49 protein-coding genes and 1 pseudogene (2 of these 50 running past the window's edge) are annotated in these 57671 nt (G+C 70.4%); 29 read left to right on the top strand and 21 right to left on the bottom strand.

The genetic code is table 11. From position 1 onward, the window contains the following. A protein-coding gene (locus NLI01S_RS07485; protein WP_067601301.1) for an MFS transporter crosses the window boundary here: on the bottom strand, positions 1-559 show its 5' end (the start). It extends 671 nt beyond the left edge of the window; only the first 559 of its 1230 coding nucleotides appear in the window; the start codon lies at positions 557-559; the stop codon falls past the left edge of the window. A 69-nt stretch (positions 560-628) separates the two neighbouring features. On the opposite strand from NLI01S_RS07485, the gene NLI01S_RS07480 reads away from it, so the two are divergent. The 5 genes and pseudogenes from NLI01S_RS07480 to NLI01S_RS26270 form a co-directional block, all read left to right on the top strand. After that, positions 629-1561 carry a LysR family transcriptional regulator gene (locus tag NLI01S_RS07480; protein WP_067601299.1) on the top strand — a complete coding sequence of 311 codons (933 nt, stop codon included), beginning with the start codon at positions 629-631 and terminating at the stop codon, positions 1559-1561. A gap of 98 nt (positions 1562-1659) precedes the next feature. After that, a complete protein-coding gene (locus NLI01S_RS07475; protein WP_157090978.1) occupies positions 1660-1986 on the top strand; it encodes an ArsR/SmtB family transcription factor in 327 nt (108 codons plus the stop codon). Position 1987: 1 nt separating this feature from the next. After that, a complete protein-coding gene (locus NLI01S_RS07470; protein WP_067601293.1) occupies positions 1988-3712 on the top strand; it encodes a SulP family inorganic anion transporter in 1725 nt (574 codons plus the stop codon). Positions 3713-3781: 69 nt separating this feature from the next. Further along, positions 3782-4576 (top strand): SDR family oxidoreductase, encoded by a 795-nt coding sequence (locus tag NLI01S_RS07465; RefSeq protein ID WP_067601290.1) that lies wholly within the window; start codon positions 3782-3784, stop codon positions 4574-4576. A gap of 119 nt (positions 4577-4695) precedes the next feature. After that, positions 4696-4826 (top strand): annotated as a pseudogene (locus NLI01S_RS26270) (LysR family transcriptional regulator); the annotation flags it as partial. On the opposite strand, the gene NLI01S_RS07460 reads toward NLI01S_RS26270, so the two are convergent. Next, the gene (locus tag NLI01S_RS07460; protein WP_067601352.1) at positions 4816-5712 is read right to left on the bottom strand and encodes a DUF817 domain-containing protein; all 897 of its coding nucleotides are present in this window, start codon (positions 5710-5712) and stop codon (positions 4816-4818) included. The pseudogene NLI01S_RS26270 and the gene NLI01S_RS07460 sit on opposite strands and share 11 nt — an antisense overlap. Positions 5713-5835: 123 nt before the next feature. Here NLI01S_RS07460 and NLI01S_RS07455 point away from each other — a divergent pair, with 123 nt between their 5' ends. From NLI01S_RS07455 to NLI01S_RS07445, 3 genes are all read left to right on the top strand, one after another. Then, positions 5836-6621, top strand: a complete 786-nt coding sequence (locus NLI01S_RS07455; protein ID WP_223809153.1) for a hypothetical protein — start codon at positions 5836-5838, stop codon at positions 6619-6621. Positions 6622-6843: 222 nt separating this feature from the next. After that, positions 6844-7950, top strand: a complete 1107-nt coding sequence (locus NLI01S_RS07450) for a ferric reductase-like transmembrane domain-containing protein (protein WP_067601287.1) — start codon at positions 6844-6846, stop codon at positions 7948-7950. A gap of 81 nt (positions 7951-8031) precedes the next feature. After that, entirely contained in the window at positions 8032-8445 is a 414-nt protein-coding gene (locus NLI01S_RS07445; RefSeq protein ID WP_223809152.1) for a DUF6221 family protein, read from the top strand. Positions 8446-8484: 39 nt separating this feature from the next. Here the strand turns inward: NLI01S_RS07445 and NLI01S_RS07440 are convergent, their stop codons facing one another. Next, a complete protein-coding gene (locus NLI01S_RS07440; RefSeq protein ID WP_067601281.1) occupies positions 8485-9342 on the bottom strand; it encodes an NmrA family NAD(P)-binding protein in 858 nt (285 codons plus the stop codon). Positions 9343-9502: 160 nt separating this feature from the next. On the opposite strand from NLI01S_RS07440, the gene NLI01S_RS07435 reads away from it, so the two are divergent. Further along, a complete protein-coding gene (locus tag NLI01S_RS07435) occupies positions 9503-10081 on the top strand; it encodes a TetR/AcrR family transcriptional regulator (protein WP_067601277.1) in 579 nt (192 codons plus the stop codon). A 45-nt stretch (positions 10082-10126) separates the two neighbouring features. Here NLI01S_RS07435 and NLI01S_RS25630 read toward each other — a convergent pair whose 3' ends face one another. Both NLI01S_RS25630 and NLI01S_RS25970 read right to left on the bottom strand, forming a co-directional pair. After that, on the bottom strand, positions 10127-10270 hold the full coding sequence (locus NLI01S_RS25630) for a hypothetical protein (protein WP_223809151.1): 144 nt from the start codon (positions 10268-10270) through the stop codon (positions 10127-10129). A gap of 26 nt (positions 10271-10296) precedes the next feature. After that, positions 10297-10617, bottom strand: coding sequence for a hypothetical protein (locus NLI01S_RS25970; protein WP_067601274.1), 321 nt, complete (start codon positions 10615-10617; stop codon positions 10297-10299). A 411-nt stretch (positions 10618-11028) separates the two neighbouring features. Between NLI01S_RS25970 and NLI01S_RS07425 the strand changes: the two genes are divergently transcribed. After that, positions 11029-11733, top strand: coding sequence for a GntR family transcriptional regulator (locus NLI01S_RS07425; RefSeq protein ID WP_223809150.1), 705 nt, complete (start codon positions 11029-11031; stop codon positions 11731-11733). An 89-nt stretch (positions 11734-11822) separates the two neighbouring features. Here the strand turns inward: NLI01S_RS07425 and NLI01S_RS07420 are convergent, their stop codons facing one another. The 3 genes from NLI01S_RS07420 to NLI01S_RS07410 form a co-directional block, all read right to left on the bottom strand. Next, positions 11823-12488, bottom strand: a complete 666-nt coding sequence (locus NLI01S_RS07420; RefSeq protein ID WP_067601268.1) for a lytic polysaccharide monooxygenase auxiliary activity family 9 protein — start codon at positions 12486-12488, stop codon at positions 11823-11825. A gap of 57 nt (positions 12489-12545) precedes the next feature. Further along, complete coding sequence (locus NLI01S_RS07415; RefSeq protein WP_067601265.1) at positions 12546-13523, bottom strand: glycoside hydrolase family 5 protein; 978 nt, start codon at positions 13521-13523, stop codon at positions 12546-12548. A 289-nt stretch (positions 13524-13812) separates the two neighbouring features. Next, a complete protein-coding gene (locus NLI01S_RS07410) occupies positions 13813-15621 on the bottom strand; it encodes a serine/threonine protein kinase (RefSeq protein ID WP_067601261.1) in 1809 nt (602 codons plus the stop codon). A gap of 281 nt (positions 15622-15902) precedes the next feature. On the opposite strand from NLI01S_RS07410, the gene NLI01S_RS07405 reads away from it, so the two are divergent. The 4 genes from NLI01S_RS07405 to NLI01S_RS07390 all read left to right on the top strand — a co-directional run bounded on the left by NLI01S_RS07405 (position 15903) and on the right by NLI01S_RS07390 (position 19934). After that, positions 15903-17153 carry a cytochrome P450 gene (locus NLI01S_RS07405; protein ID WP_067601258.1) on the top strand — a complete coding sequence of 417 codons (1251 nt, stop codon included), beginning with the start codon at positions 15903-15905 and terminating at the stop codon, positions 17151-17153. A 27-nt stretch (positions 17154-17180) separates the two neighbouring features. Continuing rightward, on the top strand, positions 17181-17525 hold the full coding sequence (locus NLI01S_RS26665; protein ID WP_067601255.1) for an endo-1,4-beta-xylanase: 345 nt from the start codon (positions 17181-17183) through the stop codon (positions 17523-17525). 398 nt (positions 17526-17923) lie between these two features. Continuing rightward, entirely contained in the window at positions 17924-18844 is a 921-nt protein-coding gene (locus NLI01S_RS07395) for an aminoglycoside phosphotransferase family protein (protein ID WP_067601252.1), read from the top strand. Positions 18845-18962: 118 nt separating this feature from the next. Further along, positions 18963-19934: an alpha/beta hydrolase gene (locus tag NLI01S_RS07390; RefSeq protein WP_067601249.1), complete on the top strand. Its 972-nt coding sequence runs from the start codon at positions 18963-18965 to the stop codon at positions 19932-19934. A 16-nt stretch (positions 19935-19950) separates the two neighbouring features. Here the strand turns inward: NLI01S_RS07390 and NLI01S_RS07385 are convergent, their stop codons facing one another. Next, positions 19951-20916, bottom strand: a complete 966-nt coding sequence (locus NLI01S_RS07385; protein ID WP_067601246.1) for an AraC family transcriptional regulator — start codon at positions 20914-20916, stop codon at positions 19951-19953. Between the two features lie 81 nt (positions 20917-20997). On the opposite strand from NLI01S_RS07385, the gene NLI01S_RS07380 reads away from it, so the two are divergent. Continuing rightward, the gene (locus NLI01S_RS07380) at positions 20998-21918 is read left to right on the top strand and encodes an SDR family oxidoreductase (RefSeq protein ID WP_067601243.1); all 921 of its coding nucleotides are present in this window, start codon (positions 20998-21000) and stop codon (positions 21916-21918) included. On the opposite strand, the gene NLI01S_RS07375 is transcribed toward NLI01S_RS07380, so the two are convergent. Continuing rightward, on the bottom strand, positions 21902-22606 hold the full coding sequence (locus NLI01S_RS07375; protein WP_067601240.1) for a pentapeptide repeat-containing protein: 705 nt from the start codon (positions 22604-22606) through the stop codon (positions 21902-21904). The two genes, NLI01S_RS07380 and NLI01S_RS07375, sit on opposite strands and share 17 nt — an antisense overlap. Positions 22607-22643: 37 nt before the next feature. After that, positions 22644-24224 carry a PucR family transcriptional regulator gene (locus tag NLI01S_RS07370; protein WP_067601237.1) on the bottom strand — a complete coding sequence of 527 codons (1581 nt, stop codon included), beginning with the start codon at positions 24222-24224 and terminating at the stop codon, positions 22644-22646. A gap of 312 nt (positions 24225-24536) precedes the next feature. On the opposite strand from NLI01S_RS07370, the gene NLI01S_RS07365 reads away from it, so the two are divergent. The 5 genes from NLI01S_RS07365 to NLI01S_RS07345 all read left to right on the top strand — a co-directional run bounded on the left by NLI01S_RS07365 (position 24537) and on the right by NLI01S_RS07345 (position 31370). Next, a complete protein-coding gene (locus tag NLI01S_RS07365; RefSeq protein WP_067601234.1) occupies positions 24537-25406 on the top strand; it encodes an FAD binding domain-containing protein in 870 nt (289 codons plus the stop codon). Further along, the gene (locus NLI01S_RS07360) at positions 25397-25912 is read left to right on the top strand and encodes a (2Fe-2S)-binding protein (protein WP_067601231.1); all 516 of its coding nucleotides are present in this window, start codon (positions 25397-25399) and stop codon (positions 25910-25912) included. The genes NLI01S_RS07365 and NLI01S_RS07360 overlap by 10 nt, the downstream gene beginning before the upstream one ends. Further along, positions 25909-27267, top strand: a complete 1359-nt coding sequence (locus NLI01S_RS07355) for an 8-oxoguanine deaminase (protein WP_067601228.1) — start codon at positions 25909-25911, stop codon at positions 27265-27267. The genes NLI01S_RS07360 and NLI01S_RS07355 overlap by 4 nt, the downstream gene beginning before the upstream one ends. Then, positions 27267-29699, top strand: a complete 2433-nt coding sequence (locus tag NLI01S_RS07350) for a xanthine dehydrogenase family protein molybdopterin-binding subunit (protein WP_067601225.1) — start codon at positions 27267-27269, stop codon at positions 29697-29699. Before NLI01S_RS07355 ends, NLI01S_RS07350 begins: the two co-directional genes overlap by 1 nt. A 228-nt stretch (positions 29700-29927) precedes the next feature. Continuing rightward, the gene (locus NLI01S_RS07345) at positions 29928-31370 is read left to right on the top strand and encodes an NCS2 family permease (RefSeq protein ID WP_067601222.1); all 1443 of its coding nucleotides are present in this window, start codon (positions 29928-29930) and stop codon (positions 31368-31370) included. 69 nt (positions 31371-31439) lie between these two features. On the opposite strand, the gene NLI01S_RS07340 is transcribed toward NLI01S_RS07345, so the two are convergent. After that, positions 31440-32645 carry a serine hydrolase domain-containing protein gene (locus tag NLI01S_RS07340; RefSeq protein WP_067601219.1) on the bottom strand — a complete coding sequence of 402 codons (1206 nt, stop codon included), beginning with the start codon at positions 32643-32645 and terminating at the stop codon, positions 31440-31442. 197 nt (positions 32646-32842) lie between these two features. Here NLI01S_RS07340 and NLI01S_RS07335 point away from each other — a divergent pair, with 197 nt between their 5' ends. Beyond that, positions 32843-35455 (top strand): molybdopterin-dependent oxidoreductase, encoded by a 2613-nt coding sequence (locus NLI01S_RS07335; protein ID WP_067601214.1) that lies wholly within the window; start codon positions 32843-32845, stop codon positions 35453-35455. Next, positions 35452-36438, top strand: a complete 987-nt coding sequence (locus tag NLI01S_RS07330; RefSeq protein ID WP_067601211.1) for an FAD binding domain-containing protein — start codon at positions 35452-35454, stop codon at positions 36436-36438. The genes NLI01S_RS07335 and NLI01S_RS07330 overlap by 4 nt, the downstream gene beginning before the upstream one ends. Before the next feature lie 100 nt (positions 36439-36538). Here the strand turns inward: NLI01S_RS07330 and NLI01S_RS07325 are convergent, their stop codons facing one another. Together NLI01S_RS07325 and NLI01S_RS07320 are read right to left on the bottom strand one after the other, a co-directional pair. Further along, entirely contained in the window at positions 36539-37519 is a 981-nt protein-coding gene (locus tag NLI01S_RS07325; protein WP_223809149.1) for a D-alanine--D-alanine ligase family protein, read from the bottom strand. 26 nt (positions 37520-37545) lie between these two features. Continuing rightward, entirely contained in the window at positions 37546-38868 is a 1323-nt protein-coding gene (locus NLI01S_RS07320; protein ID WP_067601205.1) for an aminotransferase-like domain-containing protein, read from the bottom strand. A 400-nt stretch (positions 38869-39268) separates the two neighbouring features. Between NLI01S_RS07320 and NLI01S_RS07315 the strand changes: the two genes are divergently transcribed. Continuing rightward, on the top strand, positions 39269-39967 hold the full coding sequence (locus NLI01S_RS07315; protein ID WP_157090976.1) for a hypothetical protein: 699 nt from the start codon (positions 39269-39271) through the stop codon (positions 39965-39967). 343 nt (positions 39968-40310) lie between these two features. Here the strand turns inward: NLI01S_RS07315 and NLI01S_RS07310 are convergent, their stop codons facing one another. Together NLI01S_RS07310 and NLI01S_RS07305 are read right to left on the bottom strand one after the other, a co-directional pair. Next, the gene (locus NLI01S_RS07310) at positions 40311-41618 is read right to left on the bottom strand and encodes a GAF domain-containing protein (protein WP_067601347.1); all 1308 of its coding nucleotides are present in this window, start codon (positions 41616-41618) and stop codon (positions 40311-40313) included. Positions 41619-42127: 509 nt separating this feature from the next. Beyond that, positions 42128-43681, bottom strand: coding sequence for a PucR family transcriptional regulator (locus NLI01S_RS07305; protein ID WP_067601203.1), 1554 nt, complete (start codon positions 43679-43681; stop codon positions 42128-42130). A gap of 257 nt (positions 43682-43938) precedes the next feature. Between NLI01S_RS07305 and NLI01S_RS07300 the strand changes: the two genes are divergently transcribed. The 5 genes from NLI01S_RS07300 (at position 43939) to NLI01S_RS07280 (ending at position 51376) form a co-directional block, all read left to right on the top strand. Next, positions 43939-45453 carry a sodium:solute symporter gene (locus NLI01S_RS07300; RefSeq protein ID WP_067601201.1) on the top strand — a complete coding sequence of 505 codons (1515 nt, stop codon included), beginning with the start codon at positions 43939-43941 and terminating at the stop codon, positions 45451-45453. A 37-nt stretch (positions 45454-45490) separates the two neighbouring features. Beyond that, positions 45491-46450, top strand: a complete 960-nt coding sequence (speB, locus tag NLI01S_RS07295; RefSeq protein WP_067601199.1) for an agmatinase — start codon at positions 45491-45493, stop codon at positions 46448-46450. Positions 46451-46455: 5 nt separating this feature from the next. After that, entirely contained in the window at positions 46456-48072 is a 1617-nt protein-coding gene (locus NLI01S_RS07290) for a thiamine pyrophosphate-binding protein (RefSeq protein ID WP_067601197.1), read from the top strand. Positions 48073-48429: 357 nt separating this feature from the next. Further along, positions 48430-49911: a purine-cytosine permease family protein gene (locus NLI01S_RS07285; protein WP_067601194.1), complete on the top strand. Its 1482-nt coding sequence runs from the start codon at positions 48430-48432 to the stop codon at positions 49909-49911. 31 nt (positions 49912-49942) lie between these two features. Beyond that, positions 49943-51376: an aminobutyraldehyde dehydrogenase gene (locus NLI01S_RS07280; RefSeq protein ID WP_067601191.1), complete on the top strand. Its 1434-nt coding sequence runs from the start codon at positions 49943-49945 to the stop codon at positions 51374-51376. Between the two features lie 46 nt (positions 51377-51422). On the opposite strand, the gene NLI01S_RS07275 is transcribed toward NLI01S_RS07280, so the two are convergent. Together NLI01S_RS07275 and ddaH are read right to left on the bottom strand one after the other, a co-directional pair. Next, positions 51423-52043, bottom strand: a complete 621-nt coding sequence (locus NLI01S_RS07275) for a TetR/AcrR family transcriptional regulator (protein ID WP_067601188.1) — start codon at positions 52041-52043, stop codon at positions 51423-51425. 211 nt (positions 52044-52254) lie between these two features. Continuing rightward, entirely contained in the window at positions 52255-53091 is an 837-nt protein-coding gene (gene ddaH / locus NLI01S_RS07270) for a dimethylargininase (protein WP_067601185.1), read from the bottom strand. Positions 53092-53340: 249 nt separating this feature from the next. Here ddaH and NLI01S_RS07265 point away from each other — a divergent pair, with 249 nt between their 5' ends. Continuing rightward, positions 53341-54435 carry an alcohol dehydrogenase catalytic domain-containing protein gene (locus NLI01S_RS07265; protein ID WP_067601182.1) on the top strand — a complete coding sequence of 365 codons (1095 nt, stop codon included), beginning with the start codon at positions 53341-53343 and terminating at the stop codon, positions 54433-54435. A gap of 104 nt (positions 54436-54539) precedes the next feature. Here NLI01S_RS07265 and NLI01S_RS07260 read toward each other — a convergent pair whose 3' ends face one another. The 3 genes in view from NLI01S_RS07260 to NLI01S_RS07250 are tightly spaced (at most 37 nt apart) and all read right to left on the bottom strand, a layout consistent with a single transcriptional unit that may run on beyond the window. Beyond that, the gene (locus NLI01S_RS07260; protein WP_067601179.1) at positions 54540-56249 is read right to left on the bottom strand and encodes a dihydroxyacetone kinase family protein; all 1710 of its coding nucleotides are present in this window, start codon (positions 56247-56249) and stop codon (positions 54540-54542) included. A gap of 37 nt (positions 56250-56286) precedes the next feature. After that, positions 56287-57162 (bottom strand): dihydrodipicolinate synthase family protein, encoded by an 876-nt coding sequence (locus NLI01S_RS07255; protein ID WP_067601176.1) that lies wholly within the window; start codon positions 57160-57162, stop codon positions 56287-56289. Then, on the bottom strand, positions 57141-57671 hold the end of the coding sequence (locus NLI01S_RS07250) for a tripartite tricarboxylate transporter permease (RefSeq protein ID WP_223809147.1). Its footprint extends 1056 nt past the window's final position; the window shows 531 of its 1587 coding nt (coding positions 1057-1587); its start codon lies beyond the right edge, outside the window; the stop codon is at positions 57141-57143. Before NLI01S_RS07250 ends, NLI01S_RS07255 begins: the two co-directional genes overlap by 22 nt.

Genomic DNA, 57671 nt, shown 5'->3' with positions numbered 1-57671 from the left:
CCAGGATGGTGTTGGCGGCGATCCCCCACTGCCAGCCGCCGTGTTCGGCGGCAAAACCCGCCAGGAGACGTCCGCCCATGCCGCCGAGGGGGTTGCCGGCGATGTACAGGCCGGTGGCCTTGGGTGCGTCGCGGGGGTGGATCTCCTCGGCGAGGTAGGCCACGGCGGCTGCCGACACCCCGCCCAGGGCGGCGCCCTGGAGGGTGCGCAGGAGCAGCAGTGTCCAGAGTTCGGTGGCCAAGGGCGCGGCGGTGCCCAGCACGATGGCCAGCAGGAGGGAGAGACCGATGACGCGCGCGCGGCCGAGGCGGTCGGCGACACCGCTCCAGACGAGGGTGAAGCCGGCGAGGCCGCCGGTGGCCAGGGAGACGGTGAGCGCGGCTTGTCCCGCGGAGGTGCCGAACCCCGAGGCGATGGCGGGCAGGATCGGTTGGACCGACCACAGTTGGGCGAAGGTGGCGACGGCTGCGGCGATCAGGGCGATGACCGTGCGCCGGTAGGCCGGGGTACCGGCCCTGGGTCTGGGGTCGGTCGAAGGCGGTGCGCTGGTCACGGTCATGGTTCAACGCTAGGAAGCCCGCTTTCATACGTCCAATACATGATTTCACGTTCATGCATACTGATCTGCATGGATAGCGTTGAGGTGGACGACCTGACCCAGGTGTTGGCGCCCCGATTGCGAATGTTGTCGGCCATCGCCAGGACCGAGCACATCACCCACGCGGCCGCGGCCCTGAACATGCCACAACCCACGCTGAGCAGGGCTTTGGCCCGGCTTCAGGAGGAATTGGGCATCGCGTTGATCGAACGCACCGGGCGGGGGATCCGACTGACCCGGGCGGGGCGGACGCTGCTCCCGCACGTGGAGCGGTCGCTGGAGGATCTGCGCCAGGGTGTGGCCGAGCTCACCGGCGCCGAGGAGGGCCGGGTGGCGTTGACGTTCCTGCCCACTCTGGGCGTGGAGGTGGTGCCGGTGCTGTTGCGTGGCTTTCGCGCCGAGCACCCGGGGGTGCGTTTCACCCTGACCCAGGAACCGTGGGCGCAGTCGCTGCGGCGGTTGTCGTCGGGCGGCGCGGACTTGGCGTTGACCTCTCCCCTTCCCTCGGGACAGGGGTTGGTCTCCCAGGTGTTGCAGACCCAGTACCTGCGTTTGGTGGTGCCCGAGGGACACCCGCTCGCGGGGCGGAACGAGGTGTCGTTGGCGGCGGCGCGCGATGACTTCATCCTGCTCAAGTCGGGTCGGGGGGTGCGGCATCTGACCGATCGGCTCAGTGATCGGGCCGGGTTCACGCCCACGGTGGCGTTCGAGGCCGACGACATCAGTACGGCCCGGGGTTTGGTCGCGGCGGGGCTGGGGGTGTCGGTGCTGCCGGCCCGTCCCGGGGGTCCGCTGGGCGGCACGGTGGAGCTGGTCATCATCGATGGCGAGGCCGAGCGGCCGGTGGGCATCGTGTGGCCTCGTGAGGGTTCGGGCGGTGGTTACGAGCCCCCCGCGGTGGCGTTGTTCCGCGAGTACGTGTGCCGGGTGGGTCCGGAGCTCATCCCCGACCTGACCGGGTGATCGTCCGGTCATCGAGTTCACACCCTGACGATGTGAAGATTTCTTCAATTCATCATATGGTGGACGTGATCATCACGTCCCCGAACCCGAGGCCCACCGTGCACCGTCCCCTTTACCAGGCCAAGGCCGAGTTCTTCCGCATGCTCGGCCACCCCGTCCGCATCCGTGTCCTGGAGTTGCTCCAGGACGGGCCCAAGGCCGTCCGCGACCTGTTGGCCGACGTGGACGTGGAACCCTCCAACCTCTCCCAACAGCTCTCGGTCCTGCGCCGTTCGGGCATCGTCACCTCCAGCCGCGAGGGCTCCACGGTGGTCTACGAACTGGCCGGCGCCGACGTCGCCGACCTCCTGGGCGCCGCCCGCCGTATCCTCACCGAACTCAGCACCGGCCGTGAGGAATTGTTGGCAGAGCTGCGTGAGGGCTGACATGACACAGGCGGCTCCCTCCCCGGGCATCGGGCGAAGGTTGTGGACCAACACGCGCGCACTGTTGCCTCGGCGCTCCGACTTCACCATCATGCGTCGCTCCCCCGGTCGGGACCTGCTCGCCGGGGTGACGGTCGCGATCATCGCGCTACCCCTGGCCCTGGGCTTCGGTATCTCCTCCGGGCTCGGCGCTCAGGCCGGGCTGGTGACCGCGATCGTGGCCGGGTTCCTGGCCGCGGTCTTCGGCGGCTCCAACCTCCAGGTCTCGGGGCCCACCGGGGCGATGACCGTGGTGCTGGTGCCCATCGTGGCAGTGCACGGGCCCACGGGCGTGCTCATGGTCGGAATGATGGCGGGGCTGATCCTTTTGGTCCTGGCCTGGGCGCGGGGTGGGCGGTACATGCGCTACGTCCCCGCCCCGGTGATCGAGGGGTTCACGCTGGGCATCGCCGTCGTCATCGCCCTCCAGCAGGCACCGTTCGTGCTGGGTCTGCCCCAACCGGAGGGACACAACGTATTGGCCGGCGCGTTCTCCCTGGTCAAGGACTTCAGCGCCGACCCGGACTGGACTCCCCTGCTCATCGCCCTGGGCGTGGCCGCGGTGATGCTGTTGGGGGCCAGGTGGCGCCCCACATGGCCGTTCTCCCTGCTTGCGGTGGCCGCCGCGACCCTGCTGGTGTACCTGACCCCGTTGTCCACGCCCACGATCGGTATCCTGCCCGCCGGCCTTCCCTCGCCCTCCCTGTCGTTTATGGATCCCTCCGCCGTGGGCCCGTTGATGAGCGCGGCCCTGGCGGTGGCGGCGCTGGCGGCCCTGGAGTCGTTGCTGTCGGCCACGGTGGCCGACGGGATGCGCGTCGACGAACGGCACGACCCCGACCGTGAACTCTTCGGGCAGGGCGTGGCCAACCTGGTCGCGCCGATCTTCGGTGGTGTGCCGGCCACCGCCGCGATCGCGCGAACGGCCGTGAACGTGCGTGCGGGTGCCAACAGTCGTCTGGCCGCGGCCTCGCACGCCCTGGTGTTGGCCGTGGTGGTGTTGCTCGCCGCCCCGCTGGTGGGGTTGGTGCCGTTGGCGGCGCTGGGCGGTGTCCTGTTGGCGACTGCCGTGCGGATGGTCGAGGTGGGGTCGGTGCGCGCGATGATGCGTTCCACTCGGGGCGACGCCGTGGTGTTGGTGCTGACCGCGGTGGCCACCCTGGCCCTGGACCTGGTCACGGCGGTGCTGTTGGGGATGGCGGTCACCGCGTTCCTGGCCCTGCGCGCGGTGTCGCGCGATGCCCGACTGAACCGGGTGGAGTTGTCCCAGGGGCCGCCCGGTGACCACGGTGCGCGGGAACGTGCCCTGTTGGACGAGCACATCATCGCCTACCGGCTGGACGGGCCCTTGTTCTTCGCCGCCGCGCACCGATTCCTGTTGGAATTGACCGAGGTGGCCGACGTGTCCGTGGTGATCCTGCGGATGTCGCGGGTCAGCACGGTGGACGCCACCGGGGCCTTGGTGCTGGGCGACGCGATCGAGCATCTGGAGCGGCGCGGCATCACCGTGTTGTTGTCGGGGGTGCGGCCCGACCACACGCGGGCGTTGACCGCACTGGGCGCGGGCGCCCGGTTGTTCGAGCGAGGCTCGGTATTCGACAGCACCCCCGAGGCGATCGACCATGCCCACGCCCTGCTGCGCGAACGCGAGGCCTCGGAGACGGCCGACCGGGCGGCTCCGCTCTGACCCCCTACGCTCCGGGCGGACGGGAAAACCCGTTGTGCGGGGTGTGTTCGGTGGCGAGTATGGGGCGCCATGGACCACGAACAGAACCCCTTCCGCCCGCCCACCTCCCGAACACGCCCCGTCGCGTTGGTCACCGGGGTCGGCCGCAGTGTCGGAATCGGGGCCGCGATCGCCCGCCGGTTGGCCGAGTCCGGGTGGGACGTGGCCCGCACCCAGTGGACGCCCTACGACCGGCGCATGAGCTGGGGCGTGGAGGCCGGGGCCCAGGAGACCATCGAAGCCGACCTGGCCGCGCGCGGCGCCGACACCGTGGCGGTGGAGGCCGATCTGACCGACACCGACGCCCCGGCCAGGGTCTTCGACGAGGTCGAGCGGCGATTGGGAGCCGTCCAGGCACTGGTGCTGAGCCACTGCGAGTCGGTGGACTCCGGACTGCTCGACACCACCGTGGACAGCTTCAATCGACACTTCGCGGTGAACGTGCGCGCCACGTGGCTGTTGGTGCGCGAGTTCGCCCTGCGTTTTGGCGCGGAGTACGGCAGCGGGCGCATCATCGCTCTGACCAGTGACCACGTGGTGCACAACCTGCCCTATGGTGCCGGGAAGGGGGCAATGGACCGCATCGTGCTGGCCGCCGCGCGCGAACTGTCCCATCTGGGGGTGACCGCCAACGTCATCAACCCGGGCCCGGTGGACACCGGGTGGATGCCGGATCAGGTGCGTGCGCACTGCACCGAGCACACACCCCTGGGGCGCCTGGGCACCCCGCGCGACACCGCGCACTTGGTGGACTTCCTCTGTTCCGCCGAGGGCGGCTGGATCAACGGCCAACTCCTCAACAGCGACGGCGGTATCTCCGCATGAGGCGGTGATCGAAGGAGGCCGGGGCCAGTCGTGACCATCCGCCCAGACGGATCGTGGGCGCCGGGTTCACCGGACCGCCAACGCGGGTGTGGCGGCGGCTTCCTGGAAGTGACGGCGAGCCGGAGCATCCGGTGGACATCGTGTGGCCGCGTGCGGGTTCGGGCGGTGGTTACGAGCCCCCGCGGTGGCGTTGTTCCGCGAGTACGTGTGCCGGGTGGGGCCTGAGGTCCTTCCGGGCCTCACCGGGTGAGTTCGTGGTCCTGCGGTGGGGTGTGCAGGGGGCGGGGGCGGTAGACGAAGCTCACCAGCACCACGGAGATGATCATCAGCAGCAGCCAGGCGACCAGTTTGGCAGGGGAGACCATCTGCCAGCCGTCGGCCTGGTGGGGGTAGATCCAGGATCCGGCGGCGGTGGCGATGTTCTCGGCGACCCAAATGAAGAAGGCCACGCCGCCGAACGCGGCCAGGATGGGCATGCGACGCCAGGGTCGGGATCGGTGATTGCGAAAGTGCATGGTACAGCGGGCGTACAGGAGTACGATGAGGACCAGCAGTACCCAGCGGGCGTCGAACAGGTAGTGGTGGCCGAAGAAGTTGAGGTAGATCGCCAGGCCGAGAAGGGCGGTGGCCCAACGTGGCGGGTAGTGGTCGAAGCGCAGGTCGAACAGGCGGAACACGCGCACCATGTACGAGCCCACGGCGGCGTACATGAACCCGGTGTACAACGGTACCCCGCCGATCCACAGCAGCCCGTCGCCGCCGTACTCCCAGGAGCCCACGGACGTCTTGAAGATCTCCATGACCGTGCCGACCAGATGGAACAGCACGATCACCCAGAGTTCTCGTCCGCTCTCCAGGCGCAGGAGCAGCATGAGCGCCTGGATGGCGACCGCTCCGATGACCAGGGCATCGCTGCGCGAGAGCGCGACGCCTTCGGGATACCACAGGTGGGTGGCGACCAGCAGGGCGAGCATGGCGGCGCCGAAGACGCACGCCCAGGCCTGTTTGACGGTGAAGACGACGAACTCCAGCGCTCCCCCGCCCACGCGCCCTTGGAGGGCTTCCAAACGCCCGTTCGCCCAGGTGTCCAGGCGCCGTTCGAGGGAGGTGAAGGAGTGGTGGTGTTCGTTGGCCATGCGCTCGATCGTACGGTCGGCCGTGTGGTGTCGGAGTGCCGGGAGGAGCGCTTTCGGACGTCGGGCGCCCACCGGGGGTGCCATGGGTTGAGTCGAGTCCTCACGCCCGTCTACGGTGTCGAAATGTCGAGTCCTCTTCCACCCGGAACCGGCGCACTCCCTCCGCCACCGCAAAGACGCCCACTTTTCCTCGGCATCGCCGCCGTGGCCGGGTTCGGGTTGCTCATCATCGCCGGGTTCACCTGGCTCACGTCTTCGTCGGAGCGAATCGAACCCGGCCCCGCCGCGCCGGGACCCGGTGACCACGGCCCGCTGCCGGTGTGCGCCAACTCCGAGGGCACGGTGCTGCACGCCGACGTGAACGGCGACGGGCACCTGGACGAGGTGCGCGACCCGGATCGGGAGGGCGTGATCACCGTCGAGGGCGGCGGGGACTCGTGGGAGGCCGATCTCGACGACGCCTTGGCCAGGCTGGGTTACGCGGGTTCGGAGGATCCGGAGCGGGAGGCGCGGGGCACCCTCGGGGACTTCGATGGTGACGGCTACGTGGACCTGGCGTTGTTCTTCGCGGCGCCGCACCTGGGCGACGACCCGGTGGAGGACATGCCGGTGCACGAAGTGCATTTCGGGCCGCTGGCCCAGGATCTGACCAGTGAGAGGGTCGGCCCCCTTCGCATCGATTTCAAGGGGTTCGTGTACGGGGTACGGGCCGCTGACCCGGATGGTGATGGCAGAGCCGAGTTGCAGGTGTTCCAGACCGAGGGCGACGGCGCGGTCGACCATCATGTCGGTCACTACCGGGATGACGGTGTCACCGTGGACGGGGAGTCCGTCGATTCCCACGACCGTTCGAGTTGGCAGGGCACCGAGCGGGGATGGGGCGACTTCGAGGTCTGCTCCGACGAGTAGTGGACACACGCCAAGGCCTGGCAAGCGCTTTCTTTGCGGTAAGCGCTTGCATGGAATTTTCCCAGTTCACAGAGGCCATCCCGCCCTCCCAATAATGATTGAGCGTTCAACAGGCCTGGGCCCGGCGCCGACTTTCCGCTAGCGTGCCATTTCGGTCCGTGTTCCCTCCCCGGCCTCCCCTCGGCCTCGGAACCGGTCGCCCACCCCTCACCTGGAGCCACCATGTCCTCCCCCGCCAGACCCCGGCCCCGGCTCGACCGCCGAACACTGCGCGCAGACCTGCGCAACCTGCTCTTCGACTCCACCGCCGCCCTGGTGGTGACCGCGGTGATCTTCGTGGTCCTGTATCAGCGCATCGACGACGGCACCTCGGCGACCCTGGAGGTCATGCCGCACCTGGCCGACGCTCGGATGTACTGGCTGTACTGGGCGTGCCAGGCCTTCGGCTGGTCGGCGATGCTGTGGGCGTGGATCACCGTCATGCTCGGACTGCTGCGCTCGACCCGACCGGTGTCCTGGTCGCCGGTCTCCCACGCCCGTCTGGAGCACTGGCACCGGGTCACCAGCATCACCACCATCGGGCTGATGTTCGCCCACGCCCTGGCGTTCTTCCTGGAGCTGCTCCGCCAGAACGAGGACGGACTGTCACCGGCACGGCTGGTGTGGTCGGCCTTCGTCGACGTCTTCGTCCCCGGCGGATACGCCACCGGCACCGGCCAGGTCGCCATCCTCCTCGGCCTGATCGCCCTCTACCTGGCGATTCCCTTGGGGCTGTCGTTCTACGTTCGGGCGTGGACGGGTTCGCGCCTGTGGCGGGTACTGCACCGGTTCGTCATCCTGGTCTACGTCCTGAGCGCGTGGCACACCCTGTTGTACGGCACCAACGTGTGGTTCGACGGCTGGTTCCGCACCATCGTGTGGGGGTTGCAGCTCCCGGTGGCCCTGCTGTTCCTGGCACGGCTGCTGACACCGCTACGACACGAGGAGAGACTCACCCGCGCCGAACTCGGCGGTGGCGCCGGTCCCCTGCTGCGGCTGGGCGGTCGGCTGCTGGCGGCGGCCGGTGTGGTCATCGTCCTGTTGGTCACGGTCACCGGCCGGGACGGTGGAAGGACGCCAGGGCAGGAGTCCGGCGACATGCTCATCACCCAGCCCATGGTCTGGGGCGGGCTCGTGGTCGTGCTGACGGTGATGGGCGCGGTGGCCCTGGCCGTGAGGTCGAGCGGGGAGCGTGTTGGGCGAACCGCTCGCCCCGGACCCGAGCCCGGGGCGACGGAACCAACCCTCGACCCCACATCCGATCGAAGTGACTCCGAAAACCCGCTGTAGGGTTTTCCAGGGATGGTCCGGGCCGGTGTCCCCTCGACGGTCGGAAACGTCGGGGAACACCGAGACGAGCAAGGGGATTCGTTGGACGCTTTGGTCTCGTTCCTACGGGCGCGGATGGACGAACACTGGCGGGGCGCGCTCGCCGCCGGAGCCTCCTCCGCCGCGCGGACGTGGTCGGCCCGGTCGGGCCGTGTGGAGTCCGCCGACGGCGAGACCGTGGCGCCGACCTCCGGCGAAGGCGGGCCAGGAGAGCGAGCGCGCTCGGAGCACATCGTCCGGAACGACCCCGCGCATGCCCTGAGGAGGTTGGAGTCCACCAGGCGCCTCATCGAACGGTACGAACTGCTCCACGCCGACCTGGTCGAGCATCCGGAAGGGGAGGCTCTGCTCCGCGAGTACGAGGAAGTCGTTCTTCCCCTGCTCGCCCTTCCGTTCTCCGACCACCCCGACCATCGGCCGCAATGGTCTCCTCGGGAGGAGTCTTCGCGGCGATGAATCCCGTGGCACTCGCCCTCGATCGGTCGCCCGAGCCCTTCAGAGGGCGATGTGCTCGGCGAGTCGGCCGGCGACGCCTCGGGGTTCACGACCGAGGAGTTCGGCCAACAGGGGATCCTGTTCGGCGAAGTAACCCTCGCGGGTCGCGCGGAACATGGTGAGCGTGAAGCGGGCCGCCTGCTCCGGAACACCTTTCGCTACCTGACCGGCGACCCACTGTTCGTCGTCCACGACGACGCGTTCGATGGTGCGGCCACTGAGCCGGGAGACGTGAGCGGCGAAGTCGTCGAGGGTGACGGCCTCACCGGAGATCAGGGTGATGGCTCCGTCGAAGGAGCGGTCACCGGAGAGAACGACCGCCGCAGCCTCGGACAGGTCGGCGGGGGCGGTCCATGGGACGGGCCCGTCGGCCGGGGCGGCGATCGTCCCGGTGCGTCGCCAGGGTCCGAGCATGGGTTCGAAGTCGTGCGCGAAGAAGCCGTAGCGCAAGGAGGTCCATGCGACCCCCGAATCGGCGAGGATCTCCTCGGTGGCGGCGTGGACGGCCGCCGGGGGGTAGGGGCCCTCGGTCGCGGCGCCCTGTTGGCTCGTGTACAGGATCCTGTGGGCGCCGGCCGCGACCGCCGCCTCGATCGCGTTGCGGTGCAGGCCCACCATGTCGGCCGTCGGGTCGTTGCCGGAGACCAGGAGCACCTGGTCGGCGCCGGCGAAGGAGTGGCGCAGTGCGGCCGGGTCATCGTAAGCGGCCTGTCGTACGCGCACGCCGCGGTCCGCGAAGTGCCGCGCCCTGGCGACGTCGCGCACGCTGACGCCGATCCGATCGGCCGGCAGGCGCTTGAGGAGGTGCTCGACGGTGGCCCCGTTGAGGGAGCCGGTGGCACCGGTGACGACGATCATGTTCGCGGACCTTCCCTGCGTGCCCGCACTGGTGGGCGTCCCTGCGGCACGCCGTCGCACAAGTTGACCAGTGGGGTCAATTTCGCTTCCGTCGTCGACGGTAGATAACCTGACCCCACGAGTCAAGTTATGGTGGCGGTAGCGAGGGACGGTGAGGAGCATGACGGGTGGGACACCCCCCAAGCCTCGGCTGCGCGCCGACGCCCGGCGCAACGCGGAGCAGATCCGCCGTGCCGCGATCGACGCCTTCCAGGGGCAAGGGCTGACCGTGCCATTGGAAGAGGTGGCCAGGGCGGCGGGGGTGAGCAAGGCCACGATCTTCAATCGGTTCGGTGGCCGGGTCGGACTCATCGAAGCCGTCATCGAAGAGGTCGTCGCGAACGAGCTCCACGCCGTCATCGACCACGCGCGCTCCCTGGAAGGAGCTGGAGAACGGGTCGCGTACTACCTCACCGCGATCCGCGACCTCCAGTACCGCCAACCCACCGCCAACGACGTCCTGTTGCAGGAGTACCCCCACTCACAGCAGCTCATGGACATTTGTCGGGCAGCGGGAGAGATCAACGACGAACTCGTCGCGGCCGGTCACGCCTGTGGAACCCTGCGGCCCGGGTTCACCACGGATGATCTCCACGCGCTCATCGTCGACAACGCGCTCGCTCTCAAGCACGGCGTCCGCCCGTCCCGGGACGCGTACGACCGCCGCACCGGCCTCCTCCTCGACGGGATCCGCGGGTAGTGGGTCGTTTCCGTTCCCGGACGGGCGCGGAAACGACCCACTCGCCTAGAAGGGGTGGCGGGCGGGGTCGGTCTGCATGGTCACCCACCGGGTCTCGGTGAAGGCCTCCAGGTTGGCGCGGGTGCCGCCGAAGCGCGAGCCCGTACCCGAGTCGTCCACCCCGTCGAAGGGCGCGATGACCCCGACCACGCCCACGGGCACCTGTCGGGAGAAGCTCAGGCGCGGTTTGGCGGCTCGCAGGATCTCGCCGTGCGGCTGGAGGCCAGGGCGGCGCCGCCCTCGTGGCTCTGCCAGTACGAGTTCTCCTCGGCGTTGGCGTTGAGGACGCCTCCGGCCCGGCGCAGGATGGCGGCGCGTTCGGCGGGCGGTTCGACGAAGTCGACCTCGGCGGGGTCGCCGCCGTCGGCGACCACGGTCGGGCCTTCGAGGTAGGAGGCACCGGTGACGTCACCGGCGTCGAGGACGAACACGCCACCGAAGTCGGCGCCCTGTTCTCCCGCGCTGATGGCGACCGCGAGTGCCGGGGATGGGCGCATGGGATCTCCCACTGGGCACGAGACACACGGATGCGCGCTTTGCGAACATATGTTCTCAGGATGAACGCAAGTGATCCCGATCACCGGGCCAAGGCGTGCGCGAGGCACATTTCAGATACGTGAACAGCGAAAAGGTCGGATGACCGAGCCTGGGCAGCGCCTTCGAGGGCCACGCGAGAGAGGAAAGGGCACCGCGAACGAGCACGGGCGTAAAGAAGGGCCGGGCACCCTGAGAGAATCGGAGAGCCCGTGGTCCGGGTCAGGACGGGACCCGGACCACGGAGTCGAAACCCCGTACGGGGCCCCATATTCGACCCTGTGTTGTCACAATGTCAACATTTGTACATCGAAGCGGTACCGAGACCCGAAGGATTCTTGTCCGCGCCGGTGTACGCCGTACACTTTTGCGACGTGGCACGAGACGACGGCGATAACGGCGGAATGCGACGAGCCCGCAGGCGGGGCCTGGCCCACGAAGCGGCCGACCGCGTCCGAGAGTCCATCCTGGACGGGCGGGTCTCCCCCGGTTCTCCCCTACGCGAGGTCGAACTGGCCGCCTCCCTGGACGTGAGCCGCGGGTCGGTGCGCGAGGGACTGGCCATGCTCGAACGCGAGGGGCTCGTGCGCAGCGAGTGGCACCGCGGCGCCCGCGTGATCGATCTGGGCCCGGAGGACGTCGACGAGGTCTACACCGTGCGGGCCGCCCTGGACCGGTTGGCCACCCTCACCGCCGCCTCCCACATGACCCCCGCCCACCTGGCCGAACTCGAATCACTGGTCCAGGCCATGGGACGGGCCTTGGAGGGCGACGTCGACGGACTGACCCTGATCGCCCTGGACCTGGCCTTCCACGACCGTGTCTACGCCATCGCCGACAACAGCCGTCTCACCGAGGCCTGGCACGGCGTGCGCTCCCAGGTGCGCCTGATCCAGCTCACCCGCATCGAATACGACCAGGCCCACTACCGCGACCTGCTGGTCGGCGAACACCATGAACTGGTGCGCCTGATGAGTCGCGGGCCCAGCGAGGAACTGGCCCGAGCCGCCGAGGAGCACGTGGACTCGGCCCGCCGAGCCCTGATCCACCTGCTCGGCCAAGGCCCCCGGGGACGCTGAGGCGCCCGCACCCGGCATGGGTCGGGGCCCGGTCTCCTCCTGCGAGACCGGGCCCCGACCCTCCGGAGAGGTTCTCGTGCCGACGGGGTCTATTGGAAGACGACGTCGGAGCAGTTGTAGAAGGCCTCGGGGCTGTCGGAGCGTTCCCAGACCACGTAGATGACGTGCTGACCCGAACGTTCGGGCAGGTCGACGTCCCAGCGGTACTCGGCGCCCTCGACTCCGCCCTCGCTCAGCGGCGGGTCGGTGACCTCGCTGATCAGCTCCAGGTCGGACCAGTTCAGCGGGGAGTCGGGCGACCAACCGGTGCTCGTGACGTAGGTGTAGAAGGTGCCGGGGTGGTGGGCCCAGGCGTTGTGGTGGAACTCGACCGTCTGTCCCGAGGGCAGCGACGTGGTGGGCCAGTCCGAGCGCACCGCGTTGAAGGCGGCGAAGTCGGCGGTGGGACCGCACAGTTCGCCGTCGGCCACGACCTCCTGGTGGCGGCCGTCGGCGTCGCTGATCAGGTTGCCGAACCAGTTCCAGAACGGGTAGCTGCCGCCCTCCTCCAGGGCGTCGACACAGGCGGGGTTGGTGGGCTCGACGTTGCCGCCCTGTCCACCCTCGATTCCGTCGGCGTAGCAGGCGTAGGTGCGGCTGGCCGGGTAGGTGAAGGCGCCGTGCGCCTCGGCCGACTCCGCGCTCAAGGTCAGGGCCAGGCCGCCGACCAGGGCTGCCGAGGCGGTGAGGGCTCCGGTCCTGGCGAGCGTTCTCATGGGGGGGTGTCCTTTCGAGGGGGTTCGCGGGGTTCGGTGGTGAACGGAGCGCGTTACTCAGCCACCGGTGGCGATGCCGTTGGGGCCGTGGAAGATGCGCTCTCCCCAAGCGGTGATCCGGTCGGCGTCGAAGTCCTCGACCATGTCGAGGTACTCCACGCCACCGCTGTTGCCGCTCCAGGACCAGCCGATGTAGCCCAGTCCCAGGCGGTCGGCGTGGGCCATGATGGCGTCCTCGTCGGGGTCGCCGTCGCTGTGGTCGTGGCCGAACTCGCCGATGATCAGGGGCACTCCGGCGTCGGTGAAGTGCTCCAGGTAGTCGACGACGGTCGACTCCTGTTCGTAGACGCCGTACATGTGGATGGAGAAGACGGTGTTGTCGTGGGGGTCCGCGTCGGCGACCTCGGGGGCGGCCTCGCGCATGGTGCCCTGCCAGTCCTGGCCCCAGTTGGGGGCGTCCACGACCAGCATGTGGTCGAAACCGGCCGCGCGTAGGCGCACGATCGCGTCGGAGGTCTCGGGTGCCCAGCCCTGGTTGGTGGTCTCGTCGTTGCCGTAGGGCTCGTTACCGATGTTGACGATGATGTGGTCTTCGGCGCCCTGGAGGACGCTTTGGACCTCGATCCAGTAGTCGACGGCCTGGTCCAGGGTGGCCGCCTCGGCGTCCTCGCCGTAGCCGGTGGTGTCGTGGACCTCCAACACGCACACCAGTCCCAGGTCGGCGCACTGGGCGACGATGTCCCGGAGTCGGTCTTCGTCGGTGCGCTCCCAGCGGTCGCCGCTGCTGAGGACGACGCGCACGGTGTTGGCGCCCAGGTCGGCGATGTCGGCGAGGGCGGTGGGGGTGCGGTCGGCGAACCAGGCGTGGGGGTGGCTGACGCCGCGCATGACCAGGTCGGTGCCGTCGGCGTGGACCAGGCGACCCTGGTCGTCGACGCGCAGTCCGGTCTCTGCCGACGCGGGCGCGGCGTGGGCCAGGAGGGGGATGGCGAGGGCGAGAGCCGCCAGGGACACCAGGGAGCGGGGTCGGTGCACGGTGCTTCTCCGTCGGTCTTTGTGACTACCATTCACGGGAACCTGAATTTGGGAGCGTTCCCATGAAGCTTGTGGTGCAACTTAACAAGAGCGAAACCCCGCCACAATAGGGTTTCGGGCTGATTTTTCACGCACAGATCAACTGAGCACACGTTAAGTGACCCCGGATTCCGGGGTCGAAGCCGTGACGAGCTGCGTCGACGCCGACTGATCACACCAATGAGGCGGGGCGGGGAACCTTGTCGGTCCCCCGCCCCGCCTCGAGTCGGTTCGGTGTGCCTTCGGAGCCTCAGGCCCAGAAACCGAAGCTGTACAGCAACCCGTTGGTCGCGGCGATCACGCCCAGCGCCAGCACCGCGCCGGTCACGAACGAGGTTCGCAACGACCGCACCAGGAACTCCAACGCCACCAGGTTGTTGAGGATGAAGTAGCCCAGCATGGTCGCGTGCCAGAACGAGTCCATGCTCCAAGGCTCGAAGTAGTACGGAACACCCGTCCACACGTCGGTCTCGGTCGTGAACCACGTCCAGGCCAGCGCCGCGCCATAACCCAGCGGGATCTGGATCAGCGGGATGATCAGCAACGGCAGCAGCTTGACGAAGCCCCACAGGCCGGGTTGGTCGGCACGGCGGGCCTCCGACTGCGCCCGACGGGCCGCGTCCTGCTCGGCGCGCAGCCGGTCACGGTGGGCACGCTCGGCCTCTTGTCGACGGCGCTGTTCGTCCTGCTGTTCCTGCCTACGGCGCTGTTCCTCGGCCTGACGGCGCTGCTGCTCCATCTGCCGGCGACGCTGTTCCTCGGCCTGGCGGTACTGGTCCTGGCGCGGGTCGGTCGTACCGCGACGCTCCCCGTACAGGTCGGCGTAGGGGTCATCGCCCCCGGGCCGCTGCTGTCGGGTGGCGTCATAACCCGCGGTGGCGGGCGGGGCCGCCTGCTGCCGGGCGTCCGGGAACCGCTGCGTGGGCTGGTAGCCCTGTTGATACTGCTGGGTGGGCTGATATCCCTGCCCGGTCTGCTGCCCCTGACCGCCCAGGACCGAGGTCTCCCCCGCCGAGGGGTCCTGCCCATGGCCCGCCACCCGGGTGGCCTGGTCATCGCCCATCGCACCCGCGGCGGCGGCTCCTGCGGCCGCTCCGGCCGCCCCGCCCAGGGCCGCGGCGCCGCCCGCTCCCAGCACCTCGGTGCGCTGGTGACCGCCGGTGGCGCCGGGGTCGGCCGCCGAGGTCGCCAGGGCCTTGTTGACCTTGGCCACCTGTTCCTGCACGCCCATCATCACCGCGGGCGGCAGCCAGGACGAACCGGCGTGCACGTCGCCCAGGTAGTCCAGGATCTCGCCGGGGCCGGGGCGGCCCTCGACGTCCTTGGACAAACAGGCCGCCACCAGGTGCCGCAGCGACTCGGGCACACCCGACAGGTCGGGTTCCTTGCTGATGATGCGCATGACCATGGTGGGCATGTTGCCCTCGCCGAAGGGCCCGCCGCCCGAGGCCGCGTGGGCCAGCACCGCTCCGTAGGCGAACAGGTCGCTGGCGGGGGTGAGCGCCTCACCCTGGACCTGTTCGGGGCTCATGAAGCCCGGGGTTCCGATCACCGACTGGGTGGCGGCGGTGCCGTCGGTGGCCCGCGCGATCCCGAAGTCGATCACTCGCGGGCCGTCCTCGGACAGCAGTACGTTGCCGGGCTTGAGGTCGCGGTGGATCAGTCCCACCCGGTGGATCTCGGCCAGTGCCTCGGCCAGGCCGGCGGCCAGCACCCGCACCGACGGCTCCGGCAGCGGACCATGCGCCTGTACCGCCTCGTCCAGGGGCAGCGAGGGCACGTAGGAGGTCACCAGCCAGGGCACCTCGTCGTCGGGCCCGGCGTCGATCACCGGTGCGGTGAACGCACCACTGACCTGACGGGCCGCGTTCACCTCGCGGGCGAACCGCTCCCGGAAGGAGGTGTCCGCCGCCATGTGCGGATGGATGCGCTTGATCGCGACGGCGCGGCCGCCGGCCGAGCGTCCGAAGAACACCTGACCCATACCACCGGCGCCCAAGCGCCCGATCAGCCGGTACCGGCCGATCCGCTCCGGATCAGTGCTCTCTAGCGGCCCCAACGTCCTCTACCTCCGGCCTGTACGGCGTTGTCTTTAGTGGAACGAGGCCCCAGTCTAGGGCGTGGCGCCCCCACCGAGACCACCGTCGACGTGTGTGATCCCGTGCCGGTTCGTGGAGTTCGTCGCGTCCACCGAACAGGTGCGAAAGGGCTCGGGGAACGAGTGGACCGGGACCGATGGTTCCCACCTGGCCACACACGGCCAACCGGGCGGGCGGACCGGCGCACGGGGGAAGGCCGATCTAGGGTCGGAACACACCACCGACAGGATGAGGCGCGCCCGTGAAGACCCTCGAGACCCTTCGTATCGACGCGCGACTGCGCACCGCCAACGGCGTGTCGTGGTTGGCCGCCCAGAGCGGGGACCACCCCAGCCGCCTCCTGCATCGGCCTTGGCGGGAGAACCCCTTTCCGACCTATCGGCGGCTACGCGAGCGGGGTCCGGTGGTCTCCAGCAGGTTGCCCTTCCACGCCGCCACCACGCACGCGGCCGTCCACCGGGTCCTGCGGGACCGTGCCTTCGGGGTCGCGCCGCCCTCGGAAATGGCGGTCCCCGATCAGTTCGACGTGATGGACCTGTCGTTCCTACAGCGCGACCCGCCCGACCACACCCGGTTGCGCAAGCTGGCCAAACCTGCCTTCTCCCCTCGCCGGATGGAGGACTACCGGTTGGTGATCCAAAAGATCGCCGACGATCTGATCGACGGCGCCGTGCGGCGGGGTGGGTTCGACCTGATGCGCGATTTCGCCCAGCCCCTGCCCATCATGGTGATCAGTCACCTGTTGGGGGTGCCGGAGGAGGACCGGGCCGACTTCGACCGCATCGGGAACGTCATCGGCGCCGCCCTGGACGGGGCCCGTTCGGCGCGCCAGCTCGGCCGGATCCGACGGGCGACGGCGGATTTGGACGCGTTGCTCGAACGCTTGATGGTCCAGCGGCGGTCGGACCCACGGGAGGACGTGGTCTCCGATCTGGTCGCCCACTTCGATGAGGGCGCGTTGACCGCGGCCGAACTGGGGTCGATGTTCCGGCTGTTGTTGGTGGCCGGGTTCGAGACCACGGTGAACCTGATCGGGAACGGGACGATGGCGCTGCTTCGCCACCGTCAGGAGTGGGAACGCCTGGTCGATGACCCGGAGATGGCGGCCGGGGCGGTGGAGGAGATCCTGCGCTACGACTCGCCGGTCCAGCTCACCGGGCGCTGGGCCCGTGCGGACACCGAGGTCGAAGGGGTTCCCATCGGCGCCGGTCAGCAGGTCATCTGCCTGCTCGGGTCCGCCAACCGCGATCCCGAGCACTTCGACGACCCCGACCGTTTCGACATCACCCGGCCCGAAGCCGCGGAGCATCTGGCCTTCTCCGGTGGAACGCACTACTGCCTGGGCGCCCCGTTGGCCCGGTTGGAGGGGCAGATCGCCCTGCGGACGCTGAGTCGCAGGGTCCCGGGGTTGCGGCCCACGGCGATGCCCACCCGGCGCGACACGTTGACCGTCCGTGGTCTGGCCACGTTCCCGGTCACCGTCGGTCGCTAGAGGGTGGGGGACCACAGGGTGCGAAAGATGGCCGAGGGGCTCCGGCGCACGACCACACGCGGGCGAGGGTCGCTGCTCGCGGTGGGGGCGGTGTGCGTGGTGGTCTTCGTGGTGGCGGCGGTGGCGGTGCTGGTCCTGCCCGGACCGGCGGAGGAATCGGGGAGCGACCTGCCCGGGTCGGCCTCCTCGCACGGCATCGAGTCGGGTGTGGCCGTGGCGGTCGACCCGTTGCGGGACGATTCGGACTACCGGGACGTCGTCACCGACCACCACACGTCGGTGACCGCGGAGAACACGCTGAAGTGGGTGCACGTCCAGCCCGAGCGTCATGAGTTCGACTGGAGCGGTTCCGACACCGTGCTGGGCCACTAACAGGGTCGGGGCGACTCCTGGGACGTGACCAGCGAACTGGACGTGCGCATCACCGAACCGGTCACCGACGAGGCGATCTCGGACCAGGCCGAGGAGTACCGGCGGGCCGTGCAGGCGTGCCTGAGGTGTCGCGTTGTGTGGGAGTGGACGTGTGAGGAGCGACCGACGCCCGTTCGTGGATCCCCGAGTGGTTCCCCGGTTACGATTCCGCGCTGCCCTTCGACGAGGACTATCAGGGCAAACCGGCGCTGGGCGGGATGATCGATACGCTGAGCAGGGGACGACGAGCACGGGAGCGACCAGTGCGTCGCAGGGTGCGGAACCGATGACGAAAAGCGAGTGCGCGCACCGGCCCGCGCCCGTCATCGTGGAGCGGACCCGACCCGAGGAGACCTTCCATGGACAACGCCTCCGTCCACCCCGTCACCGTGCCGGATGCCCTGGTCGAGTCCGTCACCTCCTTCTTCGGCCCGGAGTGGGCGCGTCGGCTTCCCGGGCTGACGGTGCGCCACCTCGACGAGTGGGGGCTGACCGTGGCCGGCGAGAGCATGCACGGGGCGGTGGCCCTGGTGGTGCCCGTACGTCGCGCCGATGGCGCTTCGGCGGTGCTCAAGATCCAGCCCCAGGACCCCGAGACCGAGGGTGAACCCCTGGCCCTGCGCGTCTGGGACGGCGAGGGCGCGGTTCGGCTGCTCGACCACAGCCCTCGGACCGGGGCGATGCTGTTGGAGGCCCTCGATCCGAGTCGACGTCTGGACGAGGAACCCTTGGAGCCGGCCCTGGAGGTCATCGGTTCCCTGTTGGCTCGGCTGACCGCACATCCGGGACCGGAGGACATGCGCGGGCTCGGACCCATCACCCGTGACATCGCCGATCGTGGACGGGCCAGGGCCACCCATCTGGAGGAGCCCTGGCGACCGGTGCTGGAACGCTGGGCGGCCATCGCCGACGAGCTGGCCGTAGATCCGGGCGACCGGCTGCTGCACTGGGACCTGCACTACGAGAACGTGCTCGCACCACTGGAAGGCGCCGACCGGGGCGACTGGCTGGCGATCGACCCCAAGCCACTGGTGGGCGATCCCGGTTTCGAGTTGCTGCCGGCCTTGCGCAACCGATGGGCCGAGGCGGAGGAGACCGGCGCCCCGGTGCGGGCCACCAGGCGCAGGTTCGACCTGCTCACCGAGGTGGCCGGGCTGGATCGGGACCGCGCGCGGGCCTGGACACGGGTGCGGCTGCTCCAGGACTGCCTGTGGATGAACGACGCGCGCCACCGTGTGCCGCGCGCGCACGCGCTCATCGATCGGGCGTTGGACGATTGAGGGGCCGGGGCCGGGGGCGCCGGGGACTTCGACGCCCAGGGGCGGGGTACCGGCCGGGCCCCGATGTCGCTTTCGGTAGGGTTCCGCCACCTCAGTCACTCCTTCGTGGAAGGCCTCGATGTCCACTCCCCGCCCGTCCTTCGACCCCGAACTGCTGCCCGCCCTGGCCCAGGTCAACGCCGAGATGCCGCCGGGTATCGTCCCGGAGCAGATCGGCGCGATGCGCGCCCGCGCCGCTCGTCTGGCCCCCGGGGACGAGACCGACATGACGCTGGGCGGGGTGTTCGTCGAGTCCCAGCGCACCGCGCCGGGGCCGGACGGGCACCCGGTTCCGTTGATCGTGTGGCGGCCGAAGGAGACCACCGCGACCACCGGGGCGCTGTACTGGATCCATGGCGGCGGAATGATCGGTGGGACCCATCGCGGCGGTGAGATCCCCGAACTGCTTCGGATCGCACGCGAGTTGGACCTGGTCCTGGTGTCGGTGGGCTACCGGTTGGCGCCCGAGCACCCGCACCCGACCCCGGTGGAGGACTGCTACGCGGGGTTGGTGTGGTTGCACGACAACGCCGCCGCTCTGGGTGTGGATCCCGAACGCGTGGTGGTGGGCGGTGCCAGCGCCGGGGGCGGTCTGGCCGCCGCCGTCAACCTGCTCGCCCGTGATCGCGGTGGTCCGGCCGTTCGCGCGCAGTTGCTGCTCTACCCGATGTTGGACGATCGCAACGACTCGGTCTCCGCCCACCAGATGGCGGGCGTGGGCACGTGGGATCGCACCTCCAACGACACCGGGTGGGGTTGTCTGCTCCAGGGCACGCAGGGCGGCCCGGACACCTCGCCCTACGCGGCGCCGGCCCGGGCGAAGGACGTGTCGAACCTGCCTCCGGCCTACCTGGAGGTGGGGACGGCCGAGACCTTCCGCGACGAGGTGGTCGAGTACGCCTCCCGGATCTGGAAGGCCGGCGGGCACGCCGAGCTGCACGTGTGGCCGGGCGGCTACCACTCCTTCGACGCCATCGCCGCCGACGCGGCCCTGAGCCGGAGCGCGCGGGGGCAGCGGCTACCGTGGCTGCGCCGAGTCCTGACCGACTGATCCTGTTCCCACGGTTTCAGGGTAGGGCGGTCGATGCGGGAGAGGTCACCGGATCTCCGCGCCGGTGGGCGGTGGGGGTGGTGCCCCGAACGCGTTTGAAGGCGGCGCTGAGCGCGAAGGCGGTCGAGTAGCCGACCCGGCGGGCGATGGTGTCCACGGTCTCGTCGGTGGTGCGCAACCGCTCGGCGGCCATGCACACCCGCCACTGCGCCAGGTAGGTCATGGGCGGGGTACCGACCAGGGCCGTGAAGGCACGGGCCAGGGCCGCCCGGGAGATCCCGCACCGTTCGGCCAGTTCGGCCACGGTCCAGGGGTGGGCCGGCCGGTTGTGCATCAGGCGCAGGGCGCGACCGACCACCGGGTCGCCCATGGCGGTGTACCAGGCGGGCGGTTCCACCCCGGGCAGGGAGAACCAGGCGCGCAGTTTGGTGATCAGGGCCAGGTCCAGCAGTCGGTCCAGGACCAGTTGTTGGCCGGGGGCGGGGCAGGCGACCTCGGCGGCGATCATCGCGTCGAGTGGGTCGTAGCACTCGTCGGCGGGCACGACCAGGACCGGTGGCAGGGCGGAGAACAGGTAGGGGCCGAGGTCGTCGCCGACCTCGTAGGAACCGCTCAGCAGCAGGTCGGGCGCCTCCAAGGAGTCACCGTAGGTGCGCGCCCCCAGGGCGGCCTCCTCGGTCAAGGGTGTGCCGTCCGGGCCCAGGCACAGGTCCGCGTCCACCACGGTGCAACTGACGGGGGCGTCGACGGGGTGGGCGATGGTGTGGGGCCCGGGCGCGCGCAGCAGGGCGGTGTCTCCCGGGCCCAGGGCGAGGGGTTCGGCGTCGGTGGGGGCGATCCAGGCGTGACCGCGCACCATGGTGACCAGGGTCAGGGGCGAGGTGTGGTCGAAGCGCAGGCCCCAGGGCGGTGTCATGACGGACCGGCTGAAGAGGGCTCCGCGGGCCCGGACACCCGAGAGGAGATCGGCGAGTGCGTCCATGCCCCGCATCGTAGACGCTCGGATATCGATTCGAGCTTTTCGGCCATGGAAGGTCTCACCGATGCGGTGTTGACTCGAGGCATGGCCGAGAACACGACACGGCGACCGGTCCTGGTGACCGGCGCGAGCGGAATGACCGGACGACGGGTCCTGGCGGGGCTGCGGGATCTGGGGGTGCCCACACGGGCGGCCTCGCGCTCCTCGGAGTGGCGCTTGGACTGGCAGGACCGGAGCACCTGGGATCGGGTCCTGGACGGAGCGGCGTCGGTGTACCTGGTGCAGTACGACCCCGAGCCGCTGACCGAGGCGTTCATTGAGCGGGCGGTGGCGCACGGGGTGGAGCGGATCGTGTTGTTGTCCGCGCGCGGGGCGGATCGCCCCGGTTACTTCGAGGGTGTGGACGAACCCGTCACGCACCTGTTGAGCGAGGAGGCCGTGCGCGCGAGCGGTCTGGAGTGGACGATCCTGCGCCCGGGGTGGTTCGCGCAGAACTTCGACGAGGGGCTGCTGGCCGACGGATTGCGTGAGGGGGTGCTGCGGCTGCCCGCCGGGGAGGGGGCCGCGGCCTGGATCGACGCCGAGGACATCGCCGCCGTCGCGGTGGCCGCGCTCACCGAGGACGGCCACCACGGACGCGTCTACGAGCTCAGCGGCCCGCGCGCCCTGACCCTGGACGAGGCGGCCACCGAGATCTCCGCCGCACTGGGGCGCCCGGTGCGCTATGAGGCGGTGTCGGCGCGGGACTACGTCGACGAACGGATGGCGGCCGGTTGGTCGCGCCAGGACGCGCTCCTGATGGTCTCCTCGCTCTCGGCCATCGCCAACGGTCGGGAGGAGAGTCCTTCCCCCGGGGTCCTGGAGGCGTTGGGACGCGAGCCCCGCGACTACTTCGCCGACCACGTCGTGGACGCCTTCACCACCGGGACCTGGAAGGGGTCGATTCCTCACGGGGGCGAGGCCTCGTGCGCCCCGCCCCCGTGGCCGTCTACTCGGCGACGGTGATGCCCAAGGAGGCCAGGATCAGCCCGGCCTGGACCGGGCCGATCGTCGCTCCCCTGAGGTAACCGGCCTGTTCCAGGGACACCTCCCCCAGGTCCGCGCCGCGCAGGTCGGCCCCGGCGAACTTCGCGCCCACCAGGTGCGCGCCGCGCAGGCGCGACTCCACCCACACCGTCTCGCGCAGGTCGGCCGCCGCCAGGTCGGCCTCGTCCATGCGCAGACCCTCCAGGGTCTGTCCGCGCAGGACGATCCCCTTGCAGCGGGCCAGCATGAGGTTGCACTGGGCGAAGGTGTAGCCGATGCCGCGCAGCGAGTTCAGGCCCGCGCCGGTCATCCGGCAGCCGTGGAAGGCGGTGTCGGTGAGCAGGGCGCCCTGCCAACGGGTGTTGGCCAGGTCCACACGCTCGAAGCGGGCGTCGGTGCAGTCGGAGTGGTTCAGGAAAGCACCCGAGGCACCGCCACCGGTCACCACCGCTCCCTCCAACACCGCATGTTCCAGGCGGGCGCCGTCCAACCTGCAGTCGACCAGGCGGGCGTCCACCAGGTGGGCGTCGCGCAGGTCGGCCCCGCTCAGGTCGCAGCGGGTCAGGATCCGAGGGGTGCCCGGGTCCTCGGCCAGGGCGTCACGCAGGTCGAGTTCGGACAGGTCGGCGTCGGTGATCTCGGTCTCGGCGAGAAGGTCGGTGCTCACGCACCGAACCCTAGACCCGGCCGGTGACAGAACGCGTTCAGTCGCGCAGTTTGAGCGCCAGGAACAGGTCGACGCGATGTTCGAGGTTGCTCAGGTCGCGCCCGGTCAGCTCCTCTACCCGGCCGATGCGGTAGCGCAGGGTGTTGACGTGGACGTGCATGGCGGCGGCGCAGCGCTGCCAGGAACCGGAGTGGTCCAGGAACCGTTCCAGGGTCTCCACCAGCTCGGAGCGGTGGTCGCGATCGTAGACGATGAGCGGGCCCAGGAGGCGTTCGCGGTAGGAGGTCTGTACCTCCTCGGGGACCGAGGCCAGCAACAGTTCGTGGGAGTCGATCTCGGCTCCGGCGATGACGCGGGAGCGTCCGCCGCGTAGTTCGGCCAGGCGACGGGCGTGGCGGGCCTCCACGGCGGCGCCGCGCAGTTCGCCGATACCGCGGGCGGCGGAGCTCAGGCCGATGGCCAACCGGTAGTCGAGCAGGCCGGGTTCCAGGACCCGGGCGCGGTGGACGAGCTCGGTGCGCAGGGCCTCGCCCCGGGCTCGGGCCTGTTCGTCGGTGCCACCCACCGGGATGACCGCCAGGGCGTCGTTGTCGCCGGTGACGACGGCGCCGGGGTGGTCGGTGACCAGTTCGGCGACCACACGGCGGGCCAGGTCGGGCACCCGGGGTTCGGGCAGCATCATGGCGCTGACCACCACGTGGGAGCGGTCCTCGGGTGCGGGTCTGTCGCCGGTGCCGCTCAGCAGCGCGGTGACCTCGTCGAAGCGCTGGGCGGCGAGCAGGCGCGGCAGGCCCTCCAGGTGCCGGGCCGTGGTCAGGGCGCGTTCCTCCTCGCGGCTGCGGGCCAGGACGCCGATGGAGACGAGTTCGGCGACGGTCTCGTGCACCTCCTCGCTCCAGTCGGTGTGGTCGCCGGTGACCACCAGCAGCCAACCGGAGAGCGGGTGGGACTCCTTGGCCCGCACGGGAAGGACGGTGACGGCGCGGCCGCCGTTGTTCTCTCCTGGAAGCCGGGTGCCGTGGGGAAAGGAGGACCAGGTGAGGGCTTTGGCGGCGAGGTGTTCACGTTCCCCGGCCGTGAGCGGGTCCTCGACGGAGGCGATGGTGCGGCCGGTGGAGGAGAGCACCCAGGCGCGGAGTCCGGCCTGGGTCGCGGCCGCGGCGAACGCCCCGGGGAAGTCTGCTCCGGAGGCGACGTCGGCCATGAGGCGACGGTGCCGGTCGCGGGTCTCGGCGATGGTGGTGAAGCGGCGTTGGGTAAGTGAACGCAGGACCTCTTCGGTGACCGCTCCGAAGGAGGTCTCCGCGGGGATCTCCACGAGGGGCACGTCGTGGGCGCGACAGGCGGTGATGAGGTCGTCGGGGATCTCGCCCAGGGCGGTTCCGGCGCCCACGGCCACGGCGCCCGCGCTCAGGATCGAGGCCACGAAGGTCTCGGAGTCCTCGGGCCTGGTACGCCACATCATGCCCGTGAGTACGAATTCGCCGCCGCGCAGGTAGCGCGCGGGTTCGAGCAGGTCAGTGGTGTAGGCCCACCGGATGTCGCGGTGGGCGTGCTCCGCCCCCGCCAGGAACCGCAGGTGCAGTCTCTTGACGGCGATCAGGTCACTGATCTGCATGGACTTCCTTCGTGTTCGTGTGGGCGTGTCTCCACCGGGGATGGCTCCGGCTCAGGACACAGTGTGTCCCACGATGAGCGTGTCGGGCACTGGAGCCGGGTCCCTCGATGTTCTCACCGATGTCATTTGGAGGAAACGACCAACGAACGCTGTTCGTTCCCAGGTCACTTCATGTCATCGACGCCTGGTCTGGTCTGGATTTCGAGTGGTGTACTTCACAGGATCGCCCCCTAGTAACCGAGATCGCCGGTTCCATCGAAGGTCCGCGTCGACCAGGACGCGGCCGGACCACAGCGCAGGACGAGGACGAGCATGGAATTCCTGAGGCCCTCCACGTTGGTGGAGGCCCTAGAGGCCAGGAGCGCCCACCCCGACGGTGTGCCCATCATGGGCGGCACCGACGTGATGGTGGCCTTGAACTTCGACAAGAGCCGACCTCCGGCCCTGATCGACCTGACCCGGGTCCCGGAGCTGACCGAGTGGGGCACCGACAGTGACCACACCCGGTTGGGCGCCGGGGTCCCCTACACCAAGGTCATCGAGCACCTGAGCGGTGCCGCGCCGGCGTTGGCCAAGGCCTCCCGTTCGGTGGCCTCCCCACAGATCCGCAACCGAGGCACCGTGGGCGGCAACCTGGGCGGGGCCTCCCCCGCCGGGGAGTCGCATCCGCCGCTGCTGGCCACGGACGCCGAGATCGAGGTGGCGTCGGTGCGCGGCACCCGCAGGGTCAAGGCGCGCGACTTCTACCTGTCGTTGCGCAAGACGGCCCTGGCCGAGGACGAGCTGATCACCGCGATCCTGCTTCCGCGCGCCACCGGGCCGCAACAGTTCGCCAAGATCGGAACCCGCAACGCCATGGTCATCGCCGTGACCTCCTTCTCGCTGGCGTTGGACACCGACAACCGGAAGGTGGGCACCGGGGTGGGCTCGGCCGGGCCGACCCCGCTGCGCGCCGAGACCGCCGAGGAGTTCTTGGAGGCCGAGTTCGACTGGGAGGACGGTCGTCCCCTGGCCGAGTCCGTGGTGCGCCGTTTCGGTGATCTGGTGGCCGCGGCCGCCCGTCCCATCGACGACCAGCGCGGCAGCGCCGACTACCGCAAGCACGCCCTGTCGGTCATGGCCCGCCGTGCCCTGAGCTGGTCCGTCACCGACTACCGGAAGGAGTCCTCACGATGCGCGTGAATTTCAAGGTCAACGGTGAGGACGTCACCGCCGACAACGTCTGGCCGGGCGAGAGCCTGTTGTACGTGCTGCGGGAGCGCTTGGGGCTCCCGGGCAGCAAGAACGCCTGCGAACAGGGCGAATGCGGGTCGTGCACGGTCTACTTCGACGGTGTGACCGCGTGTTCGTGCATGATCGCCGCCGGGCAGGCCGAGGGCCGCGAGGTCGGCACCGTGGAGGGGCTGGCCAAGGAGCCGGGCAAGGGCGGTGACCGTACCCTGGGCGACGTTCAGGAGGCGTTCGTGGCGGCGGGCGCCGTGCAGTGCGGCTTTTGCACCCCCGGCCTGTTGGTGCAGACCGACGACCTGCTGGAGCGCACCGTGGGCGCCGGCAAGGACGCCCCGGCCGACGCCGAGATCCGTGAGGCCCTGGCCGGCAACCTGTGCCGTTGCACCGGGTACGAGAAGATCATCGACGCGGTGCACCTCGCCGCCGAGCGCCGTGCCGAGGCCGGGAGCGCCTCATGAGCAGGGTCATCGTGATCGAGGGCGCCCACGTGGTGACGGTGGACGGCCCCGAGTACGCCGACGGTCACGTCGTGGTGCGCGACGGACGCATCGCCGCGGTGGGCACCGGCCCCGCCCCCGTCGTGGAGGGAGACTTCGAGCGGATCGACGGTCGCGGGTGCGTGGTCACCCCCGGTCTGGTCAACACGCACAACCACCTCTACCAGTGGGCGACCCAGGGCCTGTTCGCCGACGGCACCCTCTTCGAGTGGTTGGTGGGTTCCTACGAGATCTGGCACCGTCTGGACGCCGAGGTGGTGTCCGGGACGACCTCGGCCGGGCTGGCCCACCTGGCGCTGTCGGGCTGCACGACCGCCTCGGACCACCACTACATCTACCCGGCGGGGCGCGGCGACATCGTGGCGGCCGAGGTCGAGGCCGCCCGCGAGGTGGGTATTCGTCTGGACCTGGCGCGCGGTTCGATGGACCGCGGCCACAGCCAGGGCGGCCTTCCCCCGGACAGTGTCGTGGAGTCCTTGGCGGGTGCCCTGTCGGGTACCGCCGAGGCGATCGACACCTACCACGACACCTCCTTCGACTCCATGACCCGGATCGCGGTGGCCCCCTGCTCACCGTTCTCGGTCTCCCGGGAGTTGATGGTCGACGCCGCGACGTTGGCCCGCGACAAGGGTGTGCGGCTGCACACCCACCTGGCCGAGACCCTCGACGAGGAGGAGAAGTGCCTGGCCGAGTTCGGGTGCACCCCCGTGGAGTACGCCGAGAAGCTGGGCTGGCTGGGCGATGACGTGTGGTTCGCGCACGCGGTGCACCTGTCGGACGCCGCGATCGGTCGGATCGCGGCCACCGGCACCGGTGTGGCGCACTGCCCCACCTCCAACGCCCGCCTTGGCGCGGGTATCTGCCGGGTGACCGAACTGTTGGAGGCCGGCGCCAAGGTCGGTCTGGGTGTGGACGGCCCCGCATCCAGCGAGCTGACCTCGATGGCCGGCGAGATGCATCAGGCCCTGCTGATGGCCCGGGCCCGCAAGGGGCCCCAGGCCCTCACCGCTCGACAGTCCCTGGAGATGGCCACGCTGGGTGGCGCCCGGGTGCTGGGCCGCGACCGCGAACTGGGGTCGTTGTCGGTGGGCAAGCTCGCCGACCTGGCCCTGTGGCGGGTGGACGGGTTCGGCCACGACGTCATCGACGACCCGGTGGTGGCGATGGTGTTCGGTCCCACGCCGCCCCTGGAGCGCCTGCTCGTCGGCGGGAACACCGTCGTCGACCACGGCGAAATGCGCACTTTGTCGGCCCAGAGCGCCGCCGCGCGCGGCCGCGCCGCACACCGGAGTCTGACCCAGGAGGTGAGCCGCTGATGGCGGCGACGACCCGTACCGTCACGGACCTTTCCAGCACGACCAAGGACGGCGTGGGCGCCAGCCCGCGCCGACCGGACGGCACGCTGAAGGTGACCGGCGAATTCGCCTATTCGTCGGACATGTGGATGGAGGACATGCTGTGGGGCGCCACCCTGCGCAGTCCCCACCCGCACGCCAGGATCCTCGGCATCGACATCACCGAGGCGCTCAAGGTGCCCGGTGTGCAGGCGGTGCTGACCCATGAGGACGTCCCCGGCACCAAGCGCTACGGCCTGGAACACCAGGACCAGCCGGTGCTGGCCTTCGACAAGGTGCGCTACAAGGGCGAGTCGGTGGCGATCGTGGCCGCCGACCACCCCGAGACCGCCCGGCGGGCGATGGAGCGCATCAAGGTCGACTACGAGGTGCTGGCCCCGGTGAGCGACTCCCGGCGCGCGGCCCTGGACCCCGACTACCCACTGGTGCACGACAAGGGCGAGTTGCCCGAGCACCCCGAGTTCAACCAGAGCGGCAACCGGCTGCGCTACCAGCCCATCCGTACCGGCTCGTTCGTGGACGTGGCCGGTTCCAAGGAGGGTCAGGAAAAGACCCTGGAGCGACTGCGCGCCGAGGCCGACGCCGTGGTGGCCACCGAGTACGAGGTGGGCATGCAGGACCAGGCGTTCCTGGGCCCGGAGTCGGGTATGGCGGTCCCGGCCGAGGACGGTGGGGTGGACCTGTACGTGGCCACCCAGTGGCTGCACGTGGACCAGAAGCAGATCGCGCCGGCCCTGGGGTTGCCCCAGGACAAGGTGCGGCTGACCCTGGCGGGCGTGGGCGGCGCGTTCGGTGCCCGCGAGGACCTGTCCATGCAGATCCACGCGTGCATGCTGGCGCTGCACACCGGCAAGCCGGTCAAGTTCGTCTACAACCGGGAGGAGTCCTTCTACGGGCACGTGCACCGCCACCCGGCCAAGATGCGCTACGAGCACGGCGCCAAGGCGGACGGCACCCTGCTGTACGCCACCCTGGAGATCATCGTGGACGGCGGCGCGTACGCGTCGGCCACCCCCGCGGTGGTGGGCGTGGCCTCCTCCCTGGGCATCGGCCCCTATGAGGTGCCGAACGTGCTGGTGGACGCCTACGGGGTGTACACCACCAACCCGCCGTGCGGGGCGATGCGCGGTTTCGGCGCGGTGCAGGCCTGCTTCGGTTATGAGTCGCAGATGGACAAGCTCGCGGAGAAGCTGGGCATGCACCCGGTGGACCTTCGGGTCAAGAACGCCATGGCGCAGGGCTCCCGGATCATCACCGGCCAGGAGATCGACATGCCGCTGCCCATGGCGGAGATGTTGGAGCGATGCCGTGACCTGCCGATGCCGGTGGAGCGCACCGAGCTGGAGGATCCCACCGACCAGCGCACCCTGCCCGGCGGCGTGGCGGGAACCACTCGCGGTGAGGGCGTGGTGCGCGGCGTGGGGTACGGCGTGGGCCTCAAGAACCTGTGCTTCTCCGAGGGGTTCGACGACTACTCCACCGCCCGTGTCCGTTTGGAGGTCGTCAACGGCGAACCGGTGGTGCTGGTGCACACCGCGGCCGCGGAGGTCGGCCAGGGGCTGGTGACCGTCAAGGGCCAGATCGCCCGCACCGAACTGGGCGTGGAGAAGGTCGTCATCGCGCCCTCCGACACCCAGGTGGGTTCGGCCGGTTCCTCGTCGGCCTCGCGCCAGTCGTACATGACCGGTGGCGCGGTGCGCACGGCGTGCGCGTCGGTGCGCGCCGAGGTGTTCGAGCTGGCCCGGCGCAAGGGCCTGGTGCCGGCCGGGGTCGAGGACACCGGGTTGGCGTTGGACGGCGGCAAGCTCGTCTCCGCCACCGACGGTGTGCTGGTGTCCCTGGCCGACCTCCTGGGCGAGTCCGCCCAGGGCGGCGAGGTGGTGGAGCACACCCGTGAGTACCACCACCGACCCACCGAGATGATCGACCCGGACCTGGGGCAGGGAGACTCGCACAACCAGTTCGGCATGTGCGTGCACCGTGCCGTGGTGGACGTGGACGTGGAGCTGGGCCTGGTGAAGGTCGTGGCCCTGGACGCCGTCCAGGACGTGGGCAAGATCCTGCACCCGCAGCAGCTGGCCGGGCAGATCCAGGGTGGTTCAGCCCAGGGCCTGGGGTTGGCGCTGATGGAGGAGATCCAGGTCAAGGACAGCGAGATCCGCAACCCGTCCTTCACCGACTACCTCATCCCGACCATCCTCGACACCCCGCCGATGCGCATCGACGTGTTGGAGCGTCCCGACCCGCACGCTCCGTACGGTCTGCGCGGCGCGGGCGAGCCGCCGACGCTGTCGTCGACCCCGGCGATCGTGGCCGCGGTGCGCGACGCGACCAGGCGCCCGCTCACGCACGCGCCGGTGCGTCCGGAGGACATCGTCGGCATCGACCTGTAGGTCGCCCGGCGTGTCTTGAGGCGTCCATCGAACCGGGGAGGGGCGGCAAGCGCCCGTCGTCCCTTCCCGCCAAGACCCGCCCGCCCCGGATCCTGCCGACGCCCTCGGCCCCGGGGTGGGCGGCCGAGGGGACGACGTCGTCCCCTCGTGCCCGAATCCGACTACGCAGAGTAGTCAACCCCCCTTAAAACACGGCCCTGCCGTGCTCATATCCCTCCAGGAGGGGACATGACCCGACTCGACGACTCCGGAGCGCGTTCCGCAGAGCGCTCCCCAACGGATCGATCCTGGCTCGACCGCTTCTTCCTCGTCAGCGAACGGGGGTCGACCTTCGGTCAGGAGGTCCGCGGAGGGCTGACGACGTTCATGGCGATGGCCTACATCATCGTCTTGAACCCGATCATCCTCAGCGGCGTCACCGACGTGAACGGCGACCAACTCTCGGCCGGCCAGCTGACCACCATGACCGCCCTGGCCGCCGGGCTGGTCACCATCATGATGGGTGTGGTGGGCAGGGCCCCCATCGCCTGCGCGGCGGCCCTCGGTGTGATGGCGGTGGTCGCCTACCAGGCGGCGCCGGTGATGGCCTGGCCGGAGGTGATGGGTCTGGTCGTGTGGCAGGGCATCGCCATCATCCTCATGGTGCTGACCGGGGTGCGCACCGCGGTGATGAACGCGTTGCCGTACAACCTCAAACTCGCCATCGGCGTGGGCATCGGTCTGTTCGTGTCCCTGATCGGCCTGGCCAACATCGGGTTCGTCAGCGCCGGTGACGGCGACAGCCTCCTACAGATCGGCGCCGCGGGCGGCGGTGGACACCTGGACGGGTGGCCGATCCTGGTGTTCGTGGCCGGGCTGATCCTGGCCTCGGTGCTGCTGGCCCGCCGGGTTCCCGGTGCGATCTTCTACGGGATCATCGGCGCCACCGTGCTCGCGGTGGTCCTGCACTACGCGCTGAGCCTGGACCCCGAGTCCTGGGGCGGCGGTGTGCCGGAGCTGCCCGGCAGCCCGTTCGCCGCGCCCGACTTCGGGTTGCTGTTCCAGGTGGACCTGTTCGGTGCCTGGACCACGGCCGGACCGACCACCGCCGGGGTCATCCTGTTCACGCTGGTGCTGGCCGGGTTCTTCGACGCCCTGGGCACCATCCTGGCCATCGGTACCAAGGCCGACATCGCCGACGAGAACGGGCAGATGCCACGGGTCAACCAGATCCTCATCACCGACGGCGCCGGCGCCGTGGCCGGGGGTCTGACCAGTTCCTCGGCGACGCTGGTGTTCGTGGAGTCCACCGTGGGGGTGAGCGAGGGGGCGCGCACCGGTCTGGCCAGTGTCGTCACCGGGCTGTTCTTCCTCAGCGCGATCTTCTTCGCCCCGGTGTTCGGCATGGTGCCGGCAGAGGCCGCCTCGGTGGCGATGGTGCTGGTGGGCGCCATGATGATGATGCACGTGGGGCAGATCGCCTGGAACGACTTCTCGGTGGCCATCCCCGCCTTCCTCACGATCGTGATGATGCCGTTCGCCTACGACATCGCCAGCGGGATCGGTATCGGGATCATCGCGTACACGGTGATCCAGTCCGCTCAGGGGCGCTTCCGGGAGGTCGGTTGGCTGATGTGGATCCTGACCGCGGTCTTCTCCTTCCACTTCGCCATGCACGCGATGGGCTTGTAAGGAGTCCCGCTCGTCCGTGGCCGGGGCTTCGCGCCCCGGCCACGGGTGTGTTCGGGGTAGGTCGCCGGCTCAGGGCAGGACCGTGGCCAGGCAGCGGTCCAGGGCGCCGCGCAGGGCCACGTCGCGCGGATCGTTCCAGATCCGCAGACCCATCCGGTTGGGTACGTAGCCGTAGCCGGTGCCGGTGGCCGGGTCGGCGAAGCCGAAGGAGCCACCGGCTCCCGGGCTGCCGTAGGCGCGGTCGTCGGTACCGAAGCGCCATTCGGGGAAGGGTTTCCACAGCCCTGACGAGTAGCGGGTGCGGACCTTGAGGTTGACGTCTCGTTCCCCCTCGGAGGGCGGCGCGGGCTGTTCCTCCAAGCCCAGCAGGCTTTCGTCGCGTACACCCAGTATCGGCGCGCCTTGCGCGAACTCGCCGTAGAGCGCGGCCAGCGAGCGGGCGGTCGCGAAGCCGTTGCCGTGCGGCAGCTCCACCGATCGGTAGGTGGGGCCGGCGAGTTCGTCGGCGGTGCGCAGCGGTGGGTTGGCGAAGGTGCGCGCGGCGATGCTCCAGGGCAGGCAGCGCGCGAGTACGTGGCCGAGGGGGACGGCGGTGGGGTCGGCGGCCAGGTCGCGCCAGGACCCTCCGGTCAGGTGGGCGAGGCGTTCCTCGCCGATCCGCGCGGGAAGTCCCACGTACAGATCCAGGCCCAGGGGTTCCGCGAGTTCCTCCGACAGGTACGAGCCGACGGTGCGCCCGTCCACCCGGCGTAGCAGCTCGTTGACGTAGAGGCCGATGGTGACGCTGTGGTAGCCGTGCCGCGTACCAGGTTTCCATGCGGGCCTCTGGTCGGCCAGGACATCGGCGAGCCGGTCGTGGTCGGCCAACAACGCGGGGGTGAGTTCGGTGTCCAGGTAGGGCAGACCGGCCCGGTGGGAGAGCAGCTCGCGGACGGTGACGTGTTCCTTGCCGTGACGAGCGAACTCGGGCCAGTAACGGGCCAGTGGCCGGTCGTACTCGAACAGCCCCCGGGAATGGGCGTGTGCCAGGACCAGCGCGGTCACGCCCTTGGTGGCGGAGAAGACCAGGGCGAGGGTGTCGGACTCCCAGAGCGCCCCGGTCTGGGGGTCGCGTGTTCCCGCCCACAGGTCGACCACCGGGCGGCCGGCGTGGTGGACGGCCACGGCGGCGCCGGTCTCCCCGTGTTCGGCGAAGTTGTTCTGAAAGGCCTCGCGGACCGGTTCGAAGCCGGACTCGACCCAGCCATGGATGCGAGGGGGCGCGGTGAGGTACATGAAGGGAATCCTCGGGAGGGGGATGACGTGTACTTTCGTCGCCCGCCACAGTATGCGAAGCCCGACGAGGCCACGCGGTCGAACCGGGCTCCGGCGGGGGCCCGGACCGGCGTTTCCGGCGGAAAAGCCTTTGACAACGGAGGAAACCGCCGCTTAAGTAGACAGTGACAACTTTCGTCTGCCCGGGAAGTCGCCCCATGGACACCACCGTCAACGGCGCCCCCACGCCCACCCCCGACGAACCCGAGGTCAACGCCGCCGAGCACCTGCGCGGCACGCTCGGCCTGACCGGTACCAAGATCGCCTGCGGAAGCGGGGTGTGCGGCGCTTGCACCATCCTGGTCGACGGCTCCCCCACCGCCTCCTGCCTGCTTCCCTCCGCCCACCTGGCCGGACGTTCGGTCACCACCGTGGAAGGACTGGGCGGTGACCACCCCGTCCAGCGCGCCTTCGCCGCGCACGACGGCCTCCAGTGCGGCTACTGCACCCCCGGCTTCGTGGTGGAGGCCTCCGTGTTCGTGGACGCCTGGCGGACCGAGCACGGTGACACCGCGCCGGACCGCGACACGATCGCCGACGCCCTGGCCGGACACCTGTGCCGATGCGGGGCCTACGAGGGGATCTTCTCGGCCGTGGCCGCCGCCTGCGCCGGTGAGTTCGACACCGACCCCGTCGAGGCGCCACCGCGCGCGGACGCCCCGGCCAAGGTGACCGGACGCGCCCGCTTCACCGGTGACCACGCCCCGCCGGGCACCTGGACCGGAGTGATCGTGCGCTCCACCGTGCCGCACGCCCGGGTCCTGAAAGTGCACCCCGCGCCCGATGACGGCGGCGGTCGGGCGCCCCTGGTGGACCTGCTGGGCGAGGACCGCACCGTACGCCACGTGGGGCGGGCGATCGCCGCCGTGGCCGCGCCCACCCGCGCCGAGGCCCGTCGGCTGGCCGCGGCCGTACGAGTGGAACTGGAACCGTTGCCCTCGGTGACCACCGTCGACGCCGCCCGGGAGCCCGGGGCACCACTGGTGTACCCGACCAAGGCCGAACGCGCCGCCGCCCTCGGCTACGGTGAGGCGCCCGGCCCCAGGGCTCCGTGGAAGGACAACGTGCGCGGGCCCGGAGTGGTGAGTTGGCGTGGCCCCACGGCCGTCTCCCGTCTGCGCGCCGCCCGGCTGCGCGAGGACCCCCTGCTGGTGGCCGAGGAGTACACCACCGCCACCCAGGTGCACACCCCCTTGGAACCGCACGTGAGCGTGGCCTCCTGGGAGGGGGGACACCTGCACCTGCACGTGTCCACCCAGGCGCTGAGCAAGATGGTCGACAAGGTCACCGAGCGTTGGGACCTGCCGCGGGAGCGGGTGCACGTGGTGACCGAGTACGTGGGCGGGGGGTTCGGCGCCAAGGGTGCCCTGTCCCCGGACACGGTGGCCGCGGTGGAACTGTCCCGGCTGGTGGACGCACCGGTGCGGGTGTCGTTGGAACGCTCCGAGGAACTCGTCGACGCCGGCCACCGGCCCGGCAACCGCACCCGCGTGGCTCTGCTGGCCGGCTCCGAGGGCGACCTGCGTGCGCTGGCCGTGGACTCGGTGGGCGACGGCGGGGTGTCGGTCGGTTCCAACGTCGCCACCCTGGCCGCGCTGATGTACGGACGTTCGCCTCGACGGGTGCGCGACTTCGACGTGGTCACCAACCGGCCTCCGGGCGAACCCATGCGCGGACCCGGCGGGCCACCGATGGCGTGGGCGCTGGAGCAGGCCGTGGACACCATGGCGCTACGGCTGGGCGAGGACCCATTGTCGCTACGGCGACGGTGGGACGGCAACCCCAAGCGTCGGGCACTGTACGAACGGGTGGCGCAGCTGCCACTGTGGCGGGATCGTCCTCGTGGGGAGCGCACCGGCCGGTTCCGGCGCGGGGTCGGATTGGCCGCCGCGGGCTGGCCCTACCTGCTGGGGCCTCAGGCCCGGGTGGAACTGACCGTGCGCGGCGGTGAGCTGGTGGTGCGTTCGAGCACCCAGGACATCGGCACGGGCATCCGGACGGTGCTGGGCGACGTGGTCGCCGAGCGGCTGGGCATCGGCGCCGACGGCCTGACCGTGGAGATCGGGCACGGCTCCTCGGTGCACGGCACCGGGTCCTTCGGCAGCCGCACCACCACCTCGATGGGACCGGCCGCGGCCGACGCCGCCGACCGGTTGCGCGACGCCCTGCGTGAGCACTCCCCCGACGTGCCGGCGTCGGGACCCATCCCCGAGCACACCTTCAAGGAGGCCTTGTCCCGGGTCGAGGGGTTGTCGGTGGTGGGCGAGCGCGGTCTGGACCGTTGGGGACGGCTCACCCCGAACATGGCCGGCGACCTGGCGGTGGGGCGCGGGATGAGCGGGGCGGTACACGTGATGGAGGTGGAGGTGGACACTCTGCTGGGCCGGGTCCGCCCCACCCGCTGCTGGGCCGGGATCGCGGCCGGGCGCCTCTACAACGAACGCATGGCCCGCAACCAGTGCGAAGGCGCCGTCGTCCAGGGGGTGGGCTACGCGTTGTTCGAGGAGCGACGCGACGACCCGAGCACCGGCGTCGTGCTCTCCAACGACCTGGAGGAGTACCGGATACCCGGCATGGGCGACGTTCCCGAGACCGAGGTGTACTTCCATCAGGAGGGTTTCGAGCACGTGCCCGGCGGTGGGATCGGGCTCGGCGAGGTGTCTGTGGTGGGGGTGGCGGCCGCGCTGGGCAACGCCGTCTTCGACGCCACCGGCGTCCGCCACCGCGACCTGCCCCTGCGCCCGGACCGACTGATCGGAGCGACGCGATGACCGTGACCCGACCCACGAGCGTGGCCGAGGTGTCGGCCGACCTGGCACGGCCGGGGGTGCGCCCGCGCGCCGGGGGCACCGACCTGATGGCATGCCTGGAGACCGGAGTGCTCACCCCCGGTCCCCTGGTGGACCTGCTGGGGGTGCCCGGCCTGGACGAGGTGGTCTGGGAGGCCGACGGTTCGGCCCGTGTGGGGGCGATGACCACCGTCGCCACGTTGGGAGCCGACCCAACTCTGGTCACGGCCTATCCGGCGTTGGCGGCCACCGCCCGGGCCCTTGCCACCCCCCAGATCCGGGGCACGGCCACCCTCGGCGGCAACCTGCTCCAGCGCAATCGTTGCGCCTACCTGCGCAACCCGGCCTTCGACTGCTTCCAGACCGGCGGGGACTCCTGTCCGGCTCGGGAGGGCGACCACCTGCGCGGCGTGGTGGTGGACCAGGGACCGTGCGTGGCCCCGCATCCGTCGACGTTGGCGGTGGCGCTGCTGGCCTATGAGGCGAGCGTGCGCTTGGAGGGCGGCCCGGTCCCCGAAAGGGCGATCGTCGACCTGTACGAGGGCACCGACCCCACACGTGAGCACACGCTGGGTCCGGGCACGTTGTTGACGGCCGTGTCACTGCCGGTTCCGTACCCGGGCGAGCGCTTCGCCCATCGAAGGGCGGCCGGACGTTCCCGGGCGGAGTGGCCGTTGGTGGAGGTGGTCGTTCGGCTGGAGTGCGCCGACCGGGGCCGCGGACCCGTGGAGCGGGCGGCGGTGGCGGTGGGCGCGGTGGCGCGCACCCCCTTGCGGCTACCCGAGGTGGAAAGCGCCCTGGTGGACGTGGCACCCGGCGGGAACCTGCCCGATCGGGTGGAGGAGGCGTTGACCGCCCTGGCCGATCGGTGCTCTCCCCTGCCCGCCACCGGGTACAAGGTCCCCTTGCTCCAGGGCACGGTCCGTGATGCGATCGAGAGGGCCCTGGAGGTTCCGAGCCGGTGACACGGGCTCGGGTCCCTTCCGGGGCCGCGTTCGGGTGGGCCGCCGTGGCGTGGCGGCCCACCCGGTTCCGTCGGTCAGTGTCCCGTCGACCGGTGTCGGTTCAGCCGCGCAGGTGCGCCTGGTGGGCGAGTTCGCGGCACAGCAGCGCGAAGTCCAGCCCTTGTGCCGCGGCCGCCATCGGGAAGGTGGACGTCTCGGTCAGACCCGGGGCGACGTTGGTCTCCAAGAAGACGACCTCGCCGTCCGGGGCGACCATGAGATCGGTGCGTGACAGGTCGCGCAGGCCCAGGGTGCGGTGCGCGGTCAGCGCCACCTCGGTGGCGGCGGCCAGTACCGACTCCTCCAGACGTGCCGGGCAGAAGAACTCGGTGCGGCCGGCGGTGTAGCGGGCCGCGTAGTCGTAGACCCCGCCGTCGGGAACGATCTCCACCGGGGGCAGCGCCACGGGCCCCGAACCGGTGTCCAGGACGCCCACGGCCAGTTCGGTGCCCTGGACCAACTCCTCGACCAGCGCGGAGTCGCTGTAGGCAAAGCAGGACATCAGGGCGGTGGACAGGTCCTTGGCCGAGGTCACGGGGGTGGCGCCGAACGCCGAACCGCCACGGTCGGGCTTGACGAACAGTGGCAACCCGAGCCGTTCGATGAGCTTGTCCAGGAGCGCGGGCGCGCCCAGGTCATGGAAGGCGGACTTGGGCAGGGTGGCGCCACGCGGCACCCGAACGCCCTGCTCGGCCAGCAGGGCCTTGGCGGCGGGCTTGGCGTAGGCGAGCCGACAGGACTGGGGACGGGCGCCCACGTAGGACACCCCGGCCAGTTCCAGGACCTCGCGGATCGCGCCGTCCTCACCGGCGGAGCCGTGCAGGACGGGGAAGACCACCTGAGGCGGATCGTCGGCCAAGCGCTGGAGAAGCCCGGAGTCGACGTCGGCGACCTGTACTTCGACGTCGAGTCGGCGCAGGGCCTCGGCCACGCTGCGGCCGGATTGGACGCTCACCTCGTGTTCGGGGGACAGTCCCCCGGCGAGAACGAGGACCCGGTCAAGGTCGGCCACGGCGCGGACCTCCTTCTGTGCTGCTGTCATGGTGGCTGGTGCCCCTAACGGGGGTGTCAGGGAAGGTCGGGGCTGGGGGCCTGGCTGCCCTCGGTGGGCACGGCCATGGCGGGACCGAACGTGTCGCGCAGGTCCATCTCGCCCTCGATGGCTCCGACGAGTCTGCGCACGCCCTCCCGGATCTGTTCGGGTGTGGGGTAGCAAAAACTCAATCGCATGCTGTCACGGCCACGACCGTCGGCGAAGAAGCCGGTGCCGGGCACGTAGGCGACACGGTGGTTGACCGCGCGCGGCAGCATCGCCTTGGCGTCGATGCCCTCGGGAAGGGTCGCCCAGACGAAGAACCCGCCCTCGGGCCGGGTCCAGGTACAGCCGTCCGGCATCATCGTGTTGAGCGCGCCGAGCAGGGCGTCGCGCCGCTCGCCGTACATGCTGTTGAACGTCTTGATCTGCTCGCGCCAGGGGAAGGTTTTGAGGTAGCGGCGCACCACGAGCTGGTTGAACGTGGAGTGGCTGAGCATCGCCGACTCCGCGGCCAGCACGAGTTTGGCGCGCACCGCCGAGGGCGCCAGCGCCCAGCCGATGCGCAGTCCCGGTGAGAGCGTCTTGGACAGCGATCCCAGGTAGATGACGTTGCCGTCGCCCTGCGAGTACAGGGTGGGCTGGGGTTCGCCGTCGTAGCGAAGCAGACCGTAGGGGTTGTCCTCGACGATCAGGACGTCGTGGCGTCGGCAGACCTCCATCACCCGCACCCGACGCTCGGCGGACATGGTGATGCCGCCGGGGTTCTGGAAGTTGGGGATCGTGTAGAAGAACTTGACGGTGCGCCCGGCCTTGGCCGCCGCGGTGAGGGCGCGGTCGAGTTCGTCGGCGTCCACGCCCTCGTCGTCCATGCTCACGTGGCGGATGTCGGCCTGGAACGCGGCGAAGGTGTTGATCGCGGTGACGTAGGTGGGCGCCTCGGTCAGCACGATGTCGCCGGGGTCGACGAAGACGCGGGTGATCAGGTCCAGGGCCTGCTGGGATCCGACGGTGACGATGACGTCGTCGGGGACGGACTGGACGCCCTCGAGGGTCATGTAGTCGCAGATCTGCTCGCGCAGGACGGGGTCGCCCTGAGCGGAGCCGTACTGCAGGGCGGCGGCGCCCTCCTCGGAGACCACGTCCTTGACCAGGTCACCGATCTGGTCGAGTGGAAGGGCGGCGACGTTGGGCATGCCGCCCGCCAGGGAGACGATCTCGGGGCGGGAGGCGACCGCGAAGAGTGCCCTGACCTCCGATGCGACCATGCCCTGTGCTCGATGTGCGTAGCGGCCGACGTGCGGGTCGATACGCGAGCCCTGTTGGCCGGGCTGCTGCTCTCGGTGGTCAGCGGACACGGTCCACCTCCGAAGGAAGGACGATCTTGTGGGGTCTGCCGGGTCGTCCCGGGAGATCTTCGTTGATTCCTGGTTCGACGCCGATCGGGTCCCCTTGGTTCACGCGAGGCCACCGTGACGGCCGGGCCGTGTGCGGCTTTCGGTGAGTCGGTCGGGTCGTGTTGAACCGTGGAACACGGTTCGGGAAATATCCGGAGTCTAGCCCAGTGGTCGTGTGGGCACCCCCCATCAGGGCGTTCCTGTGCTCTGACGCACATCGTCGCAGGCGTTCGAGCGCCGCGTCGGTGACGGTACCCGGGTGCGCGACCCGACTCACACAGGAATGACCAGAACATGACGCACTTTTCACCCCTACCACCCGAGTCGGACATGGGTGCTTTCTGGGTTTTCGAGGACATTGGTGCGGTGGACCATCGCTCCCGGTGACGGGTGCGCCACCCGAGAACCGGAGGAGACCATGGGCGTCCGCTCGACCACCCTCAGCATCTCCGCGACGCTGCTGCTGTGCGGCGCGCTGACCTCGTGCACCGACCCGGCACCCACGGAACAGGAGATCGACGCCGAACGGCTGGAACTGGCACGGGCCGCCGACGCCCTGTCCGCTTCGGTGCTACGACCGGGCGTCGAACGCGCCTTCGCGCGCAAGGGTCACCCCGTCGACGGCACGCTCACCTGTGTCTCTCCCGCTGCCACCGGAGAACCCGATGCCTCCGGATCCCCCTCACCGTCCCCATCGGCCGAGCCGACACGGGACGACGAGGAGGACACGGTCACCGCCGGCCGCGCCCGGAGCGGGACCGTCGAAGAGGACGAGGAAGACGCGGGGCACGTCAGCGGCGGCCTGGAGGTGGTCTGCGAGGGACTGGACCGCGACGGCGCCGAGTTGCGCTTCGAGGGCCGGCTCTCCTCCGAGGCCCTGGCCGAACGCGCCGCGGGCGACGACAGCCTGTCCGGTGTCTTCACCGGGGCCGTCGACGGCGAGGAGGTCTTCAGCATGGACTGTTTCCAGTGCGCGCCGCGGGAACCGGAGTCCGGAGAGGCGGAAGAGCCGGACGAGCTCGCGGACGAAGAAGCATCCGCCGCACCCGAAGCCGGCTGAAGTCATCGATGGCGGTGCGGCCCGATAACTCACACGACGGTCCGGGCCGCACCGCATCGTACGCGTACGCTCCCGGAGGATTCCCCCCGAACCTCCCGTGGAGCACTCCCCAAAAACGCGTCCGTCCTTACCCCCGTAACCCCCCTCAAGGCCCGCAGGACACGGACGCGCCCCGCACCGGTGAACTCCTCCGTGCCCTCTCTTGCCCGGAGGCCCCCACCGGTGGGCGGGCCGCGCATCCCCAAGTTGATCCCATCGGCTCGCACTCGGCAACGGTTGCAACAGGTTGCGACTTTCCCACCCAGGGTGACGATATGGCGACGTGTCGGGCGATCGGGGCGGTTCAGCCGGGGTGGTCGAACAGGGGAGTGCCCCCATCCCGGTCCAGCAGGGCCCGCACCCCCGGCGCCAACGAAGCGGGGAGCAGGTTCACCGACGTCTGCGAACCGATCACCCGAACCGTGACCTCGTCGGCGAAACGGTAGGGGCGGCTCTCGATCACACCACCCAGGTTGCGCCGGATCCGGGACAGCTCCGCGCGCACGGTGACCACGTGGGCGTCGGCGCCGAACACGTCCTTGGACAACTCGGCGCCCGAACGTCCCGCCCGGTGCACCGCCAACCGGAGGAGGAGTTCGGTGTGGCGCGGGGTCAGGTTGTGCACCCACTCGCCGCTCGGGCCGGCCACCGTCACCGTGGACGCACCGGGTTTGCGCAGGTCCAGGGTGACCGAGGTGGAACCGGCCCGCTCCCCGGGGCGCGGGCGGATGAGCCAACCGCCCGGCAGGGGTTCCAGACCGCACTCCCCCAAGGCGGGGATCCAGGCCGTTCCGCTCTCGCAGTGTTTGGGCAACAGCACCCGCCTGACCGGTTCCATGTGCACCGCCGCGGCGGTCCAGCCGCTGTCGTCCACGACCAGGGCGGGCCTGGTCAGTCCGGCCAACAGGGGCGCGGCCACCGAGCGCAACCTTTCCAGGTGGGTGTGGTGCAGCCCTTGCAGGTGTGCCTGGGCGAGTTGGGCGACCGCGTTGACCAGTGCCAGGGTGGAGGGGTGGATGGTGGAGACCGGGCCGGTGACGTCGATGGCGCCCAGGAGTCGCCCGTCCCGGGGGTCGTGCACGGGGGCGCATGCGCAGGTGAGGGCGTGCAGGTTGCGCACGAAGTGTTCGGCGGAGTAGACCTGCACGGGGCGACCGACCACCAGCGCGGTGCCGATGGCGTTGGTGCCGATGCTGCCCTCGTTCCAGAAGGAGCCCTCCACCAACCCGACCCGGTCGCCGACCGATCGCATCCGGTGGGATCCTTCACGCCAGAGCACCTGCCCCGAGGCGTCGGTGACCAGCATGATGTGGTCGGCCTGGTCGGCGACCGAGACCAGGGAACGACGGATCAGCGGCAACACCTCGGCGATGGGTGAGGCGTCGCGTTGACGTTGGAGTTCGTCCAGTCGGGCCATCCGTGGCGGGGGCCCACAGTCGGGATCGATGCCGAATCCGCGCATACGTTCCCAGGAGTCCTCGATCACCGGACGCAGCGGCGTGGGCGTGGGCCGCCCCGCGAGCAGCGCGTCGTGGGATCGGCGGAGCAGGTCGGCGTGCTCGCGCGCGTCCGCCCCGGAGGGCAGCGCCGTGTCCAGCGAAGAAAACGTCATGTGGGTCATCGGGGCATGTGCCCCCGCCCGGGGACGGGAGGGCTCGCCCCTTCCTCCTTCTACGTGGCCAGACCCCGAAGGACCGGGGTTCCCGTTAGGCGCCAGTTTCCTGGTTCGGCTACGGCGGGACCGAGGGAACCGGGACAGGCCCTTGTTTCGGAAGTCGTTCCGGCTCGATCCTTCCGTTTCCTGCTCGAATTATCCTTGGGTCGAACCGAACGCACTCGTCCGGTCTTTCCGGCAATACGCTCTGTTCCGTGCCACCGTTGGGGGTTTCGACACGGGGGTGCGCAGGTCATACGGGTGGGGTTCGAGATGGGTAGCATCCCCAGAATCGAAGCGGCTCACGAAACGTCGACGAAAATGGCCGGATGCGGCCAAACGGCGAGACCCTAATACACTCCGCCATTCGCGCGTTCGCGCAGGTGAACCGCTTTTTCACGGGTTTTCGGTCGACTGCCCGCACGTGCATCGGCCCGTGCGGGATCTCGTGAAAGTTCCCGTGCCCCTCAAGGGCGCCGGGTGAGGGCGAACCACAGGCGCATGCGCTGTTCGGGATCGGCCAGGTCTACGCCCAGGTCCCGTTCGATCCGCCCGATCCGGTAGCGGACGCTGTTGCGGTGCACGCCCAGGTCGGTGGCGGCCCGATCCCAGTTGCCGTGCCTGGCCAGCCAGGTGTGCAGGGTCAGGCGAAGGGTGTGCGCGGCCGGGGTGTCCTCATCGAGCGGGCCGAGGATCTGCCGAGCGCTTCGACCCGCGCCCTCGGGGTCGATGAGCGTGTCGAAGGGGTCGGTGGTGGCCGACCACAGCCGTGGTTCGTCCACGGCGCGGGCGCGCACCAGCAGCGCCGCGGCCCGACGGTCGGCGCCCGACAGGTCCTCGGGGGCGACGGCCGCGCTCAGGGCACCTATCCACCCGTGGGAACGCAGGAGTTCGAGATGGTCGTGGTGGGCACGCTCGCCCCGGTCGGCGAGGACGGCGCGCACGACACCGCCGCCCTCATCGGCGCCGAAGACCAGGTCGCTCAGGTGGGTGCCCAAAGGCAGGGCCGCGGCTGCGATGCGGTGCCCTCGGGAGGCGGGTGCCGCCCGCAGGACCCGGTAGCCGCCCCGGGGGACCTCACCCGAGCCGGTGGCGTGGGGATCAGGGATGCGGGTATCGGTGAGCTCGGTCAGTGCCGCGATGGCGCGGGGGTTCAGTTCGCCGTCCAACAGCAGCGCGGTGAGCGGCAGGCCGGGTGCGGGCGGTTCCTCACCCTCTGCGCGCAGCAGCAGGTCGAGCAGGGCGGTGGCGGTGCGCAGCACCTCCCGGTCGGTGATGCTCAGGGGTTCGGGGCGCCCCACCAGCACCACGCCCTGGTGTTCGGGCGGAGTGCCCACGGTGTGCAGGAAGACCTCGTCCGGGCCGCTTTCGGCCTTGGCACTGCGCGGACCCAGGGGGGTGGTGAGTTTGGTGAGCAGGGTGCGCAGTTCGGGGTCCAGGTCGGCCGGGGCCCCCTCGGTGCGGCGCACGGGCGCGTCGGGATCGGCGGGGACGAGGGCGACCCAGGCTCCGAGAGCGTCGGCCAACACCGCGGGCAACCGTTCGGCGGGGATGGGTGCGGTGACCGCGCGGGCCAAGGCCTGGTGGGACTCGCCCAGACGACGCAGGTCGCGCAGGTGGCGCTCTTCCAGTTCCTCGCCCACGGCGCGACTGACCGCGGCGAAGGGCGAGTTCCGTGGCACCTCCAGCAGCGGCAGGCCCTGCGACCGGCACTGTTCGACGAGGCCGGCGGGGACGGTCCGGTGGACGGGCGCCACCCCGAAGCCGAGTGCCCCCACCCCCGCTCGCACCAGTGAGGCCACGTAGGTGCGTATCTCCTGGGCGTCGGTGGGCAGGTTGGCCCCGGAGGTGAGGAGGAGTTCTCCACCGCGCAGGTAGTCGGCGGCCACGACGAGTTCGCTCGCCACCGCCCAGGTGATCGGTGGGTCACCGGCCTCGACCACCGTGGTCAGGGCCAGGTCGCGGCGAGCCACCACCACGCTCAACGGCACGTGGTGGGTGTCGCCCCTGCTCTTCGCCATGTCCTGGTCCCCTCGTCCCGCCGACCCGTCCGAGCCGGTCCTCGTGTCCTGGACATGACGTACACGAGGACGCCTTCCGCGACGACTGGACGATTCATCCAAAGTCCACCGGGAAGTGGTGCGATTCGGCCACTGGAGTGGAGCCTACCGACTATCTACGCTGACCGAAGCGATGTGACCTGCGTCAACATCTCCATGGCCCGACCCCTGTACGACGCCCCCGCCTGCCCCCGAACCACTCCCCGCAAAGGAGCTTCATGCTCATCGACACCGCGGTGATCGCCGCCTACCTCCTGGGCATGATCGGCCTGGGCTGGTGGGGCATGCGCCGTGCCAGGAGCAAGTCCGACTACCTGGTCGCCGGCCGCCGTCTGGGCCCGCTGATGTACGCGGGCACCATGGCCGCCGTGGTCCTGGGCGGCGCCTCCACCGTCGGCGGGATCGGCCTGGGCTACACCTACGGGATCTCCGGCGCCTGGCTGGTCGTGGCCATCGGCGTGGGCATCCTGGCCCTGCACCTGTTCTTCGCCGAGCGCATCTCGCGGCTGAGGGTCTTCACCGTCTCCCAGATGTTGGACCTGCGCTACGGCGGTGACTCCCGAATCGTGTCGGCCCTGGTCATGTGGGGTTACACCTTCGTTCTGACGGTGCCCTCGACCTTGGCCTTCTCCACCATCTTCAGCGGTCTGTTCGAACTGCCGCGCGTGGTCGCGATCATCCTGGGCGGTTCCATCGTGGTGCTGTACTCCACGATGGGCGGCATGTGGTCGGTGACGATGACCGACATGGCCCAGTTCGCGATCAAGACGATCGGGCTCCTGCTCATCCTGACCCCGGTGGCGGTGTGGTCGGCCGGCGGTTTCTCCGGGATGCGCGAGTCGTTGGATCCCTCCTACTTCGACCCCACCGCCATCGGCGGGCAGACCATCCTCACCTACTTCGTCATCTACTCGTTGGGGCTGCTCATCGGCCAGGACATCTGGCAGCGCGTCTTCACCGGCCGCAACGACAAGGTGGCCAAGGTGGGCGGCATCGGCGCGGGCGTGTACTGCCTGATCTACGGCGTGTGCGGCGCGATCATCGGCACCGCCGGCGCGGTGATGTTCCCGAACCTGGCCAACCCCGACGACGCCTTCACCCTCATGGTGGAGGCGACCCTGCCGGTGGGCGTGGCCGGTCTGGTCCTGGCCGCCGCCCTGTCCGCGGTGATGTCCACCGCCAGCGGCGCCCTCATCGCCTGCTCCACGGTGACCTCCACCGACCTGTGGCCGCGTGTGCGCGCCCTGTTCGGCGCGAAGAGGTCCGCCGAGGACGACCACAAGGAGGACGAGGTGGCCGCCAACCGGGTGTTCACGCTGGTCCTGGGTGTGGCGAGCATCTGTGTGGCGCTGGCCGTGGACGACGTGGTCGCCGCGCTCACCCTGGCCTACAACATCCTGGTCGGCGGCCTGCTCGTCGCGATCCTCGGTGGCCTGGTGTGGCGTCGCGGAACGCGCGCGGGCGCCCTGGCCTCGATGTCGGCCGGTTCCCTGGCCGTCATCGTGACCATGGCGATCACCGGCCTGCTCGCCAACGAACCCATCTACGTGGGGTTGGGCACCGCACTGGTGGTCTACGTGGCCGTCAGTCTGCTCACCCCGCCCACCGACCCCGCGGTACTGGAGCTGTGGCAGCGCCGCCTGCGCGGCCAGGACACCGGCGACGAGACCGCGACGGGAACCGACGAGGACGCCACGAGCGTCGCGTCCACCGACCCGACCCGGGACCGCTGACACCCATCGCGGAACCGACGACACAGGAATGGATCACATGAACGCACCGATCGGACCCACCGACTCCAGCCTCGTACCGCGCTTCGCGGGCCCGGCGACCTTCGCCCGCCTGCCCCGCCTCGACCAGGTGGAACGAGCCGACATCGCCGTGGTCGGGGTGCCCTTCGACACCGGTGTCTCCTACCGTCCCGGCGCCCGTTTCGGCCCCTCGGCGATCCGTGAGGCCAGCCGACTGCTGCGCCCCTACAACCCCGGCCTGGACGTGTCCCCGTTCGAGCGCCTCCAGGTGGTGGACGGCGGCGACATCGCGGTGAACCCGTACTCGGTCGGGGACGCCGTGGAGACCCTGGACCAGGGCGCCTCGGAGTTCGTGCGCGCCGGGACCCGCCTGGTGACCCTGGGCGGCGACCACACGATCGCACTGCCCCTGCTCAGGTCCCTGTACCGCGTGCACGGCCCGATCGCCATGCTGCACTTCGACGCCCACCTGGACACCTGGGACACCTACTTCGGTGAGCCCTACACGCACGGCACCCCGTTCCGACGCGCGGTGGAGGAGGGCATCCTCGACACCGAGGCGATCGCCCACGTGGGTACCCGCGGCCCCCTGTACGGCAAGCGGGACCTGGAGGACGATCGCCGCTTCGGGTTCGGCATCGTCACCGCCGCCGACGTGCTGCGCAAGGGCGTGGACGAGATCGCCGACGCGCTGCGTCAGCGCATCGGGAACCGGCCACTGTACGTGTCGGTGGACATCGACGTCCTGGACCCGGCGCACGCCCCGGGCACCGGTACCCCCGAGGCCGGCGGGATCACGAGCCGAGAGCTGCTGGAGATCCTGCGCGGGCTGGCCGACCTGAACCTGGTGGGCGCCGACGTGGTGGAAGTCGCCCCGGCCTACGACCACGCCCAGATCACCTCCACCGCGGCCTCGCACGTGGCCTACGACCTGGTGAGCCTGCTGGCCCTGAACCACCAGCGCAAGACGGAGGGCTGATCGACATGGGCGAGAGCGCGCCGCGCAACGGTGGCGACCTGGTCACCGAGACCCTGACCGCGTTGGGGTCCCGGGTGTGCTTCGGCATCCCCGGTCAGCACGCGTTGGGACTGTTCGACGCGCTGCGTCGAGCGCCCGGGCTGCGGTTCGTGTCGGCCAGGGTGGAGAACAACGCGGCCTTCGCCGCGGACGGGCACGCCCGGGTCACCGGTGAGGTCACCCCGTTGTTGGTCTCCACCGGGCCCGGCGCGCTGCTCACCCTGGCCTCGTTGCAGGAGTCCCGGGCGGCCTCGGCTCCGGTACTGGTGATCAGCAGCCAGGTGCCGCGGGCGGGGCTGGGCGGTGGCCGCCACGGCTACCTGCACGAGCTGCCCGAACAGGCGGCCTCCTTCGGCGACGTCACCAAGTCGACGTTCACTGTCCGGCACGCCTCCCAGATCCCCTCGGCGCTGGCCGAGGCCTGGCGGACCGCCGCCCGCGCGCCCGCGGGCCCGGTACTGGTGGAGATCCCGCAGGACGTGCTGTTGGAGCCGATCGTGGTGCCGCCGGTGACGGACGTGTCCGCGGCGCCGGCCCCGCTCGTTGCACGCGCGGAGGTGGTGGACGAGGCGGCTCGGTGGCTGGACGGGGCGCGACGTCCGGTGGTGCTGGCCGGTGGCGGGGTGAGCCGCTCGGGCGGACGGAAGGCGCTGCTGGAGCTGGCCGAGGCCCTTCGTGCTCCGGTGGCCACCACCTTCGGCGGCAAGGACGCCTTCCCGTGGGAACACCCGCTCTCGTTGCGCTCGTGGATCGAGGACCGGTACACCACCGAGTACCTGGAGGACGCCGACGTGCTCCTGGTGGTGGGTTCGGGTCTGGGCGAGTTGTCGAGCAACTACCACACCATGGCGCCCCGGGGGCGTGTGGTGCAGGTGGAGGCCGACCTCGGCAAGCTGGAGTCCAACGTCCCGGCTCTGGGGATCCACGGCGACGCAGCCCTGATCCTGGAGGCGCTGGCCGCGAAGGTGCGACCCCGCGCGAAGGACCCCGCGATCGAGGCCGAGGTCGCCCGGGTTCTGTCCCGAGTGGCCGAACGGCTGGCCGGGCAGGACCTGGCCGCCGAACAGTCCGTTCTGGCCGCGGTACGCGAAGCGCTCCCCGATGACGCTGCGAGCTTTTGGGACATGACCGTGCTGGCGTACTGGGCGTGGTCGGGCTGGGACCCGCGTGAGGGCACGATGCACTCGGCGCAGGGCTCCGGCGGACTCGGCTACGGGTTCCCGGCGGCGCTGGGCGCCGCCGCGACCGGTAGGGGTCCGGTGCTGGCGGTCTCCGGTGACGGTGGCGCCATGTACTCGATCGCGGAACTGGCCACCGCCCGCCAGCACGACCTGGACGTGACCTGGCTGATCGTCGACGACGGCGGCTACGGGATCCTGCGCGAGTACATGGAGGGCGCCTTCGGGGAGGCCACCCACACGGAGCTGGCCCGACCCGACTTCGTGGCCTTGGCCGCCTCGTTCGGGGTCCCGGCCACGTCGAGCTCACCGGAACGGGTGGGGGCCGACCTGGCCGCCGCGCTGGCCGCCCCGGGCCCGAGCGTGGTGGTGCTGCCCATGCACGTAAAGATATTCGCGCCGTAGGCGTCCGTTGAGGGTGGTGGTGGGCGACGGGTGGGCTTCGCCCCCACTCATCTGGACGGTGCCGTGTCCTGACCAGGTTCCCGGCCCCGTCCCGGGACACCGCCGTCCGCACCGGACGGTCGACCCCGGCCTCGGGGCACGCGTCAACGGCGCCGCGCGCCCCGGGGCAGCCCAACATCCGAGTTCTCCCCCGAACGAGAACCGAGGCCCCCGGCGGAGCATCGACGTTCCGTTCCGAAGGCGGCACGCGTCGACGACGCCGTGTGCCGACCCTTTCCCGTTGAATCCCCGCTCCTCCCATCCCTCAGTGGTACAGCCCTCAGGAGTACAGCCGTGTCCCAGTCCCTACCCGCCTGAGTGACGGTGGTGGAGACCCACGGGGTCGCCCCGATCCCGGTCTCCGACCAGTCCTCACGCCCCTTCGACCTGTTCCGTCTCGCCTTCGGCGGCGCCAACACCTTCGCCACGATCATCCTGGGCACCCTGCCCATCGCCTACGGGTTGGGGTTCGCCGCGGCGGCCGCCGCCACGGTGATCGGTGTGGTGCTCGGTGCGCTCATCCTCTCCCCCATGGCGCTGTTCGGCCCCCGCACACGCACCAACAACGCCGTCTCCTCCGGGGCTCACTTCGGTGTGGTGGGGCGTGCACTGGGCTCCCTACTGTCGTTGCTCACCGCCGTCACGTTCTTCTCGATCTCGGTGTGGGTGAGCGGTGACGCCATCGTCGGCGCCGCGCATCGGCTGGGGCTGCCCGGCGGCGACTCGCTGCGCGCCGTCTCCTACGGTGTGATCGCCGTGGCGGTGTTCGTGGTGTGCGTGTACGGCTACCAGTTCATGCTTTTGATCAACAAGATCGCCGTGGTCGCCGGCAGTGCCCTGATGTTGCTGGGCTTCGTGGCCTACGGGGGTGCCTTCGACCCCTCCTTCGCCGGCAGCGGCGACCACATCCTGGGCGGGTTCTGGCCCACCTGGGTACTGGCCGTGCTGACGGTGATGGCCAACCCGGTCTCCTTCGGCGGGTTCCTGGGCGACTGGTCGCGTTACATCCCGGCCACCACCTCCACCCGCAGACAGTTGGCGGCCCCGTTCCTGGCCCAGTTGTGCACCCTGCTGCCGTTCGGGTTCGGTCTGTTCACCGCCACCCTGGTCGCCGACCCCAACCGCTACGTATCCGGGCTCGCCGCGGTCTCCCCCTTCTGGTACGCGCTCCCGTTGCTGCTGGTGGCGCTGGTGGGCGGGCTGTCCACCGGAACGACGGCGCTGTACGGCACCGGGCTGGACTTCTCCTCTCTGGTGCCGCGTCTGAACCGGGTGCAGGGCACCGTCGTGGTGGGTTTCCTGGCCCTGACGCTGGTGTTCGTGGGCACGTTCCTGTTCGACTTCGTCGAAACGATCAACGCGTTCGCGATCCTCATCGTCCTGCTCACCTCCCCATGGATGGTGATCATGATGGCCGGCTACGTGTTCCGGCGCGGCCACTATCTGGTCGAGGACCTGCAGGTGTTCAACGAGGGACGCCGAGGCGGCGCGTACTGGTTCCGCTCGGGGATCAACTGGCGTGCGATGACCGCCTGGTTGCTGTCCGCCCTGGCCGCCCTGCTGTTCGCCAACACCCCACTGCTGGTCGGCCCCCTGGGGGACCTGGCCGCGGGCATCGACATCAGCCTCCCGGTGGCGCTGCTGACCGCCGCGATCGCCTACCCGGCGGCGCTGTTCCTCTTTCCCGAGCCGCGCTCGGTGTTCGGCCCCCAGGGCCCGCGCCTGGTGCCGGCACGAGAGGAGACCGAATCGGTCCCCGTGCCCACCACCGAGGACGCGCCGACCACCGCGGCCCACTGAGACCACCCACGACTTCGAGCAAAGGACCACGATGAGCAGTAACGCTCCCCTGTACAGCCTGGTAGACGGTCGGCCCCTGCACCCCACGGGCGGGACGACCCTGGACCTGGTCGACCCCGTCACCGGACAGGTGGCCGGTCGGGCCGGGGTCTGCGGGCCCGCCGAGGTGGAGTTCGCCATGGACTCCGCCGCACGCGCCTTCCGGACCTGGCGCCGGGCCACACCGGCACAACGCCAGGACGCCCTGTTGGCGATCGCCGACGGCCTGGCCGCACGCGCCGAGGAGTTCGCCGACGCCGAGTGCCGCGAGACCGGCAAGCCGCGCGCCTCGTTCCTCAACGAAGAGATCCCCTTCTGCGTGGACACCCTGCGATTCTTCGCCGGGTCCGCCCGACACCTGGAGGGCAAGGCCGCGGCCGAGTACGCCACCGACCGCACCTCCTGGATCCGCCGCGAACCGGTGGGCGTGTGCGTGGGCATCACCCCGTGGAACTACCCGTTGATGATGGCGGTGTGGAAGATCGGTCCGGCGCTGGCCGCGGGCAACACGGTGGTGCTCAAGCCGGCGGAGAGCACGCCCACCACCACCGTTCTGCTCGCCGGGATCGCCGCGCGGGCACTGCCCGCCGGTGTGGTCAACACGGTGGTGGGCGACCGCGACACCGGCCGCCTGTTGGTGGAGCACCCGGCCACGCGCCTGGTATCGGTCACCGGTTCGACCCGGGCGGGGGCACAGGTGGCCAAGGCCGCCGCCGACGACATCAAGCGGGTCCACCTGGAACTCGGCGGCAACGCCCCGGCCGTGGTCTTCGACGACGCCGACGTGGCCGGCGCCGCCGCCGGTGTGATCGCGGGCGGTTTCCTCAACGCCGGACAGGACTGCACCGCCGCCACCCGCGTCATCGTCCAGGAGGGGGCGCACGAGGAGTTCGTCGCCGAATTGTCCCGCCTGGCATCGGCTCAGGTCACCGGCCTGCCCTCTGACCAGGAGAGCGACTTCGGGCCGCTCAACAACGCCGACCAGTTCGCCCGGGTCACCGGACTGCTGGAGCGCCTGCCCGCCCACGCGCGGGTGGAGACGGGCGGCCACCGCGTGGGCGAGGCCGGGTTCTTCCTGGCGCCCACGGTCGTGTCCGGGCTGCGCGCCGACGACGAGATCGTGTTGGAGGAGGTCTTCGGCCCGGTCGTGACGGTGCAGCGCTTCGCGGACGAGAGCGAGGCGATCGAACTGGCCAACGGGGTCGAGCAGGGACTCGCCTCGTCGGTGTGGACCCGTGACCACGCGCGGGCCCTGCGGGTCTGTGCCGAGCTGGACTTCGGCGCGGTGTGGCTCAACACGCACGGCGACCTGCTCTCGGAGATGCCGCACGGCGGCTTCAAGCGGTCCGGGTACGGCAAGGACCTGTCGGCGTACAGCCTGGAGGACTACACCCGTGTCAAGCACGTGATGAGCGCCCTGGGCTGACGCCGTTCACGGAGCGGAGTACGCGGACCCGCCCCGGGGCCTCCCCCTAGACCTGGGCGGGTCCGCGCGTGCGCAGGTGGGACCAGGTGAGTTCGGCGACGTGTCCGGCCATGGTGTCGGGGGTCTCGTCCGGATGATCCAGGAGCCAGTCGGCGAAGGCGTCGGCGGTGCTCACCGCCACCCGGGCCAGTAGTTGGGCGTCTCGCGCGTCCATGTCGCCGTAGTCCTCGCGGGTGCAGGCGGTGATGAGGTCGGCCATCTCCTCGGTGACACGGTCGCGCATACGGGCGGTCTCGGACTCGAAGGGCTGCCCCTGGGCGGCGGCGCGCCGGTAGAGCACGGTCCAGCTCTCGCGGTTGTCGACCACGAAAGCGAAGAAGGCGCGCATTCCTCGGCGCAGCGGGTCGTCGTCGACGGGGTGGGGTGCGTGCACGGCGTCGCGGATGGCCTCGATGAGTCGTCCCATCTCCCTGCGCACACAGGCGGTGAAGATGCCCTCCTTGGAGCCCAGGTAGTGGTACGCGGTGGGTTTGGAGGTCCCGGCGGCCGCCGCGATCTCCTCCACGCTGACGGTGTGGTAGTCGCCCCGGGAGAACGCGGAGACGGCGGCGTCGATCAGTTGTTGTTCCCTGACCTGGCGCGGGAGTCTGCGTTGTTTGGTCGTCACGGGAACCGACCCTAATGGGATCGGTGGAAGTGGCGCGGGGACGCCGGAGCCGAGTGGGGCCGCGCGCCTGGGGGCCGACCGGCGTCGCGCGTGTGACCTGTGCGCCCGTGCCCGCAATGGTTTCGCCGGGTGGCACATCCCACATTCCGAGAGGTTTGAACGGGCGGATTCCGCACGACCGTGCGCGGAATCCGCCGCTTTCGTTCGACCGTCAGGAAGGGGGATCTCGCAGTACCAGGGTGCAGCACTTGGCTCCACCCCCGGCCTTGCGGAGTTCGTCGAGTTCGATCGGATGGACCGTGTATCCCTGGGCGCGTAGCCGGTCGGCGAGTGCGGTGGCCTCGGCGGCGATGACCACGTTGCGGCCGTCCCCGACGGCGTTCAGTCCCAGGACGGCGGCGTCCTCCTCGGTGGCCAGGAGAGCGTCGGGGTACAGGGCTCGAAGCACCCGACGACTGCCCTCGGAGAACGCGCCCGGGTAGTAGGCGATCCGCCGCCCCGACAGGGCGAACAGCGCGGTGTCCAGGTGGTAGAAGCGAGGGTCGACCAGTTGCAGGGTGACGACCGGCCGGTCCAGGAGTCGCTCGGCCTCCTGGTGGGCGGCGGCCTCGGTGCGAAAGCCCGTGGCCGCCAGGATGACGTCGTCCAGGGTGATGAAATCGCCCTCACCCTCGTTGACGTGTTTGGGTTCCTTGGTCTCGACGAAGCCGGCCTTGCGGAACCAATCGAGGTAGGCGGGACCTTCGGGGGTGCGTTCGGCGCCGGCGAACCGGGCCCCGTAGACCCGACCGTCCACGACCAGGCCACCGTTGGCGGCGAAGACCATGTCGGGCAGGCCTTCGATGGGGGCTATCTCGCTCACGCGGTGCCCCAGGGACAGGTAGAGGTCGCGGAGCCCCTCCCACTGCCGAACGGCGCGGTCACGGTCCACGCTCAAGGCGGGGTTCATCCAGGGGTTGATCGCGTATTCCACCGCGAAGTAGGTGGGACGGCACATCAGATAGTGCCGGGGTTTCGCCACCGGCGCCGAGACCGCGGGTCGAGCCATGGAACCTCCCCATCCAGGTGCCCTCACGGTGGTTCAGGCCTTTACCACCGCGTGTTTCCGGGCGGACATTCGTTGGATACCCGAATCGGGCATGCGCCAATATCGACATTTCCGCGAACGGATCGGAGACGGGGGTCGGGGCATGCGCGTCCCCACCTCCCGTCCTTGTTCGAGGACACCCCCGACCAACAGACCGACCGGCCGGTATTGTTAGGGTCGCGCCAGTTCCCCGATTGGAGTACCCCCATCATGAGCACGACCGTCAAGGCCGCCGTCTTCCACGAGACCGACGCACTCCCCCGGATCCGTTCCCTGGTCCTTCCCGACCCCGGCCCCGGACAGGTACGGGTACGTCTGGCCGCGGCGGGCGTGTGCCACTCCGACCTGTCGCTGTCCAACGGCACCCTGGCCCAGTCCTGGCCCGCCGTCCTGGGTCACGAGGGCGCCGGCACCGTCGAAGAGGTCGGCCCCGGGGTCGAGCACCTGACGCCCGGCCAACAGGTCGTCCTGAACTGGGCGCCCGCCTGCCGGGAATGCTGGTTCTGCCGCCAGGGGGAGCCCTACCTGTGCGAACACGCCTTGGACGGCACCCTGGTCCCCTACGCCGAGCTGACCGACGGCACCCCCGTCTACGCCGGCTTGAGCACGGGCGCCTTCGCCGAGGCCACCGTCGTCTCGGCCAAGGCCGTGATCCCACTTCCCGAGGGAATCGACCCGTCCGTCGGGGCCATGCTGGGATGCGCGGTGGTCACCGGATGGGGCGCCGTCAACAACGCCGCGCGCCTGCGCGAGGGACAGTCCGCGGTGGTCCTGGGGTTGGGCGGGGTCGGTCTGTCCGTGCTCCAGGCCGCACGGATGGCCGGGGCCGGCCCGCTCATCGCGGTGGACGTCTCCCCCGACAAGGAGGATTTGGCCCGTTCTCTGGGCGCCACCGACTTCCTGGTCGCCGACGGAAGCACCCACAAGGCCGTGCGGGGGCTGACCGGCGGGCGCGGGGCCGACCACGCCTTCGAGGTGGTGGGCAAGGCCCAGGTGGTGCGCGCGGCCTGGAACAGTGTGCGCAGGGGCGGGACCGTGACCGTGGTGGGCCTCGGGTCGGTCAAGGACGAGGTTTCCTTCAACGCCCTGGAACTGTTCCACCAGGGCCGTACCGTGCAGGGGTGCGTGTACGGCTCCAGCGATCCCGACCGCGACGTCCCACTGTTGGCCGAGTCGGTGCGCTCCGGCGAGCTGCGTCTGTCGGCGATGGTCACCGACGAGATCTCCCTTGACGGTGTCCCCGGGGCCTTCGAACGCATGCGTCAGGGCAAGGGCGGACGGTCACTGGTGCGTTTCGGGGCTTAGCTCGCAGAGGGTCCGGGAGTCCGTGGTGTCGGATGGACGCCACGGACTCCCGAACGGGGACGTCCTCGTGGTGTTCCCCTCACGGCACACCACGAGGACCCGTCTCAGGACAGGACGTGGCGCAGTTCCTCCAGGAACCGCAGCAGGGCGACCGAACCGGGGTCGCGCTCACCGGCCCCGCGTTCACCCACCCAGGCCGCACGGCCCTTGGCCGACGTCAGTCCACTGGTCTCCTCCACCGCGCGCCCGGCCGCGGACGCCGCGTCCCGGGCGGCCGCCTTCGGGTCCCGGGCGTCGGCCAGCGCCTCCTCCACCAGCAGCAAACCGTCCACGAACGTCTTGTCGCCGGGCTCGGCTCCGCCCCTCTCCCGCACCCTGCGGGACACGGCGGCGGTGAGACGCGCGGCGTCACGAACCGATACGGAGGCAAGCTCCTCGGACTCGGCCGCCGCGGCGAGCAGACCCGCGCCGGTCAAGGCCGCGAACGTGGAGGGGTTGGCCGCCGCGAACGCCGTCGCCGCGGTGCGCAGCACGTCGGCGTGGTGCGCGTCCTCGGGCAACGTCAGCAGCGCCTCACGAACGGCCGACGCGCCCGAGGAGACCGTGATCCCCAGGTCGCCGTCGCCGAGCCGCGAGTCCAGCAGACGCAGCTCCTCCGCGTGGGCGGGCAAGCGCTCCATGACGGTGATCAGGGTGGCGCGCAGCGCGCTGACCGAACCGGTGCGGCGCACGGCGGGGGCCGCTCCCGCGTCGGACTCCGCACCCGGCGTACCCGCCTCCTCGGTAGGCGCGTTCGGCGCGGGAGTGTCGCCCTGGCCGAAGAACGGGGAGGCCGCCGGGGCGTCGACCAGCTCGGCCAGTTCGTCGTCGAGCAACAGCACGGAGACCGAGGCCCCCGCCATCTCCAGACTCGTGGCGAACTCGCCGATGTAGCGCCGGTGGATGAGCACGCCACGCTCCCCCAGGACCTGGTGGACCCGACGGTAGATCAGGTAGAGCTCCTCCAGCGGAGTGGAGCCCAGTCCGTTGACCAGGACCGCGACCCGGTCCCCCGCCTCGGGTTCCAGTTCGCCGAGGATCTCGGTGAGGAAGCGGTCGGTGATCTGGTCGGCGGTCTCCAACGGGCCCCGGTGGCTCCCGGGTTCGCCGTGGATGCCGATCCCGACCTCCATCTCCCCCTCGTCGAGGGTGAAGGTGGGCTCCCCGGCGGCGGGCAGGATGGTGGGCGACAGGCCCACTCCCATCGTGCGCGTGGCGTCCACGGTGCGTTGGGCCACCGACCGCACCTTCTCCAGGTCGTCACCGCGTTCGGCGGAGGCGCCCGCCGTCTTGTAGGCGAAGAACAGACCCGCCACCCCGCGCCGGGTCGCCTCCTTGCCGCGGGGCGCCGATAGCACGTCGTCGGTGCCAAGGACGGTCGCCGTCGCCACGCCCTCCGCCGCGACGACGTCCCCGGCCAGGTCGAAGTTGTAGACGTCCCCACCGTAGTTGCCGTACAGGTACAGCACCCCGGCCCCACCATGGCTCGCGCGTGTGGCGGCGGTGATCTGCTCCGCCGACGGGGAGGAGAACACGTTGCCCACGGCCACACCGGTGGCCAGGCCCTGTCCCACGTAGCCGAGGAACAGGGGCAGGTGGCCGGAGCCGCCCCCGGTCACGATGCCGACGCGTCCTTGGACGGGCGCGTCGGCGCGCACCAGCGCCCTGCGGTCCTCGGTCGCCGCGCGCAGCCGATCGGGGTGCGCCATGAGCAGCGACTCGGTGACCTCGTCGACGAAGTCCTCGGGCCGGTTGATGATCTTCTTCAGCGCCATGAGCGCTCACACACCTCTCGCACTAGCACCGTCGGGTTCAGGCCAGGGCCAAGGCCCGCGCGGTCTCCTTGAGGACCTCCAGGTCGGCCTCGGAGACGGCGTCGCCGCACACACGGGCGGGTCCGGCGGAGATCCCCTGCACTTCCAGGCCCGCCTTCAGGTGCGGGATGCTGCCGCTCTTGACCGCCGCCACGGCGCGCTCCACCAGGGGCTGGGCGGCGCGCACGCCTTCGGTGTCACCGCTGTTGAGGGCGTCGCGCAGCGCCACGAACGGCGTGGGGAAGACGGAGGAGACACCCGAGACCACGCCCAGGCCACCCGCGCGCACGAACTCCTCGAAGGCGATGTCGTTGCCGGACAGGACGTCGAATCCTTCGGGGGCCTGCGCGAGGTAGGCGGACACCGACTCGTCGCTCTCCCCGCTGATCTTCACACCGCGAACGCCGGCGTCGCGCAGACGACGCAGCACCGAGGGGTCGGCCGGGGTGGTGGAGCGTGCCCGGAACAGGTAGGCGTGCACCTCGGCGTCGCCGGCCGCCGCCACCAGACGCTCGTAGTAGCGCACCATCGCGTCCTCGGGCGAGGGCAGGAAGTAGGGGGTGATGGCGGCCAGCCGGGTCGCCCCGGCGGCCACGGAGGCACGGACCAGGGACTCGGCCTGCCGAGGCGCGGCCGCTCCGACGTGGGCGTAGACCCCCTCCGGCCCGAAGACGTCCAGGGCCAGGCGGATCACCTCGACGCGCTCGGCGTCGTCGAGGGCGGTGAACTCGCCGGTGGTGCCGGCGACGAACACACCGTCGACCCCGCGGTCGCGCACCGCGGTGAACAACGCGGTGGCGCCGCCCGGGTCGAGGGCCTCGTCGCGGGCGAACGGGGTGGGCAGGGCGGTGATCACCTTGGCGGGGACGGACATGGGTTTTTCTCCTCGGTTGGAAAGGGGCGGAAAGGGTGTGGCTGCCGCAGGATCAGGACGTGGGAGTGGTGGCGCTCTCGGCGGCGCGGGCACGGCGGGCGCGCCAGGCGTTGCGCACCGGCGGCACGATCAGGGCGAGCGCGCTCACGGCCAGCAGGCCCAGGGCGATGGGGCTGGTCAGGATGTTCGTCGGCCCGCCGATCTCCAGGGCCCGGCGCAGGTTGCCCTCGGCCAGACCACCGAGGAATCAGGCCCAGGACGACCGGGCCGGGCGGAATGCCGAAGCGCTTCAGGAACAGGCCGACGACACCGAAGACGAGCATCACGGCCACGTCGAAGACGCTGTTGTTCACGGCGTAGGTACCGACCATGCAGAACACGAGGATGACGGCCCACAGGAAGTGCTGCGGCAGTTCCAGGAGCTTGGCCACACCGCGCATGCGCAGGACGCTGATCACGAGCGCGACCACGGTCGCGATGAGCATGATCCCGGCGATGCTGTAGACCAG

It is taken from the genome of Nocardiopsis listeri NBRC 13360 (assembly GCF_001570765.1).
GTDB lineage: Bacteria > Actinomycetota > Actinomycetes > Streptosporangiales > Streptosporangiaceae > Nocardiopsis > Nocardiopsis listeri.
This window is presented reverse-complemented; position numbering and strand designations above follow the sequence as displayed.

Coding starts and splice junctions, on each gene's coding strand:
- NLI01S_RS25970 (WP_067601274.1), bottom strand. CDS start 10,617: ATGCGCCCATCCCCGGCACTCGCGGTCGCCATCAGCGCGGGAGAACAG.
- NLI01S_RS07350 (WP_067601225.1), top strand. CDS start 27,267: ATGGCGGCGACGACCCGTACCGTCACGGACCTTTCCAGCACGACCAAG.
- NLI01S_RS07465 (WP_067601290.1), top strand. CDS start 3,782: ATGGACCACGAACAGAACCCCTTCCGCCCGCCCACCTCCCGAACACGC.
- NLI01S_RS07450 (WP_067601287.1), top strand. CDS start 6,844: ATGTCCTCCCCCGCCAGACCCCGGCCCCGGCTCGACCGCCGAACACTG.
- NLI01S_RS07345 (WP_067601222.1), top strand. CDS start 29,928: ATGACCCGACTCGACGACTCCGGAGCGCGTTCCGCAGAGCGCTCCCCA.
- NLI01S_RS07440 (WP_067601281.1), bottom strand. CDS start 9,342: ATGATCGTCGTCACCGGTGCCACCGGCTCCCTCAACGGGGCCACCGTC.
- ddaH (WP_067601185.1), bottom strand. CDS start 53,091: ATGGCTCGACCCGCGGTCTCGGCGCCGGTGGCGAAACCCCGGCACTAT.
- NLI01S_RS07370 (WP_067601237.1), bottom strand. CDS start 24,224: ATGCAGATCAGTGACCTGATCGCCGTCAAGAGACTGCACCTGCGGTTC.
- NLI01S_RS07330 (WP_067601211.1), top strand. CDS start 35,452: ATGACCGTGACCCGACCCACGAGCGTGGCCGAGGTGTCGGCCGACCTG.
- NLI01S_RS07390 (WP_067601249.1), top strand. CDS start 18,963: ATGTCCACTCCCCGCCCGTCCTTCGACCCCGAACTGCTGCCCGCCCTG.
- NLI01S_RS07380 (WP_067601243.1), top strand. CDS start 20,998: ATGGCCGAGAACACGACACGGCGACCGGTCCTGGTGACCGGCGCGAGC.
- NLI01S_RS07420 (WP_067601268.1), bottom strand. CDS start 12,488: ATGAGAACGCTCGCCAGGACCGGAGCCCTCACCGCCTCGGCAGCCCTG.
- NLI01S_RS07325 (WP_223809149.1), bottom strand. CDS start 37,519: ATGACAGCAGCACAGAAGGAGGTCCGCGCCGTGGCCGACCTTGACCGG.
- NLI01S_RS07305 (WP_067601203.1), bottom strand. CDS start 43,681: ATGGCGAAGAGCAGGGGCGACACCCACCACGTGCCGTTGAGCGTGGTG.
- NLI01S_RS07365 (WP_067601234.1), top strand. CDS start 24,537: ATGGAATTCCTGAGGCCCTCCACGTTGGTGGAGGCCCTAGAGGCCAGG.
- NLI01S_RS07355 (WP_067601228.1), top strand. CDS start 25,909: ATGAGCAGGGTCATCGTGATCGAGGGCGCCCACGTGGTGACGGTGGAC.
- NLI01S_RS07395 (WP_067601252.1), top strand. CDS start 17,924: ATGGACAACGCCTCCGTCCACCCCGTCACCGTGCCGGATGCCCTGGTC.
- NLI01S_RS07260 (WP_067601179.1), bottom strand. CDS start 56,249: ATGGCGCTGAAGAAGATCATCAACCGGCCCGAGGACTTCGTCGACGAG.
- NLI01S_RS07300 (WP_067601201.1), top strand. CDS start 43,939: ATGCTCATCGACACCGCGGTGATCGCCGCCTACCTCCTGGGCATGATC.
- NLI01S_RS07310 (WP_067601347.1), bottom strand. CDS start 41,618: ATGACGTTTTCTTCGCTGGACACGGCGCTGCCCTCCGGGGCGGACGCG.
- NLI01S_RS07290 (WP_067601197.1), top strand. CDS start 46,456: ATGGGCGAGAGCGCGCCGCGCAACGGTGGCGACCTGGTCACCGAGACC.
- NLI01S_RS07470 (WP_067601293.1), top strand. CDS start 1,988: ATGACACAGGCGGCTCCCTCCCCGGGCATCGGGCGAAGGTTGTGGACC.
- NLI01S_RS07460 (WP_067601352.1), bottom strand. CDS start 5,712: ATGGCCAACGAACACCACCACTCCTTCACCTCCCTCGAACGGCGCCTG.
- NLI01S_RS07335 (WP_067601214.1), top strand. CDS start 32,843: ATGGACACCACCGTCAACGGCGCCCCCACGCCCACCCCCGACGAACCC.
- NLI01S_RS07255 (WP_067601176.1), bottom strand. CDS start 57,162: ATGTCCGTCCCCGCCAAGGTGATCACCGCCCTGCCCACCCCGTTCGCC.
- NLI01S_RS07360 (WP_067601231.1), top strand. CDS start 25,397: ATGCGCGTGAATTTCAAGGTCAACGGTGAGGACGTCACCGCCGACAAC.
- NLI01S_RS07280 (WP_067601191.1), top strand. CDS start 49,943: ATGAGCAGTAACGCTCCCCTGTACAGCCTGGTAGACGGTCGGCCCCTG.
- NLI01S_RS07340 (WP_067601219.1), bottom strand. CDS start 32,645: ATGTACCTCACCGCGCCCCCTCGCATCCATGGCTGGGTCGAGTCCGGC.
- NLI01S_RS07265 (WP_067601182.1), top strand. CDS start 53,341: ATGAGCACGACCGTCAAGGCCGCCGTCTTCCACGAGACCGACGCACTC.
- NLI01S_RS07480 (WP_067601299.1), top strand. CDS start 629: ATGGATAGCGTTGAGGTGGACGACCTGACCCAGGTGTTGGCGCCCCGA.
- NLI01S_RS07435 (WP_067601277.1), top strand. CDS start 9,503: ATGACGGGTGGGACACCCCCCAAGCCTCGGCTGCGCGCCGACGCCCGG.
- speB (WP_067601199.1), top strand. CDS start 45,491: ATGAACGCACCGATCGGACCCACCGACTCCAGCCTCGTACCGCGCTTC.
- NLI01S_RS26665 (WP_067601255.1), top strand. CDS start 17,181: ATGGCCGAGGGGCTCCGGCGCACGACCACACGCGGGCGAGGGTCGCTG.
- NLI01S_RS07385 (WP_067601246.1), bottom strand. CDS start 20,916: ATGGACGCACTCGCCGATCTCCTCTCGGGTGTCCGGGCCCGCGGAGCC.
- NLI01S_RS07455 (WP_223809153.1), top strand. CDS start 5,836: ATGTCGAGTCCTCTTCCACCCGGAACCGGCGCACTCCCTCCGCCACCG.